This window comes from Pseudomonadota bacterium (assembly GCA_026388315.1).
Taxonomy (GTDB): Bacteria; Desulfobacterota; Syntrophorhabdia; order Syntrophorhabdales; family Syntrophorhabdaceae; genus MWEV01.
Window position 1 is genome coordinate 1 of the sequence record JAPLKA010000053.1, and the last position, 57,671, is coordinate 57,671.

Here is a 57,671-nt window from a genome sequence, read left to right on the forward strand (position 1 = left end):
CATTTCTTCACGTTATCAACATATTGAAACCAATGAAGACTTCAACCGTCACAAATACAAATCTCTACATATCAGGTCCTTGCCTGGATTCGTTGATAACTGAATGAAATGATCAAAGTCTTGACAGCGTGTTTTCTGTTCCTTTAGATTCCGGGCTTCTTCCTGTAACAAAGCATGGGGCATTTTTGTCGAATGGGCTATATTTCATTTGGCAATCAATACTCACATCGAGAATATTTCAGCTTTGATCCGTCGTTCCTGTAAATAATAAGCTTTAATGTTATGCAGCAAGCAATATAACATAATGATTTTAGGATTTTAATACTTGCCAATCCCTGTTGTGGTGCCCATATCCTACAGATATCATTCGTTTTATTTTCATAAGTTTTTATATAAGAACGTCATTGCCCTTGACAATACCGTCTGATAATCATAATAATTTAGAAATTATTGGTAGCAGCATATTAATTGTTATGACCAGACAAGGGAACGAATATGAAAGCTCAATATGATCAGCTCATGAAGTCACTTGAAGACCTTCCCTTGAGCAAGGCTCTGCAAAAGACTCTTCGCGTCGGGCAAGAATTGAAAGACAATGAATTTGAAAAGTGGATTCGACTTGAACTCCATGGCTACTGGAATACCAATTCAGCGCTGAATGAAGATGTAGTGGTGCCTGAGTACCGAACTGTTGCTGGGTATTACACGGATGACTACGGAAGACAACATGTCTTTTCCGATTCCAATGCTGGTTTTATCAATGAAACACGCTTGAGATTCGGGGTGATTGAGATGGAGGGAATGATCGGAGCAAAAGGCCCTTTAGCTTTCCGCGCCCCACAATTTGCCGAGATCATTCGCAACGAACTTGGGGCAGAGGTAACCACTTTCAATTTTAGTCCAAAAACAGTTCCTGCTGTTTTGGAAGCCATTCGTACTGAACTCTCTGACCGTCTCATGTCAAGAAAAGACAAAATTCAGGAACAAGACCTTGAGACCCAAGGATCAAGAACGGAAGACGTGATTCAACTAAAACCCAATTTCTACGGCATAGGCGTCGATCTAAAAGCACTTTGGAGGAAGTTCAAGAAGTCATAAAAGGGAGTGAAGTCATAACATACGACTCAGCTAACTCGGCCATAAAGCGGCCTCGTAGCTGAGCCGTATGTTATGCTTTGAAATGAATATTGACTGACATATTTAAAGTACGTTATAATGTACGTTAATTATGTGAGGTGTCATATGAAAAGAGTTAGAGTCAACGAAGATATCAGACCAATGTCTGAGTTTCGCACCGGTATTGCTTCCTTCCTTAAACAAATACACGACACTAAACGTCCCATGATCATCACGCAACACGGCAAAGGAGTTGCCGTTCTGCTCGATGCGGGCGAGTATGAGGCAATGCAGGAGAGGATAGAGTTGCTGCAGGACATACAGACATCCATCGGTCAGATTGAAGCTGGTCAGGGAGTGGATCATGACCAGGCCAAAAGGACTGTATTAAACCGGATCAGGAAATGAAAATTATCTGGTCTCCTCTCGCAATAGACAGAGTATCAGAGATAGCCACATACATCGCCCAAGAGAATCCCGCTGCTGCAGAAAAGTGGGTGGACACGGTTTTTCGGAAGGTGGAAGACCTACAGAACTTCCCTGAAAGTGGCAGGGTCGTACCTGAAACCGAAATAAAAACCATAAGAGAGCTGATATACGGAAACTACCGACTGATTTACCGGCTTGAAGAGAAGAGGATTTCAGTGCTCACTGTTCGGCACGGAAAGCAGATCTTGCCGGTTGATGAAATTACGGCATAACCAGTCGTTGCACCAAATCCGCGCCATGCGCGTCTCGGTGAACTTTTCGTTATGGTGCCATATCTAGTAGACAACAAAATTGGGGGTGTTGATTGAAAATTGAATCAATGGGGTTGATTGACTTCAAGCCGATTAAAAATCTGAGCCTGCGGAATTTAGGCAGCGCAGTTGTAATTGCTGGTGCGAATGGTTCTGGGAAGACCAGATTGAAGATGGCAATTGTGCAGACCCTACAGGGTGTTCCAGTTATGGACATGACGATTCTTGCCACTCGTGATGAGGAGAGAGAAGAAAAATATTTCAACGCAAGCAAGATTGAAATTAAGAAGGGTGTTCAGAATCCGGTTCTTAATAATTATATAAACAGTAGAAAGTACGGATCGGGAAAATATGTTGGATCGCTTGTGCAGATTGATTCAGATAGAAGTGTGCAGACCCTTAAATATGGTCAAGTCAATTGGCTGGGTGGAGACCCTGATGATTTAGATTCGCCAAGTAATTTCTATTTCAATACTTTCACGAATAGATGGCAGGAGTTTGTTACCTACATCCACCAAAAGTCTGCGGCTAGAGATAAGAAACTCGCGGAAGCCATGAAGGAAACCCCCGACCTTCTTGGAAGCGAAATCTTAAAAAAGCACCCAGATCCGTTTTTGAAATACAAAGAGATATTCACGTCAATCCTACCCGATAAGACACTGCTGGACATTACCCCGGCTTCTCCTGGAGAGTTTAAATATTCAGACGAATCAGGGCAGCCGTTGCCATTTTCATCCCTTAGTTCTGGTGAGCAAGAAGTAATAAAAGTCCTCTTTGACGTTGCAAGAAAAGATATTCGACATTCAGTGATAATTGTAGATGAGCCAGAATTGCATCTACATCCCACGTTGACGTTCAAACTCATTGAAACATTGAAAACCATTGGGGATCATACAAATCAGTTTATATTTCTAACGCATTCTCCCGATCTCATTTCCACCTACTATTCAACTGGCGATGTCTACTTTATTGATCAGAAGGATAATGGCGGGAATCAGGCGCATAGGCTTAGTGATCTAGATCACGAGCACAAAGAAGTTGCTTTGCTTGTTGGTCAAAATCTAGGCATGTTCGCCGTAGGCAAAAAACTGGTGTTTGTAGAGGGGGAAAAATCTAGCATTGATCGTCTTTCCTATCAGAAGATTGCGCTGACAATTGATCCGGAAATTAGAGTTCTTCCAGCAGGTTCTGTACTCAACATTATGACGCTCAATAATATTGAAGAGCAGATTAGAAAGGCAATATTTGGAATTGATCTTTACATGATTAGAGATCGTGACGGCTTGAGTGATGAGCAAGTTTCAGTTCTGGAAAAGAACGGCAGGATCAAATGCCTTAAACGAAGGCACGTTGAAAACTACTTTTTAGATGATGAAGTCCTGTTCATGGTCGCCCAGCGACTGTATCTGATAGAGGGGAACCCCTCTCTAACCAGGGAATACATTGCCGAGTCAACGAAGAAGATCGCAGAAAACTCACTAGTGTAGTGTCTCAATAATGGCTTTACAATGATTCACTTTTTTAATAATCTCCTCCGCCTTTTTGGTCCAGACAAAAGGTTGGGGGTCCTCGTTATTGTAGCGTATGTATTCTTCTATGGCAATTACCAATTCCGGTACGCTTTTGAAGACTCCCCGGCGTATCCTTTTTCTCGTAATTTCCCCGAACCAGCGCTCTACCAGATTCAGCCATGATGAACTTGTAGGCGTGAAGTGGAGAACAAAACGGGGGTGTTTTTCGAGCCACACCTTTACATTCGGGTGATTATGTGTTCCGTAGTTGTCCAGAATCAGATGGATATCCAAACCTTTAGGCACTTCCCGGTTAATCCTACGCATGAATTTCAAAAATTCAGTGTTCCTGTGCCGGGGATAACAGGAGCCGATGACCTTTCCCTCCAGAACATTCAGAGCGGCAAAAAGACAGGTGGTACCGTTCCGCTTGTAATCATGTGTCATCGTTCCACAGCGTCCTTTCTTCATTGGTAACCCCGGCTGTGTTCTGTCTAAGGCCTGAACCTGAGACTTTTCATCTACACAGAGCACTACTGCTTTATCCGGTGGATTTAAGTAGACACCCACCACATCGGTCAGTTTTTCCACGAACCGCTTGTCTTTGGACAACTTGAAGGTTTCCACGCGATGCGGTTGCAATCCGTGGGCATCCCAGATACGCTGTACAGTCGTATGACTAACACCTTGTACTTTCGCCATCGTTCTCGTTGACCAGTGAGTCGAGTCTTTCGGGGTGGTATGCAGGGTGGCTTCCACAATGACATGAACTTTCTCTGGATCGAGCCGTCTTGAACTTATACCGTGGGGCGCATCTTCTGACAACCCTGAGGCGCCCTGTTCACGGAAACGGTTTGTCCACAAAATAACCGTTGGTCGAGAGGTCTCCAGTCTTTTGGCAATAGCGTTATGCGATATGCCTTCTGCCGCAAGCAAGCAGATACGGGAACGCAGGACCACTCTTTGAGGCGTCTTCTTCGCCCGAATCCAGGCTTCCAATACTTTTCGCTGTTCTTCCGTCATGATCAGTTTATCGGCTGGTTTCCACATGAAGAATTATAGCACAGCCAATGGTTATTGTAAACATAATACTGTTACACTACACTAGGATTTAACGTCTATAAGAATGTTAAGGATTATTTGAGCTTTAATCATTTTTTGCGATCTCCAACGGTTAAGTGCCTTGAAGCAAAGACGATAGATACGATTAAGGAGGAGATAGTAGCTTCGATCACGTTAAACAGAAACGCCCTCGATAATGACATCAGCGATGAAGCCATCCGAGCTTGGGTAAGTGCAGAAGAATATAGGCTGAAAGAAAAACTGCTCAACGGGGGATGGCTCAATGACTTTCAAGGTAAATACATTTTTAGCCGGATATGCGGTGAAATCTTGAAGGCCGATCAGATCAGAGTACGTCATGCATACGTTGATATTGCGCTGGCCGAAAAATCCAGTGTGCTTGCAGAGATAACGGAAATGTTTAAGGGGATGTGATGTTGCATAACGAATCGTTTCAGCGGACGCGCAAAAAGCCACGCGCCGCTGAACTCAAAGTTATGCATAAAGAACTCGGAGATTAATGAATGAACATTATGGAAAACTTCTACCAAATAGCCTTCATTTTACTTACTTCAGTGGGCGGCGCAGTGATAATAATAGCAGCTTTATCAACTTGGCTGGGGAAAGTATGGGCCAATAGAATTCTGGAATCAGACAAGGCTAAGTACACTCAAGAATTAGACAAAATTCGTCATCAGTTTCAAATCGAGTTTGATCAGCTATCTATTATCCACGAAAATCAAAAGTCTAGTTTTCAGCGCATGATCAAAGAATTGCACAAATCAATTAAATCTCTGGAACAAGCATATGATGAAGCTTGGCAACCCATAAGTGATAAACATTATGATGCATTAAAAGAAGTAATTATCGAAGAGTCTCTTTTTTTAGGTGCGGAAGGCGAAAAGGCCTTAAACATCTATCTAGATTTTTTGGGGAAAGCTGTATATTTCCCCGAAGATGAATCACAAGATGATAAAACACTTAGAAACATATATGAATTTCTAAATTTTATGTCAGAAAGAATACGCGAATATTTCAGGAAAAGGATTGGTCTTTCCTCAGAAGCTAACCCACTTCTAGACATAAACTTAATTGCAGCTTGCATCTTAGTTAATGGTGTTCATTTCACAGGTACTAATTTCCCGACCAATCAAATCCTCCTATTCCAATACGACATTTCTCCTTCATCGTTCGTCGAAAAGCTAAAGGAGAACATGAGTGCATTAAAGTCAGAACTGAACACACTCATCTCATGCATTGAGTCAGATCGTGACGAAGGTAAATACTCTTTTAGAGTTTTATCTGAAGCTCGTTACTATCTGAATTTATTTAACGAAGCATAACAAAAGCAATACAGCCGATCGCTAACACTCCGGCTGATTTTTTCGTTATGCTTCGTTTCAATCGGTAATCCTTAGCATTTTATTTAACTGAATCTATTTAGTTGTAGGTGCACAAAATAATTGGTAATATTAACTTTCTCACTGGTCATTTCTGCGCATTACCAAGTAAAAGATGCTACAAAAACACACCAGTCGCAAATCTCTACTTCAATAAATATAGCGCCCACGTTTAATGGAAAGGCCTAATGTAACAGAGGGTTACCGCAGAATTCTGATTATAAAGCACATTAGACAAAATATATACTTTTGTATAATTTTAATGAGATTACCGAATCACAGCGATAGCACTTGGCGCAGACCCTCTTCTATTTTTTCGAGATCGCCCGGTTTTAAGCTTCCCGCCTTTTGATGGAGTCTGCTTTTGTCTATCGCGCGAAGTTGATCACATACCGCCACAACGTTCCGCCTGAGACATTCTACTTCAATGACCAGTGGGGGCCTTGGTGTGCCAGACGAAGAGAGGGGAAGTACGAGAACAGTTCTCCTGGCATCGTTAATGGGGGTAGCACCGATGAGAACACAGGGCCTTTGTTTTTTGATCTCTGAGCCTACCGCAGGGTCGAGATTCACCCAGTAGATGTCACCACGCTTCAGGCTCAATGCCGTCTCCTGCAGTAACATCCCACGCCACCATGTCATTGTTTAATGCTTCATCCTTTTCAACTGCCAGGGCGCATTGAAAGAGCGCTTCTTCCCTGCGGCCGACCTCCTGTTCCAGGAGATCCATGACAACCTGACTCCGTTTTCTCGCCGGTATAACTGTTCTCATACGTTTAATAAGGTCATTCGGCAGGGATACGAGTATTTTTTCCATAACAACTCCTTTGTATATCTTATATAGTATATCTAATTTGCGCGCCCGGTGCAACTACTATTTTGAACCAGTGGGTGCGAGCATACAGAAAAAAGCGTTTTTGCCCCAGCCCCAACATTTGTGCCACCAAGTGCGAATGAGTCCTTTTTTACCACACCTCTCCGTTGAGCGCTCCTTCCTGAAATCCACACACACGGCCTTTTCAGTGTCATAGCGGCTTTCATGCGGTAATTAATGATCTGAAATGAACATTTCTTTAATTCACAAGGATATTATGCGATAATGATAATGAAGCACAACATGTGGTGCAAGATATGATCATGCTGGATTACAACAGAGGTGAGGTTTTTGTGTGGAGCAGGCGGAACATAAACCCAATCACAAACGAAAAGAAGGGTAGATGGAGAAGAAGTGTAAATAATGCGCTATGATGATGCCGAAAGAAAGAAAAGGAATAAAACAAACGAATATAGTAAGAATTAACCGCTATTTTAATGTGAAAAATCTGAGCTACGTCTTTTCCGGGAGACCATCATGAGCACCTCACCATCTGCCAACGCCGCCGGAACCAGCATTACATCCACTTTATTGCATACCATGCAATCCTCTCGATCGAACAGACGCATTGCTTGGATCGTGCTGCTGGTTGGTCTGATGATTACCGCCATTGCAGCCTTGTACATGAAATCGAGCGTGGAAAGGATTGCGGAGCGTGATTTCACCTTTCAGTGCAACGAGATTCAAAATAAAATTACAGAAAGACTTGATGACCATGCTCGTATCCTGCAGAGCGGTGCGGCGTTATTTAAGGTATCAGAAATGGTCACGCGCGAAAAATGGCATATTTTTACCCAACACCAGAAGTTTGAGAAACAACTTCCCGGTATTCAGGGCATTGGTTTCTCGCTTCTGGTTCCGCGTGAAGATCTCACCCGACACGTTCAGGAAATACGCCGTGAAGGTTTCCCGGAGTACAAGCTGAAGCCGGATGGTAATCGTGAAGTTTATTCCTCCATCATCTATCTGGAGCCATTTTCCGGTCGCAACCTGCGGGCCTTTGGCTATGACATGTTCTCGGAACCGGTGCGCCGGTCAGCAATGGAACGGGCGCGGGATACGGATATGGCTGCGCTCTCCGGCAAAGTTACTTTGGTTCAGGAAGCCGGCGCCGAAGTTCAGGCAGGCACCCTGATGTATTTTCCGGTCTACCGCAAAGGCATGCCCATCGAAACGGTAGAACAGCGGCGTGCGGCAATCTATGGATGGATCTACAGTCCCTACCGGATGAATGACCTGATGCAGGGAATACTTGGTGCCCGCAATCCGGAGAAAGAAAAACAGCTTTATCTTCAGGTCTTCGATGGTGCGCAGCCTTCTCCTCAAAGTCTGCTCTATGAAAGTCATCCTGCGGGGGCCAAGAAGCTCCGGCCCGAAGAGCGCTTTACCCGACAGATTCCAGTTGATTTCAATGGTCAACACTGGACACTGCGCTTTACACAAACCGGCGGCGGACTCTTCGCGGCAGCTTACATAAGCGTATGGCTCACCATTCTCGGCGGTATGCTCATCACGTTGCTGCTGTCCGCCCTGATCCGTACTCTGCTGAACACCCGTGCCGAAGCGCAGCGTATAGCGGAGAACTTGACTGAGGAGTTGAGGGAGAGTGAGGAAAAATACCGCGTCATTTTCAACAACGAGATATACGCAATCTGTATCTTTGATCTTGAAACGCTCGCACTGCTCGACGTAAATGATGCCTTCTCTCGTTTATACGGTTATGGCCGGGAAGAACTCATTTCCGGGATGACAATCCACGATATTACGGCGGAGCATAAAGTATCCGATGCAGCGACCAGACAGGCCGTCCGTGAGGGTACAATCTTTATTCCTCTGAGGTATCATCGGAAGAAAGATGGCACAGTATTCCCGGTCGAAATTGTTGGCGGCCCTTATTCGTGGATGGGGCGCAAGGTAATGTTTGCCCTTGCACATGATATTACCGAGCGCAAACGAATGGAAGATGCGCTGCTGAATAGCAAACAGCAATACGACAACTTGGTCTCCAACGTCCCTGTGGGTGTTTACATTATGCGCAGTACACCGATTGGGGCCTTCGCATTCGAATACGTTAGCCCTCGGGTGGCGGAAATATTTAATGTGAGCGCTGAAAACTTTCTGGCAGACCCACAAGCCGGATTCCAACCGATACATCCGGATGATCTGGACGCTCTTGTGAAATTAAATCAGGAGCGATTTCGACAACCGCAGCCATTCAATTGGGAAGGACGGGCTATAGTCAATGGAGCGGTTAAGTGGCTCAGCATCGCATCTTCTCCCGAACTGCTGGAAAATGGAGACGTATTGTGGCATGGGGTCATCGCTGACATCACCGAGGACAAGCGGACGGAAGAGGCTTTGCGGGAGAACGAAGCCCGGGCTAAGGCGATGTTTCAGGCCATTCCCGATTTGATGTTCCGTATGGATAGTCAGGGCGTTTTTCTGGACTACAAGGCAGACATCAGCGATCTTTATGCCCAATCCGAGCCAACCCTTGTCGGCAAACGCAACCGAGATATTACCCCGCCCGAATTTGCCGATTTAATTGACCGGAAAATCCGCGCTACATTAGAGACCGGTAGACTGCAAAGCTTTGAATATCAGCTGCCCATTCTGGACCGGGGCATGCGGTACTATGAGGCACGCATGGTTGCCAGTGGTGCAGCCGAAGTGACTGCAATCGTGCGCGACATTACTGAGCACAAACGGACCGAAGAAGAGCTGCTCCGTACTCAAAAGCTGGAATCACTCGGCATCCTCGCTGGCGGCATTGCCCATGACTTCAACAATCTTATGACGGTTGTCCTGGGGAATGTTCAACTGGCGATGATGGGACTACCGTCGAATCATACATCATACCCTCTCCTTCAGGCTGTTTTGCAATCTGCCGAACAGACCAGGGATCTTACCAGCCGTCTCATCACCTTCTCAAAAGGAGGCTTTCCCATTAAGCAGATAAGTGATGTTTCGGGAGTCCTTCAGGAAGTAGTACGGAAGATGGTCAGAAAAACTGGTGTCCGAGCCGCCTTCGACATTGAAAAAGACCTCTGGTCTGCTAAAGTGGATGAAAACCAGATAAGGCAGGTCTTTTATAACCTTACCATGAATGCCGTTGAAGCCATGCCCGAAGGAGGAACCCTCACGATACAGGCACAAAATACAAAAGTACACTCTTCAGACGGTCTCCCGTTAAAGGAAGGATCCCACCTCAGAATAACCTTTGCCGATAACGGTACGGGGATTGCCGAAGAAAACCTTGTCCTTATCTTTGATCCCTATTTTACAACAAAAGGTATGGGTAATCAGAAGGGGATGGGATTGGGCCTGTCAGTCTGTTATTCAGTGCTCAAGAAACACGATGGTCATATTGCTGTCACGTCTCGGCCGGGGGAAGGAACCGCGTTCACCCTCTACCTCCCTGCACTGGCTGAAAAGGCTCATGCGGCGAAGATAGAACGAGTGGCACCACCTTCTTCTTCCCCGAACCGGGTGCTTCTCATGGAAGATGAGATACATGTCCGTGCATTGGAACGGGCCTTCCTGGAACGGCTGGGATATGAGGTGACGGAAACCGGAGATGGCCGGGAAGCCATTGACTGTTACAAAGAGGCCCTTCTCTTGAACAATCCTTTTGACCTGGTGATTCTGGACCTTACGGTTCGTCAGGGTCTGGGCGGGCAGCTGACCATGGAGAGGCTGCTTAAGGAAGATCCATCCGTCAAGGCCATCATTGCCTCGGGCTACGTGGATGAACCGGTGATAGAACACTACAAAGACTACGGCTTCCGGGGGGCTCTGAAGAAACCTTTTAGTTTTGAAGAATTTGGTGAAATGGTAAAGAAGGTTATAGGTACAGAGCCATAGAATATTCCCATTACAGGGGAGACTATTTCAAGTGGTAATGGTTGTTCTCCAACATTTATGAAACTATATTAGTTGTAGGTGTTCTAAATAACAGGTAAATTCCATTTTACCGTTCATAAATACTGCACATTGCGGGTAGAAGTATAGCACTTGTTGCCAGCCAATTTTCAGTGCACGTGGACTCCGGCTGTCTTCCCGAAAGCAGTAAAACGTCAACCTTGAAGAAATTGCTTGATTGCAAACCGTAATAAGCATGATTTACATATAACAAACATTGACGCCACGCCTCATCTTCTGCGGTCTTTATTAACTTGACATATAAACCGACGTTTCCTATAGTTTGCATATGCAGAAACAATGAATATTTCAAATAAAATTGTGGACTAAATTGATGAGAGAATAATTGATGACAAAAAAGGAACTTGAAACCTACCTGTGGGATGCAGCCAATATTCTTCGTGGAATGATTGATGCTGCTGACTTTAAACAATATATTTTCCCTCTGCTGTTTTTTAAGCGTATTAGCGATGTATGGGATGAGGAATATCAAATAGCTCTGAAAGAAAGCGAAAATGACCTCGACTATGCCGAGTTCCGTGAAAACCACCGGTTTCAGATACCAAAGGGTTGCCGTTGGGAAGATGTACGCAAGAAAACCGTTGATGTTGGCGCTGCTTTACAAAACGCATTGAACGGAATTGAAAAAGCCAATTTTGAAATGCTCCATGATGTTTTCGGTGATGCACAGTGGACGAATAAGCGCCGGATGAGCGATGAAAAGATGCTCGACCTTATTGAACATTTCAGCCGGATGGATTTAACTGTCAGCAATGTCCCTCACGACATCATGGGCGAAGGCTACGAATATCTTATAAAGAAATTTGCAGATGACAGCGGCCACACCGCAGCCGAGTTTTACACGAATCGTACCGTTGTAAAACTCATGACAGAGATTACCGACCCACAGCCTGGTGAGAGCATTGATGACCCTACGTGCGGAAGCGGGGGTATTTTGCTCTCAAGTGTTCTGCATGTAAAAGAACAGGGAAAAGAATACCGGACATTAAAACTGTACGGACAGGAACTGAACCTGATGACCTCTGCAATTGCTCGTATCAATATGTTTATGCACAATGTTGATGAATTTTTAATTGTGCAGGGTGATACCCTTGATAACCCGCAGATACTTGAAAATGATGAGCTGAAGCAGTTTGACGTAATCATGGCAAATCCGCCATACAGTGTTAAACGCTGGAATCAGCAAAAGTGGATGAACGACCCTTTTGGCCGCAATATCTGGGGAACACCACCGCAAGGCTGTGCTGATTATGCTTTTCAGCAGCATATAATGAAAAGCCTTAATCCCGTTACCGGCAGAAGCGTGGTTCTCTGGCCGCATGGCGTTTTGTTTAGAGATGCCGAAAGTGGTATACGCAAGAAAATGATTGAGGAAGATTATGTTGATGCGGTGATTGGCTTGGGGAAAAACCTGTTTTACAACAGCAGTATGGAAAGTTGCTTGCTGGTATGCAGAATGAAAAAGCCTCCCGAGAGAAGAGGTAAAATAATTTTCATTGATGCCAAAGAGGAATTGCGGATTGAAAGAACCAATGCCTGGCTGGAACCTCAACACATTAAAAAGATTGCCGGTGCCTACTGGAAATTTGAAGATGCCGAAGGCTTTGCAAAAGTGGTGAGCAATAAGGACGTGCTGGAAAACAACGGCAATTTAAGCGTTCAATTGTATGTGAAGAAGGCGGAAATTGCGAACGAGCACGATACCAAAGATTTGATTGCGAAAGTCAAGAAAGGGCAAATGCAAATCAATGCTTCACTGGATGAGCTTTTCCTGAAACTGAAAGATATCGGGATAGAAGTATGAATGAAAAGTTGACGACCAACAACCTCTATTCAAAAATTGCCGAACTCTTAAAGGCTGCAAAGCAGACGGTTGCGCGTGCTGTAAATCAAACCATGGTCTACACTTATTTTGAAATTGGCAGGATGATTGTTGAAGACGAACAACAAGGAAAACAACGGGCTGCATATGGCAAGCAGGTATTGAAAGAGCTTTCAATGCGGCTTACAATAGATTTTGGCAAGGGATTTTCAGTTGAAAACCTTGATAGGATGCGTTTTTTCTATCAAGTATACTCTAAATCAATTTCGTCAACAGCGTTGACGAAATTTGGTGAAGGCGATATGCCCTCAGCATCTTTGCAGAAATCAGAGGGGTCAGCCGAACCGCAAACACCCCATTTTCGATTATCATGGTCGCACTACCTCAAACTTATGCGGATTGAGAACCCTGATGAACGTAACTTCTACGAAATAGAATGTACTGCTAATAACTGGAGCTTGAAAGAACTGCAACGGCAATTTGACAGCGCATTGTATGAACGCCTGGCCTTGAGCAGGGACAAAGAAGGCATTAAGCAATTGGCGCAAAAGGGACATCTTATTGAAAACCCTTCTGATGCAATAAAAGATCCTTATATTTTAGAATTTCTTGGATTGCCCGAACATCACCATTATTCCGAAACTGTTTTAGAACAGGAAATATTCAATAAGTTAGAGCATTTTCTGCTTGAACTCGGTAAGGGCTTTACTTTTGTCGGCAGGCAGGTTCGTTTTACTTTTGATGAAAAACATTTTCGTGTTGATCTTGTGTTTTATAACAGACTTTTAAAATGCTTTGTTCTGATTGATTTGAAAATCGGCGAGATTACTCATCAGGACCTTGGGCAAATGCAGATGTATGTTAATTATTATGACCGTTTTGTAAGGCTGCCCGATGAAAACAAAACCATCGGCATTATCCTGTGCAAAGACAAAAGCCAGACATTAGTAGAAATAACCCTTCCGGAAGATAATGACCAGATATTCGCCAGCCGCTACCAAACCATATTGCCGGATAAGCAAGCATTTATTGAGCTTTTGAATGAAGGTGAAGCATGAAGTTGAGGAAAGAGGAATGGAAAGAAGTTAAGATTGAACAAATTTGTGAGTTTGTAAGAGGACCATTTGGCGGCTCCTTAAAAAAAGAAATATTTGTAAAAGAAGGTTATGCTATTTACGAACAACAGCATGCGATTAATAATCAGTTTAATACTTTTCGATATTTCATTGATGAAAATAAATTCAATGAAATGAAAAGATTCCAAGTTTTAGAAGGCGATATTATCATGAGTTGTTCAGGGACTTTTGGTAAGATTGCTATTATTCCAAAAAATACAAGAAATGGAATTATTAATCAGGCGTTACTTAAACTCCGCTGTAAAAATGAACTTAATAATTCCTTTTTCCAAATTTGGCTTAATAGCCAAAGCTTTCAAAAAGAGGTTAATTCAAGTGTTCAAGGAACTGCGATAAAAAACATTGCATCAATTGCATTTTATAAACAAATTCAAATCCAGCTCCCGCCTCTCGAAGAGCAAAAACAAATCGCCGCCCTTTTTCAATCCATAGAAACCGCTATTGAGCAGGTGGAGGGACAGGAGAAGAAGTTAAACACGTTGCAAAAAACATTAAGTAATGGCTTGGTAAGCAAATCACCTGTTTGGGGGAATTTACTTTCAGATAAAAACTGTAATCTCTGCACGTTTGAGGATATAACTGATTGTATAGAAGAGCACGATAAGAAGCCATTGAAAAGTGGAATTACCCGCTTTGTTGGCTTAGAATTTATTGAAGCAGAAAACTTCAATTTGCAAGGTTTTGGGGATATCGAAAAAGGCACAACCTTCACAAAGCGCTTCTCAAAAGGCGATGTATTATTTGGCAAACGCAGAGCCTATTTAAAGAAAGTTGCAGTTGCCGACTTTGATGGTATTTGTTCCAGTGACATTTTGGTTTTTAGAGCAAATAAAACAAAGATGTTGCCTGAATTATTGCCTTACTATGTTTCCTCGGAAACCTTCATAAATCATGCGGTCAGCACATCGGCAGGTTCTCTTTCACCAAGAACAAAATGGAACGATTTATCAGTCTTGGAAGTATCCATCCCCGACTTAAAAGCCCAAGAAAAGATTGTGGAAGTATTCCAGCAGTTACAACTAACACTGGATCAACTCAAACAGCAAAAAACAACTCTCAAAAACCTGAAACAAAAACTACTAAGCGAGATTTTAGGATGAGTACATTTAGCGAACTTAACAGCGTAGAATATTTCATTATCCGCCAGCTTACCGGCATTAACCTGAATCAGGTTCAGCATGGTATGGTAAAGGAAGACATTGTACCTTATAGCGAGAAGGCACAATGGAAATATGTCCAACCTGAATTGCTTTCAAGGGAAATTACCGATGTTTTTCTGGAAAAGGAATTAAAGGAATCCCTGATCCGCCTCAATCCCGCAATAAAATCAAACCCTGAACGGGCCGAGGAAGTAATTCACAAACTTCGGGCTATTCTCATTGCTGTTGGCAATGTTGGCCTTGTACGGGCTAATGAAGAATTTGCTAAATGGTTACGGGAAGAAATCTCCATGCCTTTTGGCAAAAATAATGCACATGTAAATATTCGGCTGATAGACTTTGAACAAATAGACAACAACTCTTTTTTGCTTACCAACCAATTTAAAATCAGAACCAGAGAAACAAAAATCCCCGACATTGTAATGTTTGTTAATGGTATTCCGCTTGTTGTCGGTGAAACCAAAACACCGGTTCGACCGGCAATTAGCTGGTTGGATGGCGCACATGATATCCATGTCATTTATGAAAATGCGGTGCCTCAGCTTTTTGTACCAAACGTGCTCTCTTTTGCGACAGAGGGTAAAGAACTTTTTATTGGCGGAGTAAGAACACCGTTAGAATTATGGTCTCCCTGGCGGCTTGAGGATGAAAAAGATGAGATACATCATTTTGCCGGATTGCAGGATGTAGCCAAACAGATAACTCATTTGCTAAAACCTTCTACCTTGCTGGATATATTACAATACTTCACCATTTACGCCACAAACAGCAAAAAGAAAAAAATAAAAGTCGTCTGTCGTTATCAGCACTACGAAGGCGCCAATACCATTGTTGAACGAGTTAAAGAAGGTAAAATAAAGAAAGGTTTAATCTGGCATTTTCAAGGTTCCGGCAAATCATTGTTGATGCTGTTTGCCGCTCAAAAAATGCGAAAACAACAGGAGCTTGGAAATCCCACTGTTATTATAGTGGTTGACAGAGTTGACCTCGACACGCAAATTACTGCAACTTTTAACACTGCCGAAGTTCCGAATATGGTAACAACCGACAATATTAAAGAACTGCATGACCTGTTGGAAAAAGATACCAGAAAAATCATCATCACCATGATTCATAAATTTAAAGATGCGTATCCTGATATGAACAAGCGGGAAAATCTCATAGTGATGGTCGATGAGGCTCACAGAACGCAAGAAGGGGACCTTGGCCGCAAAATGAGAAACGCATTACCCAACGCCTTTCTTTTTGGGTTAACCGGAACGCCAATCAATAGAGCCGACAAAAATACTTTCTGGGCATTTGGAGCGGAAGAGGATAAGAACGGCTACCTGAGCCGATATACTTTTCAAGATAGTATTCGTGACAACGCCACACTCCCTTTGCATTTTGAACCACGCTTGCCCGATTACCATATTGATAAAGAGAGCCTCGATATCGCTTTTAAAGAAATGGCAAACGACCTGAGCGAAGAAGACCAGAACAAACTCAGCCAAAAAGCCGCACAGATGGCTGTTTTTTTGAAGGCTCCGGAACGAGTGAAGACCATAGTTCAGGATATAGTGGAGCATTTTCAAAAGCATGTGGAGCCGGAAGGTTTTAAAGCAATGATTGTAACCCCTGACCGCTATGCCTGCGTCCAGTACAAAGAGGAACTGGACAAATTACTTTCCCCTGAATCCAGTATCGTTGTTATGAGCACTTCCGCCAATGATGATTTTGAGTTCAAGCAAAAGTTCGCAATGGACAGAAACCAGCAGGAAAAAGTAATTGAAAAATATAATAATTCAGATTCTCCGCTTAATTTCCTTATTGTCACTGCGAAACTACTAACAGGTTTTGATTCGCCCATTTTGCAAACGATATATCTGGATAAATCACTTAAAGACCATACGCTGCTGCAAGCAATTTGCCGAACAAACAGACTCTTTCCAAATAAAACATTTGGACGAATAGTTGATTATTTTGGTGTTTTTGATGATACTGCGAGCGCCCTGGCATTCGATGAAGAATCGTTAAAAAAGGTCATCAGTAATCTTCAGGAACTAAGAAACAAACTACCCGAACAAATGACGCTTTGCTTATCTCATTTTGCGGGTTTAGATAGAACCATTGAGGGTTTTGAAGGCTTGCAAGCTGCACAGGATTGTATTAGTTCAAACGAAAAAAAAGACGCTTTCGCAAAAGATTTTAGTTTATTATCAAGACTGTGGGAAGCACTTTCTCCAGATGACGTATTAAAAAATTATCAAAAGGATTACAAATGGCTTTCACAGGTTTACACCTCGGTTAAACCAGGTCCCGATGATAACGGAAGATTATTATGGCACGCTTTAGGCGCACAAACTACGGCACTTATCCATGAGCATATCCATGTTGACGGCATTACCCACGATATGGAAGAAATGGTTTTAGATGCCGATGTAATCGACAACTTAATGAATAATAAAGACCCGAAAGATGCAGATAGAATTATTAAAATATTATCAGGTAGGCTGGGTATAAATAAAGGCAACCCAATTTTCAAAAAGTTAAGTGAACGACTTGAAGCATTGAGAGACAAGGCCGAAAAAGGTTTAATCAACAGCATTGAATTTATTAAACAACTTTGCGAAATTGCAAAAGAAACTTTGCAGGCTGAAAAACAAAAAGATAGCGGCGAAAAGCAAAAATCAGCAAAAGCGGCATTAACGGAATTATTCCTTGAACTTAAAACAGATAAAACACCGGCCATAGTTGAAAGAATAGTAAACGACATTGATGAGATTGTTCGTTTAGTCCGCTTTGACGGTTGGCAAAATACTATACCCGGTGAAAGAGAAGTTCAAAGAGCATTACGCAAAACATTGTTGAAATATCAATTACACAAAGAAGAAGAACTGTTTAATAAATCGTACGAGTATATTAAGGAATATTACTGAGTCAAACTCAACATCCTTTCGAATGGTAATCCTCACCCCATAATGAGCTATGGAGGGAAAGCATACTTAACTAACTGATCTTACAGAACAAAACATACTTTGTTACGTATAGGGCGATCAAAGCTGCTACACATTAAACTTCTGCCGGATTGCAGAAACAATACTCATGAGATATGTTTATAAGATCAATGTTTGCTTTGGGGGCGATTATTGATTCGATTGCCCGGTTTTGCTGCCTCCGCCATGTTATTGTTCCTGCCCCCGCATAAATGTCAGCACGGTTTTAATATCATAGCGGTTCGTTTTTTCGCCACCATTTCTTGTTTTACGCATGGAATGTTTGTCGGTTGAGAGATTCTGTTTATGCCCCAGTGATTAAGGCAACTCATGTGCATGTTAACTTCATTCATCCCTGGCAACGAATGTCCACGGTGTTGCCGTTTCTCTCTCTCCTTTCACTGTGATTTTTCTCTCTCTATACTCTATAGAGTATATAAGGGGTATAGGGGGGTCTTAGAGTGTGGCATGGAATACATTGGAATCATTACATAAATGGCCATTTTCCGAACCCTTGAAATCCACATGCTGTGGAATAATCTTCCACATGCTGTGGAATATTGTTTTTACACTATATCATCAATGATTCCACCTTAGTACCCTCTAAAAAGTGATCATTAATAAATATTGTCCGGGGTTTTTACCGAGCGTGTCTCTGGATATGAATCAGCTTGTAGCTATCTTTCCTAATCTCATAACCTTGGACAACGTTAGCATTTTTAAGTTCATCAAGCGCCTTTATGAGGCTCCTTTTGGCAACATCTCTCCTGTGTGCCCTCAGGACGATGCGTTCCATAAGTATATCTTCTGAAAAAAGACTCCCGGAATTACATGATAGGAAGGAATAGAGGTTCTTTGCCGTCCGTGAGAGACTTACATAGAGCGACAAGTTGAGCCTCCATGAGTTCTTCAGACACGCCACGTAGAATTGGTAGTTCCAGGTAACGGATATCCACCCTGTACGCATATCGTACACAACCTCATGTATGAGTCCCGTGATCAGCACCGTCTGCGTGACACGGGATATGGAGGTAACAGTCAAACTCCTCATTCTTTTCAGCGAATTAAGGATAAACTGGTCGTTATGACACCTCGTCATCTTTCTGATCTCGTGGATGTGGACGGATGATATAATGAGGGAATCTGAGAGTTTTTTGACCTTTTGGTGCTGGGAGAGGTACAGCAGTACATAGAGTTTCTCAAGATCGTCCGGAGTTATGTATTCCACGCACTCGTAAATGATCGTTCCCCTCTTCGTATGGTGGGTGATCCGCATCGCCCCCCGGCCCCGCTTGGGACAGGCGGGAGGGTATTTCACAATCTTGGCGTAAAGGGAAACCAGCCGGTGTTTAGGCATGTTGCCGTGGTCTTCCTTTCCGTCTTTTCTCTGCCGTCTGATCGGCCCCGAATCGCTGATCGAGCACCCTCATGATATCAAGGATAATATATTGAACAATCTTATTTTCCACGTTCATGTCGTACACCTTCACACCGTCTTCATAGATGATTATTGACATATGTTTTTCCATTTCCGCGGCCTCCCCTGTTTCTTCATGCTGACCGGTGCAATATCCTCGCAGACGGTGAAGAACCCGTTGCGGAATGCAAGTGTCGTTTGCATTTTATCGGGAGAGTAATTGTTCTTCACAGTTATGAGCGTTTTATCTGCAAGCATGAGATGGACCCGGGAATTCTCTACCCATGCAGAACTCCCCCTTGCCCATGAGCGGTGGTCACCCTCGCCATTGACACCGTTCTTGGTGTGGTGGTGTACGATCAGTAAGGATGGAGCGAGCATCTTCGTAAAACGGTAAAACTGGGCGGCATACTCGCTTCTGTTCTCCTCGGCAATGAAAGAAACGAGGGGATCGATAATGACAAGATCGGGCCTCCAGTCTTTACAGTGGCTGCGAATCTCACCAAAGACACTTGTTGTCTTGAAGGATTGGGCATCAAGGAGGACTGAGGGACAGTCCGTAAGATGAATGCATTTAAAATAAGCAAAGCGGGAGGACGGATCTTCGGTAATTCCGTGCATAGTCATCAGTGAGGTCATGGTGTCTCTTGCCCTTTTTCGAAATACCTGAACCGGGTCTTCTCCATTCAGGTAGAGCACTCGTGAATGGACCATCTTCCTTTCGAGGAACGGGACATTCATAGACAGGGACAGACCGAGCTGGAGCGCGAAATAGCTCTTACCCGATCCCCCCGGTGCGGTAAGGAGGGTGACTCCCCCCTCGTGGATAATGCCCTCGATCAGCCACATCGCGTCTTCGATCCCGTTGGCCGCGAGGATATCTGCAATGGTATCAATTTTCACGGGAACGCCCCCTTTGTATTCTGTCGGTGCCTCTCCTGGACATAGCTAACCGCTTTTCCGACTGTCTTTTTTGCATATGACTCCACATTGTCTTTGTCTGTTTTTCTCTTCTCGATCAGGTAGTCGATGCACTGGCCCGGGGTTTTCTGTCTTTTGGCGAGACGGTAGATGATCTCTGCCATGTCCTCCTCTGACCTGCTTTTGTAAGAACCGGAATAAACATGGGATTCCGGCACCCCGTTTTGCACGTGGAAGCAAGAGGGGTTGTACCGCAGCGAAGGATTGAATTTTACGAGCCCGACAAAGGAATTCCTCTTATGATTCTTGAAATTAGCCACCCGCAGTATACGGGAGATATCGTGGACGTAATCGATCCGTCGGGCTGGGTATGCCATCTGGAACTTATTGCGTATAAGCCTGTTGAGAGCCTCTGTCTCTCTTATGCTCATGACCTCGGAGAGTAGCCAGTAGAAATGGTGTTTTCCCGGGCTGCTCCGGACGATTATCGATGGTTCGGGGAGGTTAACCGCATTTAGGTCGACAGGGAAGTCAAGCTCGCACCAGAGGGTGTCCTGTGTGTCCTCGTAGCCTTCTTTCCTTCTGTTTCTTGAACCGTGCTTCAGCCTGCCTGTCGTGGTATATACGTTATACCCTTTGGAGTTCATGAAACGAAAATACGGTCTGTACTTTTCGTATTCGCCGGCGGCAAATATCCGGGTAATACATTCCCCGGTAAGTTCATGGATAAGGACGCAGGCGATTCTGTCCTTACCTGAGAAGCGGGTCATAAAGATGCAATCATCATCCATATCCGTATATTACTTCTTTCCGGAAGGATGGTTGCTCAAATGTTTTTGGAAACTGCTGAATGTTGTCTGTGTATGTTTGGCTTATTTTGTTTTTTCAGTTCGACGATGGAATAATAACGGATGATTTTGAGGAGGTCATTTGAGTCTGGACGATAAGAAAATGGAGAAAGGCAATGATGGATGCCATCCTGGTCCTCACCGTCGAAATATTCATGCCCCGGTCCTGCTCATGCTCAATAAAGGCTTCGAGGTCAGAACGTTCGATCTCCTTAAGATCACTTTTACCCGACTTTCCATAAAAGTCGAGGAAGGACAATACTGAAGTGAAAGAACTGTTGATTGTCCGAGCCTTGTGGTTTATGCGCCACTTGTGGCGCATGTAGTTCTCAAAATGCTCTTTCCCGGGGACCTCCAGATGGGAGAGCTTCTCAAAGATCCTGTCGATATGGGTCTGTGGATTACATTGGTCGCGTACGCCTCGAAATTACCGCTTGGTCTACTGAAACTCTGTTTTGTCTGGGTCATTTCTCCTCCTTTTCTTTTGAGAAAAGCAGAATAAATAATGACCCTTAGACGTTCTATTGGTCAGTAAAGAAATTGTGTTACGTATAGGTAGGTGCAGTTGTTACGTATAGTTGTTGTAAATACACACAGAGGGCTTTACCCACGCAGGAATGTCGGTAAAAACAATAGCCCTATGTTGCTATTTGCCGTAGGCGGTTATGCGAGTTCTGAGAGAGAAAGCACCGCCTATTTCTAAGCAGGGGGGTGCTTGATGATGTTGCCGTTTATTTTCTAACAAATTTGTGCCTAAAATTGTGCCCACTGTGCCTCTGATACCTCAAATAATCCAACGCAATCCAAAGATGAAAATAGGCATATTCTCTTAATATCCTTGACAATAGCCGTTTTGCGTGCTTTAATGGTTTCGACTCAAAATCCGGTGAGGGCAACCTCATGCGGGTTCGATTCCCGCCTTCGGCACCATAAAATCAGCAGTCAGCAATCAGCTTTTTGGCATAATACCAACATCAATCCAAAGGGCTTTTTTTCATAATGCCTCACCATAACACTAATCCGTTGCCAATAGCAGAAAGACAGGGCAAGTATAAGGTCTATGTTCCCCGGGACGCCATATCGTTTTTCTCGGGGAACATAAATTAAAATAGGAGAGACAAAATATATAATTATGTTGTATAATATATCAGGCTGGTTCCGGCAATTCCCCCCCCTGTAAAGAAATGCCGCCCAGCTCGCCACGGTACGTTATACGTATCGTGGCTCCTTTTTTTCACAAAAATATTTTAAATTTTTACTAAATTGCTCTTGTATCCAGTATGCAAATAATATATTGTATAAAAAGGCTTTATAAACAATAACCTATATAGGGGGCGTACATGACAAAAGCAGAACTTATCGGGAAGGTTGCAGCAGATGCAAAAATTTCAAAAGCAGCAGCAGCAAAGGCTTTAGGCTCATTTATTGATGCTGTCAAATCATCGCTCAAGAAAGGTGAAAAGGTAACACTTATCGGTTTCGGTAGCTTCTCTGTATCTCAAAGAAAGGCAAGGAAAGGGAGAAATCCACAGACAGGAAAGGCTATCAAGATACCGGCAAAAAAGGTACCAAAATTTGCAGCAGGAAAGGCCTTTAAGGAAGCAGTAAAGAAATAGTTTATTTTTGAAGGGTCCGGTATCAGGCTGGGCCCTTTCATACCCCCTCCATAATAATAATTTTTTGAATTTACCTTTTTCGTCATTTGAAGTATGTTTGTAATCTGGAAATTGGTTATTATAGATATGGAGGCATAAAAAATGTGGAACTGGAAACACCTTTTTGAAGATAAGGAACTGGTCTGTTATTGTGATATTGATAATATAACCGACCCGAATGCCGATGAAGACAGCATCTATGTATCGGCAGACTGCTATTATGTGATACCGAAAAGGACTGCAGCGTGGATGATGTTTTTTATCAAAAACGAAGGCACTATTAACCGCTACAGAGAGCAAAGAAAGAGCATGGGTCTCTCCATAGAGGGCTACGAAAACTTCAATAATGTCATCTGTCTTGTGGAGCTGGATTCGGAAAATTATCTGTACAGGGTTATCCCTGCAGGAGATTACGATAGAGATGGAAATGAACTGTGTGCATCAACAATAATCGGAAAGAAATCCTTCCTAAAAGGGATGAAAGGGGAATGGGCACTTATACAGAAAGGAAAAACCCATAAATCTATCTTTGCCCTCTTCCGTTTTGTATACGGGCCGGGCAAAGAAGCAACCGGCATATAGTGTTTTGTGGAGCAGAAAACGCCGCATATCGATTGTCGTACATGTCAGCATTTCTATGTAACGTGGGATAAAAGGTTCCCGAAGGGCTGTAAGGCCATGGGATTCAAATGCCGTGAGATGCCTTCTCTTGCAGTCTTTAAATCTTCCGGTGTTCAATGTCTCTACTATGAAGTGAAAGAAACAAAAAGCAGCGACCTCGCTAATCATTCCTGATGAGGTCTTTGATAGCAATAAACAATGGGATGCAAAGGCCGAGAGCCCCCCCTCCGATAAAAAATAATTTCTGATAAAAACGCACGTTAGAGATCGGCGATACATCGAGCCGTAAAAGCACAACATTAAGGTAATACGCAAAAAGGGGGAAAATAAAAAACCCTATAACGAGCACGATCGATAAGGATATTAGACTGCATTTGGCAAACCTGAAAAAACTCTGCATGCATTGTTTCAGATAATACAAATTTTCGAATTTTGACTCCACATGTTTTAATTCATCAGATAGTTCGTCACACACCGATTCGTACTCATCGAACCTTTCGTGTGAGATTGACTTCATGGCCTCCAACACTCTATCAAACTTTTCTGAAATAATCTGCAATTGATTCCGGTAAGACCCTGCCAGCCTCTGATATGTATATGTATCAACGAATTCAAGGTCTTTTTTGACGCGAATATCAAGGAGATGGACCGATGCAGTAAGCGCCTTTTTCCTTTCTTTAAAAAGATCTCTGCACTTTGAGGTAATGAGACTGCAATAATCTGCGGCATCTAAATAGCCAAAATAACTGTTCAGGGCAAGCGTATTTTTAACTTTTAGAAATAGTGACTGAATTTCTGCAACTGACTGTTTATCGTGCATTTCCTTCGACCCTGCATATTCATTTTCAGCTACCGGTAAAAGAGATGTGGCATCTTCCTTCGCCCTCCTGAACAAGATGATCATTTGGGGTATGATAAAGTCGCTGTAGGGTATAAGCTCCGGGTCCATATAGGCATACATAAAATATTCCCTGTTATTTTGGATGAGTTTTATGAGCCGTTGAATTGCCAGAGTTTCTTCCCGTTGCTGAAACTTAATGATAATATCCATGTATACAGCATCAATACAATGCGGATTTTTTAAAAGTATATCGCCTATCATTTTTGATGCATCACGGGGTTTGTTATTCAGAACATAAAGACGGGCAATAAGAAGCTGTATAAAGGTTTTGTGTACACCCATTTTTACATGGGAGAGGGCTGTATCAAAATAGCTCTCTGCACGAACAAAATCGCTCTTTTCGATACAGAAATACCCCAGAATACAATATACCCTGAAATCATCCGGCTTGTTTTCAAGTACCTTCCTGAGGGTGGATTCTGCCTTATCGAGATCGGATATGCGCAAAGAGTCCTGTGCAAGCCATACCAACCCTCCTTGCGTCTCGCTTTTATCCTCCCGGACAACAAGCCAGTCTTCGCCGGTGGCATTCCATATGGCCCTGAAAAAACGGAGTTGATACACCCTCGTTAGCTCATAAAAACTATAATACGGGAGTTTTATCGATGTATCCGGATTCTTCTCTTCGTCCTCTTTCACTGCATCGGGGTTGGCCTCTTCTGAGAGAAACAGTTTTAAAAAGAGTTCATTTATAACTTTCAAAGAGAGATACCCCAATCTGTTAAGAGCATGGGTAATATCGGGCAAGTTTTTCGAGGGGCAATCCGTGCACATGTGCTTTCTGCTCCCGCAGTAATAACAAGGGTCATAAGGACCCCGCACAAGTGCATTCCCGTAAGGGAACATTTCTATTTCAGCCTTTTTCTCTTCCCCTGGAGAGACCACCCTATAGAATATCCTCCCGCCGATCCCTTCAGAGACCTGAACAATAGGAACATTTTCAAAGTTTTTTATTATGTGATAAGCATCTTCTGAAAAGTTGATGTCTCCGGGTATTATCTCTTCCTGGTTAGCGTGGTAGCCATTCGATATAAGGTCATCTTCTGAAAAGTCGTAACTCACATCAATAACGATTTGAACGGGGAAAGGGGTCTGCTGTCCAGCTTCTTCCAGTTTGTCTGATATGAAATCCCTGATACCTGCCGCCACGCCATTGGCTGATCCAGCTTCTGTGAAAAACATCATGATAGATTTATCCGGAAATACCTTTTTTTTTTTTTTTTTCCCTTCCCACAATGCATTCTCTGCCATGGTAAAATCTTCCCAGATTGTATTAAATTTACTATCACCCAATACCGTTACAGGACGGGCATAGAGCATAATACTGGTTGCAGGATTCAATTCAACCGCTTCGTCCCAGAAAACCCTGTAGACAATAAGACCGTCCGGGATATTTTTTCTGTCCCAGTTGGGTAATAAATCGAAATGGACAAGAGGCACATCTTTAACAAGATCGTAGACCTCGTGGGATATATAAACTTGATCGCCACGGGCAAGGCTTGTTAGTTTTGATGCCACGTTGACCACGTCCCCATATATATCTTCTTTCTCAACAATAACACTCCCATAATGAATACCGACCCTCACATGCATCTGACCGGCAGTGTCACCCTTTCCGTTCTCCATCTGATATCTTTGCTGCATTTTAATGGCTGCCTTAAACGCCTCTGCGGGATAGAGGAAATAGGCCATGATAGAATCGCCAATGAGTTTTATGACCTTCCCGCCATGCCCGGCAATGACTGATGAGGCGATATCGTGATGGCTGCGAAGCATATCTCTCCCGAGCTTATCCCCATGGGCCTTGAAATAGTCTGTGGAACCGACAATATCCGTAAAGAGAACGGCAATTTTTACCATCGGGTCCTCAGGGCAGTGCTGTACGAGGGACTGGAGATCTGTTTTGAAGTGTTTTTCCGGTGGGTATGCGTAAGTATTCATGGATGCATACATCTGTTATCGCATAATTCTACTTTTTCTTTAATGCAAGGAAGGGTGAGCGTTCAGGCCCACCCCTTGCGGATTTAGTCTTGATAGCTTAATCGGCTAAGCGAGACAAATATCTATCGCTTCATCCATCTTTTCGATGAATGTAAACTGCATATTTTCCTTGATACTTTCCGGCACCTCTTCAAGGTCTTTTTCGTTCAGTTTAGGCAGGACAACATTCCTTATACCTGCCCTCCTTGCTGCCAGCACCTTCTGCTTTATTCCTCCTACAGGCAATACAAGCCCTCTGAGGGTTATCTCTCCTGTCATTGCAACGTCATTCCTCACAAGCTTGTCCGTAAGTAAGGAAACAAGCGATACAAGCATCGTTACACCTGCAGATGGCCCATCCTTTGGTATTCCGCCCTGCGGGACATGGATATGGATATCATTTTTCTCAAAGAAATCTTCAGCAATCTCATAATCTGCCGCCTTGCTCCGTATATAGCTCAGGGCAGCCTGGGCCGACTCCTTCATCACATCTCCGAGCTGACCGGTAAGGGACAGAGCGCCCTTACCCCTCATCTTTGTGGACTCGATAAAGAGAATATCGCCACCCGTCGGTGTCCATGCAAGCCCGGTAGCAACTCCGGAATATTTTGTCCTCTCGGCAACTTCTGAGAAAACTTTTATAGGTCCGAGGTATCCGTGGATGCTGCCTGCTGTAACTACCTTCTTTTCAGTATCCCCTTCTGCCACATTTTTTGCAACAGCCCGGCATATTGCGGCAATCTCCCTTTCCAGGTTTCTTACCCCTGATTCTCTTGTGTATGAACGGATAATGATCTTAATGGCTTCATCCGCAAACTCGATCCAATCTTCGTTCAAACCATGTTCTTTTATCTCCTTCGGGATCAGGAACTGCCTTGATATCATAAGCTTTTCCTCTTCGGTATAGCCAGGCAGCTCAAGGACCTCCATCCTGTCCTTCAGGGCAGGGGGTATCGGGTCAAGCTGGTTCGCCGTTGCGATAAACATCACCTTGGACAGGTCAAAAGGCACTTCAAGGTAATGGTCGCTGAAAGAAAAGTTCTGTTCCGGGTCTAATACCTCAAGTAAGGCGCTCGAAGGATCACCTCTGAAATCCATTCCAATCTTATCTACCTCGTCAAGCATGAACACCGGGTTATTTGAGCCTGTCTTTTTAATACCCTGTATAATCCTCCCAGGCAATGCCCCGACATAGGTTCTTCTGTGTCCCCTGATCTCCGCCTCATCCCTTATGCCGCCCAGGGATATCCTCATGAACTTCCTGCCAAGAGCCCGGGCGATGGACTTGCCAAGGGATGTTTTACCAACCCCCGGCGGCCCGACAAAACAGAGGATGGGGCCCTTCATGTCCGATTTCAATTTTCTCACAGCAAGGTATTCAAGGATCCTTTTTTTTACCTTTTCGAGGTCATAATGGTCTTCATTAAGGATGATATTAGCGGCTTCAATGTCGAGATTGTCTTCAGTATTTATTGACCATGGCACTTCCGTGAGCCAATCAAGGTATGTCCGTGAAACAGTATATTCTGCTGACATGGTACTCATTTTGGAGAGCCTGTCGAGCTCTTTTTCTGCAACCTTCCTGGCTTCGGGCGGCATGTTTGCTTCTGTGATCTTCTTCCTCAACTCATCTATCTCTGTAAATTTGTCGTCTGTTTCGCCAAGTTCCTTCTGGATAGCCTTCAGCTGCTCTCTCAGATAGTACTCCCTCTGGGTCTTGTCGATACCTTCTTTCACATTGGTCTGTATCCTGCTGCTTAATTCAAGGGTTTCTACTTCCCTGTTCAGAAAAATAGTGATCTTCTTAAGTCTCTCTTTCAAATCAATCTTTTCAAGTATCTCTTGTTTCTCCACTACACTGATGTTGATGGTCGATGCAATGAGGTCTGCCAGATTTCCGGGGTGCTCCACTTTTGTTGCAATATGAGATAGCTCAGATGAGAGATATGGCGCCATTTCTACAGCCTTTTTATAGAGGTTTTTCAGATTGAGATACATGGCATCCACCTCTATATCCTTCTGATAATCTTCAAAAATAGGAAGGATTTTCGCCCTCAGATGGGGTTCTCTCTGGCTGAACTCGATAAGTTTAAACCTGGACAGGCCCTGTACCACGATCCGTTGGCTCCCGTCAACCATTTTTACCATCTTCATAATGGTTGCAATAGTGCCAACGGTGTGAAGGTCTTCAATGCCCGGTTCCTCTATATCGGGATTTTTCTGGGTTATGATCCCGATCATTTTATCCCCGTTCATAACATCATCAATAAGCCTTATTGAGCGCTCTCTGCCAACGATGAGTGGCATAACAAGGTCGGGGAATGCAACGGTCCCGCGGAGCGACAGAATGGGCAGCTCCGCAGGATAAAATATTCTGTCTTTAATACTTTTGTCGTTTCTAAAACCAATTACCATTAAGCGCCCCCTATTTCTTCACATCCTCAAATTCAGCATCTACAACGTCATCATCACCTTTACGGCCTCCCTGTTGTGCCCCCTGCTCTCCGGCACCCTGTCCGTCAGGCCCTCTTGGACCCGTTTCGGCAGTCTTCTTATACAAGGTCTCCGCAAGCTTGTGTGAAGCCTTCGTGAGGTCATCAATTGCCCGCTTCATCCTATCCGGATCACCGCTCTTTAATGCATCCCTACCGGAGGACAACGCATCTTCCAGGGTTTTAGCGTCATCGCCCGGCAGTTTATCCCTGTTTTCATTTAATGTCTTTTCTGTCGAGTAAATAAGGTTATCGAGCTGGTTTTTCGTCTCAATTTCCTGCTTTCTCTTTCTATCCTCTTCGGCATGCAATTCAGCATCCTTCACCAAATTTTTTATTTCTTCCTCATTGAGGCCTGTTGATGCGGTAATCCTGATATTCTGTTCCTTTCCGGTAGCCATATCTTTTGCCATGACATGGAGTATGCCGTTGGCGTCTATATCAAATGTCACCTCTATCTGTGGAATTCCCCTCGGCGCCGCCGGAAGACCAACGAGCTGGAATCTTCCCAGTGTCCTGTTGTCTCTGGCTAATTCCCTCTCGCCCTGCAAAATATGGATTTCAACGGTTGTCTGACTGTCTTCAGCGGTGGTGAATATCTGGCTCTTCTTTGTGGGTATTGTGGTATTCCTCTCAATAACCTTTGTCATTACACCACCTAAAGTCTCGATACCAAGCGAGAGAGGGGTCACATCGAGAAGCAGCACATCTTTCACCTCACCAGCTAAAACACCGGCCTGTACCGCTGCACCGAGCGCCACAACCTCGTCGGGGTTTACGCCCCTGTGGGGTTCTCTTCCAAAGAAGCTTTTCACAATTTCCTGAACCTTCGGTATCCTCGTAGAACCACCCACAAGAACAACTTCATCTATCTTGTCCTTGCTCAGTTTTGCATCCTCAAGTGCCCTTTTGCATGGTCCGATGGTTTTCTGGATAATATCATCAGCAAGCTGCTCAAGCTCTGCCCTTCTCAGCTTCATGTTGAGGTGCTTCGGACCCGCACTGTCGGCAGTGATAAAGGGAAGATTTATCTCTGTTTCAATTGCCGTGGAAAGCTCAATCTTTGCCCTTTCCCCTGCTTCCCTAAGTCTCTGCAACGCCATCCGGTCTTTTGAGAGGTCTATGCCCTGATCTTTCTTAAACTCAGAGACAATCCATTCAATAACCTTCTGGTCAATATCGTCACCACCAAGGTGGGTATCGCCATTTGTTGATTTTACTTCAACAACATTATCACCCACTTCGAGGATTGAAACATCGAAAGTGCCGCCACCAAAGTCATAAACCGCTATGGTCTCATCCTTCTTCTTGTCAAGTCCGTAAGCAAGGGCAGATGCCGTGGGCTCATTGATAATACGGAGAACATTGAGACCCGCTATCCTTCCGGCATCTTTTGTAGCCTGCCTCTGAGAGTCGTTGAAATATGCAGGAACCGTAATAACCGCATCTTCTATTGTCTGGCCGAGATAAGCCTCTGCGGATTTTCTGAGCTTTTGAAGCACGAAGGCGGAAATTTCCTGCGGTGTATACTGTTTGCCTCTTACTTCAACCCTCACATTCCCTTCCTGGTCTGCCACAACCTTATACGGGACAGTCTTGATCTCTCCCTGTACCTCACTGAATCTTCTTCCCACAAATCTCTTGATAGAAAAAACCGTGTTTTCCGGGTTTGTGATGGCCTGCCTTTTTGCAGTCTGGCCGACCAGTATCTCGCCATCTTTGGTGAAAGCAACAACACTTGGCGTTAATCTGCTTCCTTCCTCATTTATGATAATTTTCGGCTCTCCGCCCTCCATAATTGCTACAACAGAGTTGGTGGTACCGAGGTCAATCCCTATCACTTTTTTAGCCATGTTTGTATCCTCCCCGAATATAATAAGATTAATTTTACTTAAATATAATGTCCCTGTGGGGGGTTGTCAATGTCACGAGGGTAATAAAAAGAGTTCGGGGTTATGAGCTCGGAGCAAACAACCTGATGCCGGTCAACGGATACCCGTCTTTACATTTTTATACACAAGCGTTGAGATGAAGAAGAGGAAGTTAAGTATGACAATGGTTGCCCCTGCGGGAAGGTCCATGACAAAGGAGATGAATATCCCCAAAACAACAGAGAGGACGCCCGCCACAACAGACAGGACAATCGTTAATTTAAAACCCTTCGCCATCTGTAGTGCTGTAACGGGCGGAAGCACAAGGAGCGCCGATATGAGCATAACCCCCACCATTTTCATGGCAAGAACGACTGTGACAGCAGTGAGCAGGACAAGCATCATATTTATTCTCTCTGTTTTTATCCCGGACACACTGGCCGATTCCTCATCAAAGGTTACCGAGAGGAGCTCATGATAGAAGCAGAGGATTACAATGAGAAGTGCTAAGGAAAGTACAATAGAAATGAACACTTCCGCTGTACTGATGGAAAGGATATTTCCAAAGAGATAACTGAAGAGGTCCACATTAAATCCCCCGGCAGCGCTTGCAATAATGACCCCGATGGCAATACCGAGAGAAGATACGATACCGATGGCAGAATCCCCGTAAAGGCGAGCCTTTGCTATCAGTTTAAGTATCCCTATGGAACTCGCCATTACAATGGGTATCGCTATGTAAACGGGATAAAACCTCAAAAGCAGACCTATGGCAACACCCCCGAATGTGACATGGGCAAGACCGTCCCCGATTAACGAAAGACGTCTCAGGACAAGAAATACCCCCAGCGTTGAGCACAGAATTGCAATGAAAGAACCGGCGATCAACGCCCTCTGGATAAAACCGTGGCTTAGGAGATCAAGTATGTCCATATATCGATTGCGGATTGCGGATTCTATTCAATTTCTTGCCTTTTAACTTTTCGACATCACGCAGGCTGAAGCCTGCGGCTACCAGTCTCCCGCCTTTTAACTCATAACTCATAACTCAACACTCATCACGGGTTTACCGTATCGTGTCTGTGGCATATCAGGTGCTGTGAATATTCACCAAAATAGCCGGACATTTCATTGGAAGAGCAGAATGCATCAAAGCTCCCGTAAAAAATTGCCTTCTTATCGAGATAGAGAAGTTTTGAAGCATATTTCCCAATGGTTCCAATATCATGTGTAATAATAACAATGGTAATCTTTTTCTGCTCATTGAGGGTTGTGAGAATACTGAAAAATTTCTCTCTTGTTTCAGGGTCAAGCGCTGTTGTCGGTTCATCGAGTATAAGCAGTTCCGGCTCACAGGCCATAGCCTTGGCGATAAGAACCCTCTGCTGCTGCCCTCCGGAAAGTTCCCCGATAAGCTCATCCCTGATATCTGATACATCCATTAACGACAGGGCGCTATTGATAGCCGGCTCATCGGATTTATTAATGTTTTTCGGGTATTTCTTCCTTGAAAGTAATCCCAGCGATACAATTTCCTTTACCGTTGCAGGGAAATGAGGGTTAAAAGAATTGATCTTCTGGGGCAAGTAGCCCACCTTATACCAGTCCCCGAAACTGAGCGGATTCGACCCGAAAAGGGATATCGTACCCTTGCTTGGTTTGAAAAAGCCGAGGATCAGCTTTATCAATGTTGTCTTGCCGGAGCCGTTGGGGCCCACAATCCCGAGATAATCCCCGGCCTCGAGATGAAATGAAATATCAGACAACACCTCAATGGAATTATACTGGAAACAGAGGTTTTCGGCGGAAACGATGTTTAAGGACATCCAAGTCCCTTTTGCAAACTTTTAAGGTTATCTTCCATTATACTCAGAAACGTGATCCTTCTGTCCATTTCCTCTTTACTCACATTGTGGGCGCCGTGGATCTTGAGTAAAACTGCGCCCGTCTCCTTTGATACAACTTCTGCAACCCTGGGGGTAATAAGTTCTTCGTAATATATATACTTTATGTCATAGGTCTTCAACATTTTCTTGAGTTCAGTAATACGTCTTGGTGTTGGTTCTGCGTCCGGCGATCCTTTATAGGCCGCCATATAATGCAGGTCATATCTCTTTGCGAGATAACCGAAGGCAAAATGGCCGCCATGGATAAAGACCTTCTGTTTGCATGATGAAAGAGTATCCCTGTATTTCTTATCAATTTCGCCCAACTTTGCCTTGTATGCCTCTGCATTTTTCGTGTAGTAATCCCTGTTTGCCGGATCCTTCCGGGATAACCCTTCAAGGATATTATCCACCATTTTCTGTGCGTGTGCGATATCGAGCCATATATGAGGATCGAGTTTTCCGTGCCCATGTTTCTCTTTATGCCCGTGGTCATCAGTATCATCGCCGCTTTCGCGGAGGGTAATCCCCCTGCTTGCATCCACAACAAGGAGATTCTTGTTGTCAATACCTTTCAAGACATTCTCAATCCAGGGTTCCATATACCTTCCCGTATAAATCAACAGGCCGGCTGAATTTATTCTGAGGATATCACCCGGTTTAGGCTCAAAGCTATGGGCTTCCACGCCTGGAGGGAGAAGAAGGGTAATATTCGCTTTATCGCCTGCCACATTTCTCGTAAAATCATAAACAGGAAACAGGGTCGTAATGACCTGAAGCCTTTGCTGTTCCGCTGGTGTCTGTTCCTTTTTCTGGCATCCCGTTACGACAAAAAACATCGTTACCGCAACGCATATAACGCACAAAAGAACCCCGGCTTTAAAAGGTAAGCAGTTTGTTTCTCTTAACTTCTCACCTTCCCAACTTCTTATCTTCCGCCCTTCCATATCTCCCTTACCTTCGCCTTAGCTTCTTCAATCTGACCATTACTCAGTTGCAACCCCTGCGATGTATATTCCGGATTGGCCTCAATACAGCAAACCCTTTCCTCCAGGGTCGTCTGTCTTTTCATGCCGGGAGGCAGTTCCGGGATAATACCGATTGCCTTTTCAACGTCTTCCGGGAACTTGCCCGGGTCAGCAGTCTCGTAAATCACCGCAGTCTGGTCATGACGCCCGTTTAAAAATATCTCTAATGATTTCCAGCCCACAGCGCCGTGGGGATCGAGGATTACCCCATATTTTTCGTAGACAAATTTCATCGTTTCGTAGTGAAGGGGATTATTAACCCCTATTGAAAAGATATCCCTTCTCATGTTCTCCATATCAGGCATTCTATCGATGATACCGGGCCTGACAACCTGTCCGGTTGAAGGGTCTCTCTCGTCATAGAGGTGCCCACCATAGAAATCAATCAGCCGTGCCAGGTTGCTGGGATGAGAGACAATCATGGCTGAGGAGGGCGATTTAATTGAAGGTCTTACCACATATTCACCGCTTGAAAGAAAATCGGGGAATTCCGTATTCTCGTTCACACCACAAATTATTTTTTTGACAGGAAGCCCCATCTGCCTTGCGATAATCGTTCCCATCATGTCGCCGAAATTCCCCGAAGGCACACTGGTAATAAATTCTCCAGCCTTTTCATCGGTAAGCCTTGAATAGGCATAAAAAGGGTATACAGCCTGCGGCAATAACCTTCCAAGGCTGATAGAGTTGGCAGAGGTAAATCTCTCTCTGTCACCAAATATTTCTCCGGCAAGCGGTTGGTCAGCGAGAACATTTTTAGCCAGGGACTGGCAGACATCAAAATCACCATTTACCTCAAAGGCATAAATGTTACCGCCAAGGGTCGTCATCTGCCTTCTCTGACCTTCGCTTATGGATCCTTTAGGGAAAAATACAATATTATCAATGCTATCAAGGCCATAGAGGGCATCGGCTACAGCGCCGCCGGTATCCCCGCTCGTTGCCACAACAACGACCCTCCGCAGGCCCCTCTTGCCGAGAAAATAATTGAGCGCCCTTCCGAAAAATCGGGCGGCATAGTCTTTAAAGGAGTATGTCGGCCCCTGTGTGAGCCACATGATGTGAGTGCCGCCGATAACATGCTGCACTAAAGTCGGTATTTTATCTTCCCGGTATGCATCGTCGAGAAGCAGCCTTAACTGCTCCGCCGGTATCTCAGACCAGAGATAAGGGTACAATATCTCAAAGGCTATCTCAGCATAAGACATGGTGCGCATGCCTTTTATTGTCTCTGAATCCAATACCGGTACTTCATTTCGTGCAATCATGTATAAGCCATAATCCGAGGCCATACCCTTCAAAAGGGCTGTTTCAAAATTAACCCTTTCACCGGGATTGTTCGTGCTATAGTAAGTAACTTTTTTCATAATTTCCTCATGTGCAACGACTTAACCCCGATAAACGGGATAAGTAAGTTTACAAAACTGTTTTCTGCCAAAAAAATGCAGAAAACAGTTTTTAGCTTACTAAGATACACGATATGAATGATTTTTTCAACCGGAGGTTCAAAGCTTAAAGAACCAATATATAAATTGGGGGTCACCCATTTTTTCAGAGTAATTCCGGCAGAAGCACCCCTATTTTCTTTTATTTTGCCGCCCGCTTCGCTCGACAAATACGGACAAGAGCAGACGAATACCGATGAACAGTCTTTTTGATAGCCGGCGACACTGCCGCCTATAATATATTCAGCCCTAACGGGCGAATATATTATATTTTCACTCTGCCCGGAGGGCATGGAGCATATCGGGTGCCAGGTCGGCAGCCGATATAATAAAACCGTCCAGCTTTTGTCTGCGTCCGTCTGCGGCTAAATAAAAAAAGTTTTTCATGTCTTCCGATTATGCTATTCCAGAGGCCTTCTTTACAGCAAAAGCGGCAGAAATCCACCCGAATCCGGCAAACAATGTATCAATGCCCAAAAAGAATCCAATCACCCAAAGTCCCGAAACAGGCCACTGGCCATAAATCATAAAGCCTAATATTATCGAGATGATGCCATTCGCTAATATGATCCCCCAACCGCTATGCGGCTTCAACTGGAATGAAAGGACTACTTTTGAGATTCCGTTTGCAATGAGCAATACCGCAATCAGGAATGTCAGGCCAAGCACCCCGGCAACAGGGTCTGTAACAAGAAAGATACCGGCAATCACAGAAATGATGCCGAGAAAAAGCGACCACACCCATCCCTTGTCACGGGAAAAAAGGGCATGAACGATATGGATAATCCCCTGGATAAGTAACATAACTCCGAAAAAGGTAGCGGCCAGAATTGTTGCCACTGCCGGCGCTCCGAGCAGGATAAACCCTGCGATGACCAGAATCACACCGTATACGAGGTACCACGCCCAGTTTTTCTTCAAATTTGTTATTGAGCTGTTCTGTAAATCCATCATTCCTCCTCATTCATTTATTTTTGATCCCCATGCTCCTTTTCTTAATTCTCCTGCAATTTTAATTAATTTGCAAGTTAAAAACCTTGCCCGGATTGCTGCCTGAATCTTATCGGAAAGTTTTAAAAGTGAAATCACTCTATGCAAGGTCTGTATTGACTTTCCGGAGATTATAATAATTGCTCTCACTGTGAGAGCAATTTCCTCCGATACGTCTTCGAACTTCAGGTTGTAGTTTCTGTCTGTATTGTGCCCGGGCAGTTTCAGGGAAAAATACCTTTTTGCCGCCCGCTTGCGCTCGACAAAGACGGACAACAGCGGACAAGAGATTGTGTTTTTTGCCCCGCCGACAATGGCGGGCCAAAACTCTCAGCCCTTACGGGCGAATACATCTTATCATTTCACAGGTAAAAACAGCACTTTAAGCTAATTTTATTGGTTTTTTGGCTTAATGCATTTTTTCAACTCAATGCTCAAAACAGCCTTTACGGTTTGGTCCGACCCCAATCGGATCCATTGGCACGTACCGTAATGATGGTAGTAAGCACTTTGGAAACGGGACTTCAAAGCAACCTTTCCTTGACTGTCGTCTGATTATCCGGTAAATTCTTCTTATGCTTACAATAGGGTGCAACCTTGATCGAAAAGTCATTTGACGTTCCCTTTATCGCCGATCTGGCTCTGCGCGAGAAGCAGATACAGCAGAACTACCGCCCCATCATAGCTGTCCATAAATGGTTCGCACGGCGGCCCGGTACACTGTTTCGGGGTCTCCTTCTGTCAGAGTTTGTTCCTGAAAATCTTGCAGAATCTTTTTTTGAGAGTAACAGCCTGAAGGGGTTACGAGTGTTTGATCCCTTCATGGGTGGAGGAACCCCTCTCATAGAGGCCAACCGCATGGGTTGCGACATTATCGGCTGCGACATCAACCCCATGGCGTACTGGATTGTACGGCAGGAGATAGGCTATCTGGATATTCATGCTTACTCACAAGCAGCCGTTAACCTCCGTGTCAAGTTGGAAGACAAAGTGGGCGGGTTTTATAGGACTCGATGCCTCATTTGTGGATCGCAGGAAGCTCATGTGAAGTACTTCATATGGGTCAAAACTCTTCGCTGTATCGACTGCAACAATGTATTCGACCTTTTCCCTGGATATGTCCTGGCGGAGAATCGTCGCCATCCCGCACATGTCTTTATCTGTCCCAAGTGTGGTGAACTAAACGAGATTCAGGAGCCAAAGCACCCTGGGACTTGCCACGCCTGCAACACCCGCTTGCAGTCATCCGGTCCTGCGAGCCGGAATCGTTGTAAGTGTCCTCACTGTGGGGTCACCAATACTTATCCTCTCTCCTCAGCAGGGCCACCAGTGCACCGGATGGTAGCGATTGAGTACACCTGCCCCTCCTGTAAACCCGAGCACAAGGGGAGATTTTTCAAAAAACCGGATGCCGAGGACCTTGAGAAATATCATGCAGCGTCTACGCAAATAGCCCCAGCGGAGATGACCTATGTCCCCGATGATGATATACCCCACGGAGATGAAACCGATCGTCTTCTTCGGTGGGGCTATCGCAGGTACCGGGAGATGTTTAACGGTAGGCAGCTTTTGGGGCTTGAGTTGAGTTGCCGGGCAATTTCTGAGCAGCCTGACGAACATATTCGTAATGCCCTCGCAACCAATTTGTCGGACCTTCTCAGGTATCAGAACATGCTCTGCCGTTACGATGCCATGGCCTTGAAATCACTTGACATATTTTCGGTCCATGGTTTTCCCGTCGGGCTCTTAGCTTGTGAATCTAACCTTCTCGGCATTGTTAGCGATACCAATATAAACATAGGAAGCGGCGGATGGTCCAACATTGTCGACAAGTATCACCGGGCAAAAGCCTACTGTCAGAACATATTTGAAATAAGGCATCGGGACGGCAGGAAGGTCTTCGTGCCGCTGAAGCACGAGTGGATCGGCGAAACACGACACCCTTGGAATGGTGCCGACAAAAGGCAGGTAAACCTTCATTGTGGAAGTTCTACCTCCTTCGAACTGCCAGCGGGATCCGTAGACGCAGTTCTCACTGATCCGCCATATTTTACCAATGTCCAGTACGCTGAATTGATGGATTTCTGCTATGTGTGGTTAAGACGCTTAGCCGTAAATGCCGGCAATAATTTCGACAAGTTTACCACAAGGGATAAAAACGAACTCACCGGCAATACCACAATGCAAAAGGGTCTTACGCATTTCACTGAGGGGCTCTCCGCTGCCTTCGTCAAGGCAGCGGGAGCCTTGAAACCTGGCGGACCCTTTGCCTTTACGTACCACCACAACACCATCGACGCCTATTTACCCGTCGCTGTGGCAATCCTTGATGCCGGCCTGAAATGTTCCGCTTCAATTCCTTGTCCGGCGGAAATGGGCGCATCAATTCACATAAATGGCACTGGATCTTCTATTGTGGACACTATTTTTGTGTGCAGGTCAAAAGGGATGATCTCCCGCCGGAGCCTGGCGTTCACGCCTTCTGAAATTGCCCGTCTAGTGGAGGCTGATCTGGCCAATCTTCGGATTGCCGGTCTTAAACCCACACGGGGCGACATAAGATGTTTGACTTACGGCCATTTGATCCGCATGGCAATCTGGACCCTTAAGGAGACATGGGATCATTCCTTGTCTATAGGAGAGAAGCTTGATACTGTGTCCGCGGCGACCGAGGCGCTGGGCAGTTGGCCCGAAGTGGAGGAATGCTTCTCGGATGATGTGGCTACGGCACCCAGGCAGCAAAAATGGGTTGTTGCAGAAACCCCAACAGCATATGAGGTGACCGCCGATGATCTATCCTTTTGAAGTTCCTTTTGAAGACCTTGAGACAGACTTGGATTCCTTCGCAATCACCATCTTTTCCCTCCTCCAATCTGAATTTCTCGTCCTGCCGAAGGGTGTTGGTTTTGTTGATTATACCTCTTTTGAAAAGGGGTATGAAGTGCTGAAAAGAGTGACTGCTGAATTTCAGAAAGTTACCCTGGAGTCCGTGGCGGAGGCTGTTTCTGAGAACCCTGTGGTGATGATTGTGATTAGGACCGTGCTGGGATTCACCCCGCCGGAATGGGCATACATCGCGACACAGCGAACAGACGTTGAAGTGAGTCAGGGATTTGCTCGGAGCTTAGATCGCAGCATTCGTATGCAGAGGTTTGATTTTTCGAGGTCCGGCATCACCGCCCGTAATCGTATTCTGGCGCTCATCGAAACGGCCTGTGCCTTACTTAATACTTCTGTTCCGTACGTGGAGCCCGACAAGTTGCATCGGCTCGAAAAGGCTGACACCCGTGAGGGCTTGGTTTCGATCAAGTCTCTTGCCCGCATGGGAGCGCCATATGCGATGCTTCTTTATGAGCGTTTCCTCGGGCGGCCCTTCGCAGGACACAGAGATTCTGTTTCCGAACTGGTCGGCGACAGCCTCGAATCGGCCATAGAAGATGTACTGGCAAAGGCTGGAGTAAGCTACAGGAAGACAAAGCGGGCAGAACACATTCCGGGATTCGATCAGGCCCCGGACTTCATAATTCCGAGCGAGTTCAATCCACAAGTGGTGATAGAGGCCAAACTGACCGAAGATGATGGCACGGCCCGGGATAAAGTGACGCGCATTCAGCATCTGTCGGAATTGAGCCAGCCCGGTGGGAAGGGGACTCCTAAATTCGAAGTCATAGCCTGTATCGGCGGACGTGGGTTTGGCGTACGTCGTGAGGACATGAGAAAGCTGCTCATCGCCACACGAGGCAAAGTATTTACTCTTCGGACCCTACAGAACCTTGTTGAAAACACCCGTATAAAGGAATTCAAATCTATTTGAGAGGCAAGCGGGGGCGTAAGCGCGCTGTTTGAGGTGCCATCAAGACCCCAAGTTACAAGCTACTTCCATCACAAGGGTTAGCATAACAGTAAGAGTAAGGGGTGTGGAGAGGAAAATGTATGGTTGCAAGACCTGGCCCCAAGTGTTTTTTCCGGCTACTATTCACAGTAACTCGTAATTGGTAATTGGTTTGACGAATCACAGCCTTTTCACTTTTCACACCATTGGCTTCTTAACTGGCTTTTTCTTTTCCGGCGGAGGTTCCGGGGCAATCGGTATCCGCAGTTCCACTAAAGCACAGAAGACTCGCAGCTCATCAAGAAGCGCCTGAAGGTCAGTTTTTGTGTATTTTTTGGCGCCCATCTCAATGTGTGACTCTACGGATCGTAAGACGGCAACCTGCTTCGTTATGGATGGGAGCTTTATGACGCCTGGGTTTGGTTTGAGTTTCTTCCATGCCGTAAGCATCTTCTCCAGTGTGATGTAGGTTACCGGCGTCTTCATGACGGCCTCAAAAATCTTATCACGATCCGGACAATCGAGGTTAGCTGCGAAGAGATAACCCTGAGAGACAGGCAGGTTTCCTGCCCGGATTTTGGCTTGAATTTCAGTAGAAAGTTTTAAAAGTGATAGCCCGTTAAACAGCGTATTTATTGACTTTCCGGTGATTTCGACAATTGCCCCAAATGTTGGGGCAATTTTATCAGACAGATCCTCGGACCTCCGCTTGTAGCTTACCAGGTCACTCATAAGGCTGTCCACATCGTACCCCTTATCCGGGTGTCTTGCCTGAATAAAAGAGAGTATCCCTTTGGCTTGATCCATGGGATTCAGGTCCTCCCGCTGAAGGTTCTCTGTCAGTTGAAGTGCTATAGTTTCACCTGATTCCTTACCTGCTTCCATGATCCGTACCGGTACTAATTCAAGTTCGAGTTGCCGGGCTGCTTCCAGACGTCTCTCTCCACAGATGAGGGTATATGAGTCACCGTCTCCTTTTGTTACAAGGAGAGGCTCTAAGATGCCTTTGTCTTTGATTGATTGCATGAGTGACTTGAACGAGTCGGCTTCGATATTAATATTCGATCGTACCTGTTCCAGCACCACGATATTCCCGATGGGAATGTACAAAAACTCAGGATTTGCACTCGTTTTCTTCGTCGCCATATTATTTCCTCCCCTTTTTAAATTCCGGTTTTATCAAAACCTTTATTTTGCCGCCCGCTTACGCTCGACAAATGCGAAAAAGAGCGGACGAATACCGATGAACAGTCCTTTTGATAGCCGGCGACATTGCCGCCTATCAAATATTCAGCCCTCACGGGCGAATATTACATTTTCACTCTGCCCGAAGGGCATGGAGTATATCGGGTGCCAAGTCGGCAGCCGATATAAAATACTGTCCAGCTTTTGTCTGCGTCCGTCTGTGGCTAAATAAAAAAGGTTTTTCAAAGGAGGCCTGCCACGGCTTCGCCTAGCAGTGACATCGGGAAGAAAGTTCCTCACATTGCGAACCCTTGAATCCTCGACCCTTCGAACCCTTTTTCTACGTTCCCAATCCCAGCTTCTTCAAAGCCACGTTAGCAGCCACAAGAATGGGGTCCCATACCGTTGCAAAAGGCGGGGCATAACCAAGGTCAAGCCGTGACACATCCTCGATGGTCATCTTCCCGTACAAACAGGCAGCGAGGGTATCAATCCTGTGAGCAACCCCCTCTTCACCGGCCATCTGCGCCCCCAACAGTTTCCCCGTCCCCTTTTCCACCACATAGGTAACGGTGATGGGTTTGCCTGACGGGTAAGCGCTGCTTCTCGACCTTCCTTTCACTGTAGAAACCAGGAAATTATATCCCTCGCGCTCCGCTTCCACGGACGTAAGGCCTGTGCGGGCTACTTCGAGGTCAAAAATCTTTGTTACTGCTGTCCCCACTACTCCTTCAAAGGCATGGTTCGCGCCTGCTGCATTCTCTCCGGCGATCCTTCCCTGCTTATTCGCTGTAGTGCCAAGGGGGATGTACACCTTTTTCCCTGTCACGTTATGTAAGGCCTCGGCACAATCGCCGGCTGCATAAACATCCGGTATGTTCGTGCGGAGGTATTCGTCAACCTTTATGGCCCCGTTCGCTCCGAGTTCAACCCCCGCTTCTTTTGCAAGTTTGGTGTTCGGGCGTGCCCCGATGGACAGCAACACAAAATCTGCTTCAAATTCGCCTTTATCGGTAATGACCTTTGTCACTTGTCCGCTTTGTCCTTTAAAACCTTCAACGGATGTTTCTCTGTAAAGCTTCACCCCCTCAGCATTTATCTTTTCTTCCACAATTGCGGTAATGCTCGTATCCATTGTACCCAGGACACGGTCCATCTTCTCGATAACAGTGACTTCAACGCCCCTTTTTCTCAATGACTCACACATCTCCATCCCTATGTATCCACCACCCACAATAACTGCCTTCATGGCGCGCCTTTCAGCCCCGAAACGGTTGATATAAAGGCATTCCGGCGAACCCACGCAGACCTGGAAGGAACCCCAGTCATCGATAAACTTCTTGATCTCTATGCCATCAACAAGCGTCCTGATCGTAAAGACATGCTGTAAATCAATGCCGGGAAGGGGCGGCACAACAGGCAGGCCGCCTGTTGCAATGACCAGTTTGTCGTAGGAGATAGACGTTTCAATACCCTTTTCAAGATCCTTTACGCGGACATCTTTTTTATTGAAATCGACCGCAACTGCTTCATGGCGAAGCATAACCCGTATATCACGCTCTTCTTCTGCAACCTTCGGTGTGAGTGAAATAAGCTGATTAAAATCTTTCACATCGTCAGATATGTAATAAGGAAGGCTGCAGGCGCCGTACGATATAAAGTAGTCCTTCTCCAGCACAAGGGCCTCGGCATCCGGCTTCATCCGTTTGTAACTGCTCGCCGCGCTCATCCCAGCCGCAACCCCGCCTATCACCACCAGTTTTTCTCTGTTATTCATAAATACCTCTCAGCCTATATTGGCGTTTTGTCAAAATCTATATTTTGCCGCCCGCTTCGCTCGACAAAGACGAACAGGAGCGGACAAGAGATTCTGTTTTTTTGCCCCGCCGACAATGGCGGGCCAAAACTTTCAGCCCTCACGGGCGAATATTACATTTTCACTCTGCCCGAAGGGCATGGGGTATATCGGGTGCCAAGTCGGCAGCCGATATAAAATACTGTCCGGCTTTTGTCCGATCTTGTCTGCGGCTGAATAAAAAAGGTTTTTCATGTGTTTCCTGCCAATATCTCCAGTGTTTAACTTCTCATCTGCCGGTTTTTTCAAACCACCTGAACATGAAAACACCGCCGACAACAAAGATGACAATAACAATCCAGTGATTTATTCCTAATATCTGAGGGATGGTGATCTTTCCGAAATCTCCCCATTTCAATACAGTATTCTTAAACGCCGGATACATTTCGGCAAATATGGCAGCGCCGGCAAGCATACCGATGATACCCCATACGGCATCCCATCTCCCTTCACCAAGGGCGCCCATTTGGGTTCCAGGGCAGTAACCGAGCAATCCCCAGCCGATACCGAATATAAGCCCGCCGAGAATGTTCCCGCCGAGAACTGTTGGTTTTATGGAGAGTTTTGCTACGCCAAGGTCTTTTAAAAGGTAGACCCCCACCATTGCCACAAGTATCGTTGTAAACATGAATTTCACGATGGTCATATCAATGAGGCGAAGGGCTCCGATCTGTTTGTCATAGCGGATAACACGCCCTTTCTGCATAAGAAACCCGAAGACCATGCCTGTTATCAATCCATAGATAAGCTCACTCATGCTTTGTCACCTCCTCTGTAAAGGATGCTGGCAACAATAACACCACCGATAAAGAAACATATTAATGAAATATACCCGCTTACCGCTAACTGGAGCGAACCGCTCAGTCCATGACCGCTCGGTCACCCGTCTGCAAGGCGCGCACCGAACATGGCAATGGCGCCGCCTGCAAATGCCACAATAGCCCTTTTTCCTTTATCAGGTCCGAAACGGCTCTCCCACATCGTCGGTACAGCCTGCCACCGGAAGCTTTTGGAAGTGGTCGATGCAATGGCGGAACCGATAAAAATGCCTATGACAAAGAGAAACTGCCAGTCGATTTTTGGAAGCTCCTTCTTGAAATACTCCATCCCGGCAACCCGTTCCGCATTGAACACCTTTTCAATATATCCCGCAGAACGGACAAAGGTAGTTGATGTCCCCACATACTTGCCGGTAAACCATACAGAGAACACGAGGAGCAGTCCTGTCAAAGCACCGGCCAGATAGGGGTTCCAGCCTCCCGGTTCCTGTTTATCTTCCATAGAGCACCTCCTTTTATGGATTCGTTATAATTATAACTATTCTATAGCAATCAGTAAAAAAAGTGTCAAGAAAAGTTGACATAGGGAGGGGCTTTTCATATACTCCCTTAAAGATTGCAACAACAGAACACAGAGGCTGTTATCATTTACAGGAGATATACATGGCCTTCAAAATACATTATCCTTTCATCTATGGAATTTTATTGTCTCTTGTGCTTTTCTTCGGAGGCGCCCGGGCAATGAGCGCCCCTCTTCATTCCGCATCATATGCAGATCCCGGGAATCAGGAGTCCCTGCTCAAATGGAAACCGAAAATAGATGAGATTGTCCGTCCTGCCTTTGAATCGGAACGTACCGCAGGTATCGTAGTGGGTGTAGCTGAGGGAAACAGCACATTCTTCATTGGATATGGCAGCACAAACCTCAGGGGCGGTAAGATGCCTGACGAAAATACTATTTTTGAGATCGGCTCTGTCACCAAAGTATTCACCGGCATCATGCTTGCGAAAAAGGTTCTGGAACATAAGGTGGCCCTCGATGATCCTGTCCGGAAATTATTACCGGCTTACTTCCGTATACCGAGATTCGGCGACAGAGAAATAACGTTACTCGATCTTTCCACCCATTATTCCGGACTTCCCAGGCTACCGGCAAACATGAACCTTGAATACATTGCCAATCCTTACAAGAACTACACAGGGTATAAAATGCGCGAATTTTTAGCCGGTTGCAAACTTCCACGGGAACCTGGAACAGTATGGGAATACAGCAACCTTGGCGTAGGGCTTCTCGGCTATGCGCTCGGGGTCAAATCGAACACCACATATAAACGGATGGTCCTGTCGGAGATTTGCGGCCCCTTGAAGCTCAAAGATACCCGTTTCCGTCTCAACGAAGAGCAATTATCGCGCTTTGCCCAAGGCTACAATGCGGACCTTGAGAAGACAGCTCACTGGGATTTCGACGTTATAGCGCCTGCCGGCGGACTCCGCTCAACGGCAGCAGATATGCTGAAATTCGCCTCCGCCCATCTCAAAGACAACGGAATCCTCTCCCAGTCAATGGCAATGGCTGCCAGACCATATCGTAAATCTGGTTTACCTGACAACGATATGGGGCTCGGCTGGATCATCATGCATAAAGGAGAATTTGATATTCTCTGGCATAATGGCGGCACAGGCGGTTTTTCGAGTTTCATTGCCATCAATAAGGCAAAGAACGTCTCCCTCGTTGTCCTTTCCAACACGTCGGCAGCAACCAGCAGTGTTGTTGATGATATAGCCGGCTCCATCATGAAATGTCTCCTGGGACTACCATATGAAATACCGAAGTGGCCAAAGGAGATTAAGATTGACCAGAAACTGCTCGACACCTATACAGGCAATTATGAACTTACATCAAAAAGCGACCAGACGGCATCAGGCGCAACAGAGAAGGTCCGTCTTACCCTTACGCGCGAAGCAAACAGGATCGTTTTTACTCAGGACCGGAAAGTAATCTACAAGGTTTACCCTGAATCAGAGACACGGTTTTTTGCCAAACTTATCCCGCTGACAGTCACATTTTTAAAAGGTAAAACAGACCATGCAGCACAGATGACCATCAGGGTTCACAAGGAAGAGTCGGAGTGGAGGCAAATCCCTGCCCCGCAGGAGAAACGATGAAATCTAATGTAACCTCGTCGCTTTTTGACCGATTGAGCAGCTACTGGAAAGCGCTCAAAGAGGTCTTTTACGGTATGACTGTCCACGAGATGCATATGGGGTTCAAGAAAGAGAAAAATGATTTAAATAATCTTTTTATGCTCGTGGTCTTTGGAGACCTGGCAGGCCTCCCGCTCCTCCCGCCTTATTACTCGATGAGACTTTTGCCTTATATCGTTCCCCACATCGCACAATGGAAAAGAAGTGTCCTGCGGGAAAAAGATATCACTGACATCATAACAGCGGATATTTAAGCAGATTTAAAAAATCTATATAAATACATCCTAAAGTATAATCTAAAATTTCTTGACAAAGCCTTTGTTTAGTATAATAATGAAAATGGTAATCATTATCAATATAGTGTTTGATATGTTGCATAGTGCTTTACACTCAGGTGGTCACGATAGTAGTGAACAATAAATTAAAAGATAGCGGTTACAGAACAACAACAGGACGTAAGACTATCCTGGATGTGCTGACAAACACAGAAGGGCATCTTAGCGCTGAAGACATTTACCTGAAAGCGCACCCAATTTACCCTTCTATAGGACTGGCATCGGTATACAGGACGTTAGAAATTCTGGTTAATGTGGGTCTGGTTCACAAATTCGATTTTAAGGATCGGAAAGCGCGTTATGAGTTAGCAGAAGGACCGGGAGGCAAAAGGCATCATCATCACCTTATATGTACAGGGTGCAGCCAAGTCATCGACTATAAAGATTTTAGTCCTGAAGAACTGGAGCTCCTAAAAAGAGTAGAAGAAGGGCTATACAAAAGATACGATTTCAAAATCACAAACCACGTTATTCAGTTTTATGGGACTTGCGCTGAGTGTAGAAATAGGGAGAAGGGTGTACGATAGGATCGATGGGCGGGAAAGTCGAATGGCGGTGGATAAGTGACGGGCTTTTGTAACTACTACATCATTGAAAGGAGGATTTATGAAACGATCAAAGAGATTTTTGGTTCTTGCATTTTGTGTGCTCACATTGTTCATGTTGGAAGGTGTGGCAGCCGGTTATTCGGAGAATGAAATCACGGTCAAAGGGTCTGTCTATGGATCGGCGTGGGATGACAAAGGAGCTGCCACCGCTGTTTCAATTTTGACTATCGAAGGTGACGAATTATTTGTGGTTCATACTCCTGTTGGCGATGAATTGTTGAAGCTGGTGGAGCAGAATGTAAAAGTGACAGGAGCAGTCTTGCTTGACAAGGCAGGAAAGAAGAACTTCACTGTTTACAAATACGAAGTTTTGTTCAACTAAAAACAAATGAACGGGAACGGTCTCATAAATGGCCAAACAACTTATGATCTCTGAAGCAAGGAACCTTAGAACAGGTAAGTAATGAAAAACGCACATATTGAATGAAAAAAGGAGGAAGAAGTCATGAATAGAAGAGATTTTTTGAAAGACATGGTGGCTGCTGGAGCAGCCATCACTGTTGCCAGCACAAGCATAGGACCGCTTATCAAAAAAGGGTATGCTGCACAAAAAAAAGAAGACATCGGTCAATGCAAATCCGTCAAGGTAACCTGCGTTTCTGAAACAGCCTGGTTTGATTCCGCCCGTATGTTGCAGGACATCAAGGACACCGGAGGTGCTATGGTATCGAGCTACGCCCATCCCTGGACCCAGGATAACCTGGGTGGCTATTCTGCCCTATTAGAGGTAGAGCAGCTCGACGGCTCAAAACACACGATCCTCATGGATACAAACTGGAGACAGGACTGGTGTGATTACGTATTCCAAAAATCGGGTGTTGATAAACTGCTTGAAAACAAAAAAATTGATATCATGGTTATCACGCACGAACATCACGACCACTACTGGGGGATTAAATCAACGCTGAAAAGGTGGCAGAAGGTTCCTCTCGTGATCCCCAGCACATTCTATCCGGAAGGGAAAGCGCTTCTGGCAGGAAAGTACAAGAATGATATTGCGAAGGTGGATAATGACATTCCCCACACAGGTCCTCTTGAAGTGCTCGGTCCTGACAGGCTGTTGAAACTCTATCCCGGTGTAGCAGTGAAGATGTTTGACCTGCCTATCATGAATAGGGTACGGGGTGAGCAGAACTTCTACTTCAATATAAAGGACAAGGGAATTGTGACGGTAACGGGTTGCTGCCATGCAGGTGTTATCAACCTTATGACATGGGCTCAACGAAATATCGAAGGCGCAAAACCATATGGTTGTTACGGCGGTCTCCATATCGCTGCCTTTGAGAACTGGGATCCGAAATTTGATGATATCATCAAAGGCGTGAAGAAGCTGAACCTGGCGAAATTAGGGTGCAACCACTGCACAGGCTGGGTGTGGGCTCAGAAAGCGCGGACTGAAGGCCTTCCAATTGTTCTCGGGACTCAGAAATACAAAGAGTATAAAAGAACGCCAACAACAGGACCAGGTGCGAAAGAAAACGTTTATCTAAGGAACGGTGATGTGATCGTATTCTCATAATAAAAATATGTGGGTAGCAAACGGATACAGCACATCCACAGGAAAGGAGATATTATATGTCATCTGAACCGGAAACAAGTATGCTCAGTAACCGACAGAACAAAAGTGTTATACCGCAACCGTGGGCAGGGATCATAAACCTTGCGCTCATCCTTGTAATATCAGAGATCGTCTGGTATTTCCTCTTTTCTCCCGGGGGACCCGTCAGTCTCTATACCCCAAATGTAGGGCTTTCTCTTGTCATCACGATCCTCATGGTAATACATTGGGGCCTGGATGCCTTTGACTTCTGGCCCTTCAGCCGTAGCTTCATTGAGAAGGGGAATGTGATTGCCAAGGGTTTTTCGCTCTTCGTCTTCTACGTCGCCATCGGCATAATCGTAATGTTTGGCATATACTACAATGTAATCGGCCGTTTTGGGGCAATCTTTTTCAGCGGCCCCCAGCTTGTTGCAAGCGGGGGTTTAGGTCAGTACTCTCAGACGGCCTTCGAGACCGGATGCTACGCACAGATTATGATGAATACGTGTATCATTTTTTTCACCATCCTCTGGCTGACCGGTTTCGGCTATGCCCCCTGGAACAGTTGTGGAAAGCTAACACAAGCCTTTTCTGTCTGGGTGATTTGTCTCCTGTTGGCAGTGATTGCCTTTGTGTTTCTCTTTTTCCCCCATATCGCCTACATGTTTTATCCTGCCCAGACCTTCATGGCCGCCCCTCCGTGGTGGACAAACTGGTCAATGACGCAGAGCAGCCTTTTTCACTTCGGCTGGATAGTACCCTCTCTCGTTCTTCTGTACTGGACGAGAATGCTGTGGGAGGGCAGACCATTTTCCCTTATAAAAACAACCTGGGTGCGTGGCATAGTAACGACAATCTCCGTTACGGTAACTGGCATTATACTCATGCTGGTGGCAAACTCCATTATGAGCTGGTATTTTGGAACTGAAGCCATCGAGGGCGGCATGACTACAGAGCAGCCGGCATGGCGCTGGAACCATGTGGCAGAAATGGCCATGTTTATGCAGACGGCGGCGGCGATCCTCTACTACTACTTTGATAACTGGCCGACAAAGTTAACCCTGCCCGTGAGGGCTGCCGTAAGAACTCTCATAGCCGTAATAGGTGGTCTTGTGATAGCCAAGCTGTATTGTGTCATCGGACCTTCGCTTCTCAACATCGTACCCGGTCTTGGACAGGAGGGTGACACATCCCTTGCCTGGACAGTAATGTTCTTGATACTGGTGATTTCACATGCCGTATTTTTCGATGGATTTCCAGTCAAAAAGAGGGCTGGGTAAAGTTACATCAAGAGAGGCCGTGGATGGATAAGCAGGGAGTCGTCTCGCGCAGAGATTTTTTTAGCACATTACTGAAAGATGCAATGAAGACCGTGGCAGGGTTTAAAAAAGAATGCGGTGAGAAGGATGGGATTACATTAGCCATGGAGGGATTCGAAAACCTTCCCATTGCATCGACCTATCCATGGGAGCTCTTTGAGGATGAAGCAAAGCGGTTAGGTATCGACTACCAGAAACTGGGCAAGGTAGAGGCCATCAAACGTATTATTGCCCACCAATTAAGACAAAACCCCCCGGACTGTAAGTCTGATGCAACAGACAAAACACCAGAAGTGCTTCTTCGCATCGATCCTGTCACCGAAATCCATGCTATATTCGATAGCATCTTCAGAATTATTATCCCCAGCGATTCGGCAAGAAGCTTCTTCAAGATTAAAGGGATAAGCGAAAAATTGGCAGGAGACCCCGGTTGGTACCTCTGGTTTGAGGACAGGCCGGGGGCGTACCTGCTCGAATTAGTTGAAGCAGGAAGTCCACAAAGATTTACAGCAGAAGAGAACGGCTACACTTTGAAGAACTGTTTTTCAGGTCATTTTCAAATAAAGTATTTTCCTGACGTTTGTGACACCGGACTGCTTGAAAAATTCTCTTTCTCCGAACAGATTGTCAGGGATAGTGATTTCTTCAATGATACTGGTACGCCTACTTTTGAGGCAAGCCTTACAATCAACGACACACTCTTTCTTGTAGGGAATCTTGATGTATTGCAGAGTCCCGATAAAGAATTTACTGAATTCTTTCTTAGTGCACCTGATCACTGGGTTACGCGCCATCTCGAAGGATTTGAAATGATCGACAAGAGCGGGAGCAACGCTGTGATCATGGCACCGGGGGAAACCGACAGGGACACACCCGCATGGGAATTATCATGGTATTTGCTGGACAAGCTGATAACGATTTTTTGCAATGTGAATAAAACCGTACCAGTCTGCACTGCAATATTTGAGAAGGAAGGCAAGTCCTTTGAGATAGACGGGAATAAAATCGTATCAGAAAAACCGGAACCAACTATCAAGGAGTTCGGCCTTATTGCGGCTCTTACGGCTGCAGACAAAGCATGTGAAGCGGTGTTTGACACTGATGAATGCGCAACTCAACTCAAGGGCCATGATTTCCCCACGGAAGTTTTGTTAGCTGGCATGCAGAAGGGTATGCCTACAACGGATAGGGATTGGATAAATTCTCACTGGTGGCATGCCCACCACATAGATGTGTCCCTTGAAGACGCGGTACCCTGCTGACTATCCGGGGATCACCTGTAAGGCTTACAGGTGCAAAGAAGGTTCTCTGTCTTTCAGAATTTTACGTGATTTTGCCTTAGACTACCTAAAAGAATTTATGAAATACTTTAAGAGGGGGTGTTTTTTTGTTAAAAGAGATGAATAGAAGAGAGTTTTTGAAATCATCTGCTATCGCGGGTACTGTATTGATTTCAGGGGACCTTTTGAAAGGGCAAAGCACAGCAGCCCATGGGTCTATAAAAATTCCAGAAGCTGAAAAGATCACGGTCACGATTATAACCGATAATTATTACGACGCACTCAGGCCAGATTATAAAATCGCCAAAAGATATAACATAAAACCTGGCGCTCCGATTGAAAACATAAATCTTCACGCTGAACATGGCCTGGCTTATCACGTCGAAACGGAAATGAATGGCCGTACCCACTCGTTCCTGTTCGATTATGGGATAGATTCCCAGAGTATCAGTAGAAACATGGAGCTTTTGAATATTGATTTCAAGACATTGGAAGCCCTCGGGCTAAGCCATGGCCATTTTGACCATTGGGGGGCTCTGGTTGCACTCCTCATATCCCAAAGAGAAAATATCCGTAAGGGGATCCCTCTGCATGTCGGAGAGGAAACCTTTGTCGAACGATTTATAAAAACACCTGCCGGCCTTGTCAGTCTTGGGCAACTAAAAAAAGAGAACATAGAGGGCTTGGGCATTAAGGTCATTGAGAACAAAAATCCCGCTCAGATTGTCCCCGGAGCCTATTTGACAGGGAAAATTGAAAGGACCACAGATTATGAAAAAGGCTCCCCGTTCCTGTTGATAAAAAGAGGGGATAAAGCAGAGCAGGACAACTTTATGGGAGAACAGGCTGTGGTATTAAATGCAAAAGGGAAGGGATTGGTTGTGCTTTCCGGCTGCGCTCATACAGGGATTGTCAATGCAGTGAAACACGCCCAAAAGATTACCGGAATTGATAAGGTATATGCCGTAATGGGAGGGTTCCATCTGACCGGGGCCAAGCCCGAGATAATTCAGAAGACTGTTGCAGATATCAAGACTGCCGCTCCAGAGTATATCGTCCCCACGCATTGTACAGGATTCGAAGCTATTGCATTGTTTGCTAAGGAAATGCCAAAGCAGTTTATATTGAATACTGCGGGGACAAAGTATGTTATAGCAGCATGAACATTAAAGTAAGGACGGTTTTTTCGTCCTTTGATGTACCCCTCACAATACCGTTATGTATAAGGAGCATACCTCTAATACCAATTTGGATTCAAAGATAGCACCCGGAGGGTACCCGGGCGACAAGGAGGAGGCGACGGAGGCGTACATTTTAGTAAGTCGAGGAGATGACGACGAAGGCAACAAAGTTATATGAATGAAGGTGAATTGGTATAACGATTCGGGGTGGGCATTTTCTTTAATTTCTCTCACCCACTCATCCATAATAACAATTCTCTTTTGTTCACAAGCTGCAATTTTTATTATATAAAAGCCTCAGGGAGTCCAGAAATTAGTAAGGAACACTTGACATTTTATGAGCATATGCTTATAATATACCCATCTCGAGACCAAAGAAGTGCAGATGTATTAACTGTTCGCCCAATAGTTCTTATTTTAAACCAAAGGGCATCCCACTTGTTCAGCTTGAAGAGGTCTTCTTAAGCCTGGATGAATTAGAGACAATACGTCTTGCCGATTACGAAGGATTCTATCACGAGAAGGCAGCGGAACAGATGAATATCTCCAGGGCGACATTCGGGCGCATTTTAGATGGTGCAAGACGTAAAGTTGCCGACGCCATCATGAATGGAAAGGCGCTCCAAATAGGAGCAGTGAAATAGCTTGCACGGCAAGCGAGAGGGGAAGTTTCTTCGAGCTTTGCTCGAAGAGGGGGCGACGCAAGCCCCGGTAATAGAAACAACCAATAAAAACAGCGGAGGTTAATCAATGAAAGTATGTTTTGCAGTACAAAATGACGAAGGTATCGACAGCACCGTATTCAACCATTTCGGTTCTGCGCCATCATTTATTGTTGTCGATACGGAGTTTCAAAAGGCAGTAAGCATAAACAACAGCGATATGGGTCATGCCCATGGTGCATGCAGCCCGCTTAAGGCGATCGGAGGACAGGCTGTAGACGCAGTCGTTGTCGGCGGTATAGGGGCAGGGGCTTTAATGAAACTCAATGCAGACGGGATAAAGGTCTTCAGGTCTGTTGCCAGCACAGTAAAAGGCAATCTCGACTTGTTAACAGAGAATAAGCTCCCCGAACTCACTATGCACCAAACATGCAAAGGGCATCAGGGCGGATGCGGGCACTAAGAATTGAGAATTGAGAATGAAGAGTAAAAAGACATAAACGGCTTGAATAAGCAGGAGGACAACATGCCAATATATGAATATAAATGTAAAGATTGCGGCGGGGTAAGCGAATTCATAGTGTTCGGAAAGGATGATGAATTGCACTGTAAATCGTGCAATAGTGAAAATCTTGAAAAACTGTTATCAGCCCACAATACGACAAGCTCGGGCAGCAGCTTTATGTCAGGCGGTCCGGCGGGAGGCTGCTGTGGTGCGCCTAATTCCTGCGGGAGTCCGGGTAGTTGCTGCGGAGGGTAACATCAAATAAGGGGTTTAGGGTCATACAAAATGGACGATTTTAATACATCAGAGGTGTGACAATGAACGGTGAACCCGTAGAGCCTGACGAATATCTAAGGCCTACCGCGGCAATCGATTCAGGCCACGGGATGATCAGTCATATTGCCGGTGAGCTGACATCTACACTGGCAAGTGATCCGGAAAAAGCTCGCGCACTCTTCTATTTTGTGAGGGACCGGCTCCATTACAGTGTCTATATGATTTCAACCAGGTTCGAGGATTTTGTGGCCAGCACGGTCCTGGCGCGGGGAAGGGGTTACTGTGTCCAGAAGACCGTCCTCCTTGCCGCCCTCGCACGGGCAGCCGGCATCCCTTCAAGACTTGTCTTCGCCAGGATAAAAAACCACAAGGCGCCACGGGAATTGATTGCCCAGACAGGTCTCGATGTGTTTCCAAGTCACGGGTATACCCAACTCCTCCTTGAAGGAAGATGGGTAAGCGTAACACCTGCATTTGACAGGGATCTGTGTGTGAAAAGCGGTGTCCCTGTCGTCGAATTCGATGGCATTCATGACGCGCCCCTTGCCCCACAAGACCTTGCAGGCAATCCCTATATCGAGTACATTGAAAAATACGAACCCCAGGCCGATCTTCCCTTTGAATGGCTTCGAGGAAAGCTTGTACCCATCTGGGGTGAAAAACTCGCCTGGCTTACCCTTGAAGACGCAAAAGGCCACAAGATGCCGTCGGGGTATGTATTTGAAGGTTGAGCAGTTCATTTTACATCCCGGTTCGTTTTTTTATTTCTTTTAATAAACAGTGAAATATTCCTCAGGAACATAATACAGCTTTGCTATTATAGACTGTACGTGGGGGATTGTATTATTCCATCATGGAAAAGTTTCCAATCGTGTGTTATATTTAATTTATGAAAAGAATATACTTTGACCATTCAGCAACAACACCGGTTGACAACAGGGTGCTCGATGCCATGCTCCCTTATTTTGCCGAGCAATTCGGGAATCCCTCGTCAGTCCTCATCGAAGAAGGCGGAATACCCCATAAAGCAGTTGGTGAAGCCCGTGAAAAGATAGCGCGTCTTGTGGGAGCCGAACAGGACGAGATTATCTTTACTGCATCCGCTACAGAAGCGAATAATCTGGCCATAAAGGGGTTGGCACTGGCAAACAGAGACAAGGGAAAGAGAATCCTCTTTTCAGATATTGAGCATTTTTCGATTATGAACCAGGCAGATTTCATGAGAAATCTCGGATTTGAGATCGATTTTATAAGGGTTGACAATTACGGTGTCATCGACATGGAGGACCTGAAGAAAAAGGTTACCGATGGGACGGTCCTTGTTTCGGTGATGCATGCGAACCTTGAGATAGGAACTATTGAACCTGTCAGAGAGATCGCTTCATTTTTGAAAGAGCGCGGCGTCATTTTTCATTCCGATGGCGCTGGAACATCCGGGAGGATTCCGGTCAGCGTAAATGACCTTGGCATTGACACAATGACCATATCCCCCCATCAATTTTATGGACCCAAGGGGATTGCAGCCCTTTATCTGAGGAAGGGTGTGGGACTTGCCTCAATTATTCAGGGCGGTTTTCAGGAAATGGGTTACCGTGCAGGTACTGAAAATATTCCCGGCATTGTGGGATTTGGCGAAGCTGCCCGTCTTGCAATGGAAGAGATGGACGAGAGGGTACAGAAATTGACGATGCTCGGGAGAAGGTTATGGGACGGGCTTGCATCCTCAATAGATTATCTCCATTTTACCGGACACCCCACACAGAGATTGCCGGGACATGTAAGCTTCTGGATTGAGTTTGTAGAGGGAGAATCTTTGCTGTTATGGCTTAACTTAAACAGTATTGCTTCGGCGAGCGGGAGCGCATGTGCATCAAACATGATGGCGGTTGACGAAACAGGGCTGAAGGCATCGCATGTACTCACGGCAGTGGGGGTTCCACCGGAAATCTGTCATGGTTCCATCACGTTCAGCCTGGGGAAAGACAATACCATGGATGAAGTAGAGCACCTGCTTTCTGTAATTCCAGGGATTGTGAAGAGGCTGAGAGACATGTCACCCTTGTACGCCTCGTTTAAACAGCAGCAAAAAGAACATGATAAATAAAGCAGGACCCTAAAGACAAAGGAGGTAATATAATGCCAGGACCTTACAGTGATAAAGTAATGGACCATTTTATGAACCCGAGAAATATGGGAGAGATAGAAGACGCCGACGGTGTTGGTGAAGTTGGCAATCCGGCCTGTGGTGATGTAATGAAATTGTTCCTGAAAATTGAAAACGATAGGATAGTGGATGTGAAGTTTAAAACCTTTGGGTGCGGAGCAGCCATCGCCTCGAGCAGTATGACAACAGAGCTTATAAAAGGCAAAACCATTGACGAGGCCCTGAAGTTGTCCAACCAGGCTGTTGCCGAGGCACTGGGTGGCCTGCCCCCGGCAAAAGAGCATTGCTCGGTCCTGGCAGAAGATGCCCTGAAGGCAGCGTTAGAGGATTATAAGAAGAAAAAGGGGTAGAAAATAAGATAGGGCAAGCCTTAGTCCTGCCGAAGGCGGGACATTGCGAATCGCAAAAAAGTTAAAAGGGTGAAGCAGTTATATAGGAGAAAGATGAAAACAAAAACGAAAAAGGGAACCATCCTGATATTTATTTTATTAATAGCATTGTTCAGCATGCCCCTCTATGCAAAAGACGATAAAGTCCAGCCAAAGGAATATGGCGTTTACATAAAGACGCAGAAATCATTGGTCAGGTTGATGCCCAACATGGTTTTTGATGAAAGGGGGGTATTTTATATTGAGAGTAACAACCCTGCGCGTTTTGTCTTGAAAGACATAGGATATTTTATCATTTATGGACAATATGAAACGAACGTCCTTACCTTTAACTCCCTTCTTTTTTTTCAGCCGTCCCCTCTTGGTAAACAGAGATATATTTTTGGAAAGGACATTGATATTACTGTAAAAAAACAGGGCACAGATTTATATTCTGTTAAGCAGAAAGGCTTGCTAAGCAGGGGTTATTATTGCCTCTGGATCAACGATACGGTCTGGGATTTTATAATCGAATGATATAGCGATCAGCCTGACCGTTCAAACAGATTGAACCGCTTAAACGGTTAAAACAGCCCGAACTAATTGAACGGCTTGAACGGTTTTATCGGCTTGAACGGTTCATTCGGAGCCTCCCCCTCATGCCCGCTTATGCTCGCAACAAAGATTCCATGCTCTTTTTAAAACATCTCCTCTTCCCTGACGATTTCTTTCTTGATTTTCGAAAGCAGTTCCTGGAGAACAGGTAACACATCCGTTCTGAACCTTCCCGCAACGAGGACATACATAATATCGTCTCCGATGCTCAGTGTGCCTTCATTAATCCACACCTTGACCGCTGTTATCCCATCCTTTTTTTTCATCTCATCGATACATACTGACAGCTCAGCCCTGTCAAAGGAAAGCTTCATACCCTTTACCGGTTTTCCCTCCTTTGAAGTTGCCCTTACAACGCCATTGTGTACAAGGATCATGCCTAATGATTCCGGGTCACACCGCCCTTTGATTTCCTTTATCCACTCATCTACCATGATGCCCTCCCCATTGAACAGATTTATTCCTTTTCTAAGGAAATATTATACCAATTTCTACCGGATATTTCCGTTTTCCAGATAATAAATAATTGTGAATCATTGAAAATATAAAACGTATATTATATTATTACACCCGGTGCTTCTTATTAAAAAGGTAATGTCAAAAAACACATGAAAAACTTTTTTTATTTAGTCGCAGACGGACGCAGACAAAGGCTGGACAGTATTTTATATCGGCTGCCGCCCTGGCATCCGATATACTCCATGCCCTTCGGGCAGAGTGGTAATGTAATATATTCCCCCGTTAGGGCTGAAAGTTTTGGCCCGCCATTGTCGGCGGGGCAAAAAAACAGAATCTCTTGTCCGCTCTTGTCCGTCTTTGTCGAGCGAAGCGGGCGGCAAAATTATTATAGAGGTTTTGACAAAACGATTAAAAAGTAGGGGAGGGATTATAATGAAAACGGTTATTCTTTTTGGAAGCCCAAGAAAGGATGGCAACACGGCTCAGCTTACCGGTGCATTCTCACGAGGTTTGAAGGAAAAAGGCTGCGATGTAAGAACGATCTATTTGAATGACATTAACATAAGGCCCTGCCAGGGTTGCCTTACCTGTCTGCCAAAGGGTATATGCAAGATCAACGATGACATGAAGGACATTCGTAAATACATTACAGAATCAGACCTTATCGTATACGCCACACCCGTCTACTGGTTTGCACCCTCCAGCCAGTT

The 57,671-nt window shown here is 45.2% G+C and carries 57 protein-coding genes (1 of these 57 running past the window's edge); 33 read left to right on the forward strand and 24 right to left on the reverse strand.

Annotated features, from left to right (window positions below):
- Positions 1 to 495: 495 nt before the first annotated feature.
- The 4 genes from NTX75_06900 (at position 496) to NTX75_06915 (ending at position 3,343) form a co-directional block, all read left to right on the forward strand.
- On the forward strand, positions 496 to 1,098 hold the full coding sequence (locus NTX75_06900; GenBank protein ID MCX5815959.1) for a hypothetical protein: 603 nt from the start codon (positions 496 to 498) through the stop codon (positions 1,096 to 1,098).
- Positions 1,099 to 1,242: 144 nt separating this feature from the next.
- Positions 1,243 to 1,524, forward strand: a complete 282-nt coding sequence (locus NTX75_06905; GenBank protein MCX5815960.1) for a type II toxin-antitoxin system Phd/YefM family antitoxin — start codon at positions 1,243 to 1,245, stop codon at positions 1,522 to 1,524.
- Entirely contained in the window at positions 1,521 to 1,817 is a 297-nt protein-coding gene (locus tag NTX75_06910) for a type II toxin-antitoxin system RelE/ParE family toxin (protein MCX5815961.1), read from the forward strand. Before NTX75_06905 ends, NTX75_06910 begins: the two co-directional genes overlap by 4 nt.
- A 92-nt stretch (positions 1,818 to 1,909) precedes the next feature.
- Positions 1,910 to 3,343: an AAA family ATPase gene (locus NTX75_06915; GenBank protein MCX5815962.1), complete on the forward strand. Its 1,434-nt coding sequence runs from the start codon at positions 1,910 to 1,912 to the stop codon at positions 3,341 to 3,343.
- Here NTX75_06915 and NTX75_06920 read toward each other — a convergent pair.
- Positions 3,335 to 4,417, reverse strand: a complete 1,083-nt coding sequence (locus NTX75_06920; GenBank protein ID MCX5815963.1) for an IS630 family transposase — start codon at positions 4,415 to 4,417, stop codon at positions 3,335 to 3,337. The genes NTX75_06915 and NTX75_06920 overlap by 9 nt on opposite strands.
- Before the next feature lie 90 nt (positions 4,418 to 4,507).
- On the opposite strand from NTX75_06920, the gene NTX75_06925 reads away from it, so the two are divergent.
- Positions 4,508 to 4,864: a hypothetical protein gene (locus tag NTX75_06925; protein MCX5815964.1), complete on the forward strand. Its 357-nt coding sequence runs from the start codon at positions 4,508 to 4,510 to the stop codon at positions 4,862 to 4,864.
- An 89-nt stretch (positions 4,865 to 4,953) separates the two neighbouring features.
- Positions 4,954 to 5,772 (forward strand): hypothetical protein, encoded by an 819-nt coding sequence (locus tag NTX75_06930; GenBank protein MCX5815965.1) that lies wholly within the window; start codon positions 4,954 to 4,956, stop codon positions 5,770 to 5,772.
- A 333-nt stretch (positions 5,773 to 6,105) separates the two neighbouring features.
- Here the strand turns inward: NTX75_06930 and NTX75_06935 are convergent, their stop codons facing one another.
- Both NTX75_06935 and NTX75_06940 read right to left on the reverse strand, forming a co-directional pair.
- Positions 6,106 to 6,426 (reverse strand): type II toxin-antitoxin system PemK/MazF family toxin, encoded by a 321-nt coding sequence (locus NTX75_06935; GenBank protein MCX5815966.1) that lies wholly within the window; start codon positions 6,424 to 6,426, stop codon positions 6,106 to 6,108.
- Positions 6,413 to 6,646, reverse strand: coding sequence for a hypothetical protein (locus tag NTX75_06940; GenBank protein MCX5815967.1), 234 nt, complete (start codon positions 6,644 to 6,646; stop codon positions 6,413 to 6,415). The genes NTX75_06935 and NTX75_06940 overlap by 14 nt, the downstream gene beginning before the upstream one ends.
- Before the next feature lie 654 nt (positions 6,647 to 7,300).
- Here NTX75_06940 and NTX75_06945 point away from each other — a divergent pair.
- The 5 genes from NTX75_06945 to NTX75_06965 all read left to right on the forward strand — a co-directional run bounded on the left by NTX75_06945 (position 7,301) and on the right by NTX75_06965 (position 17,681).
- Positions 7,301 to 10,567: a CHASE domain-containing protein gene (locus NTX75_06945; GenBank protein MCX5815968.1), complete on the forward strand. Its 3,267-nt coding sequence runs from the start codon at positions 7,301 to 7,303 to the stop codon at positions 10,565 to 10,567.
- Between the two features lie 406 nt (positions 10,568 to 10,973).
- Positions 10,974 to 12,449, forward strand: a complete 1,476-nt coding sequence (locus tag NTX75_06950) for a class I SAM-dependent DNA methyltransferase (GenBank protein ID MCX5815969.1) — start codon at positions 10,974 to 10,976, stop codon at positions 12,447 to 12,449.
- The gene (locus NTX75_06955) at positions 12,446 to 13,525 is read left to right on the forward strand and encodes a PDDEXK nuclease domain-containing protein (GenBank protein MCX5815970.1); all 1,080 of its coding nucleotides are present in this window, start codon (positions 12,446 to 12,448) and stop codon (positions 13,523 to 13,525) included. Before NTX75_06950 ends, NTX75_06955 begins: the two co-directional genes overlap by 4 nt.
- Positions 13,522 to 14,703: a restriction endonuclease subunit S gene (locus NTX75_06960; protein MCX5815971.1), complete on the forward strand. Its 1,182-nt coding sequence runs from the start codon at positions 13,522 to 13,524 to the stop codon at positions 14,701 to 14,703. The genes NTX75_06955 and NTX75_06960 overlap by 4 nt, the downstream gene beginning before the upstream one ends.
- The gene (locus tag NTX75_06965; protein MCX5815972.1) at positions 14,700 to 17,681 is read left to right on the forward strand and encodes an HsdR family type I site-specific deoxyribonuclease; all 2,982 of its coding nucleotides are present in this window, start codon (positions 14,700 to 14,702) and stop codon (positions 17,679 to 17,681) included. The genes NTX75_06960 and NTX75_06965 overlap by 4 nt, the downstream gene beginning before the upstream one ends.
- Before the next feature lie 697 nt (positions 17,682 to 18,378).
- Here the strand turns inward: NTX75_06965 and NTX75_06970 are convergent.
- From NTX75_06970 to NTX75_06990, 5 genes are all read right to left on the reverse strand, one after another.
- Positions 18,379 to 19,095, reverse strand: a complete 717-nt coding sequence (locus NTX75_06970; GenBank protein ID MCX5815973.1) for a hypothetical protein — start codon at positions 19,093 to 19,095, stop codon at positions 18,379 to 18,381.
- Positions 19,088 to 19,267 (reverse strand): hypothetical protein, encoded by a 180-nt coding sequence (locus NTX75_06975; protein MCX5815974.1) that lies wholly within the window; start codon positions 19,265 to 19,267, stop codon positions 19,088 to 19,090. Before NTX75_06975 ends, NTX75_06970 begins: the two co-directional genes overlap by 8 nt.
- The gene (locus NTX75_06980; protein ID MCX5815975.1) at positions 19,246 to 20,058 is read right to left on the reverse strand and encodes an AAA family ATPase; all 813 of its coding nucleotides are present in this window, start codon (positions 20,056 to 20,058) and stop codon (positions 19,246 to 19,248) included. Before NTX75_06980 ends, NTX75_06975 begins: the two co-directional genes overlap by 22 nt.
- On the reverse strand, positions 20,055 to 20,867 hold the full coding sequence (locus NTX75_06985; GenBank protein ID MCX5815976.1) for a DNA-primase RepB domain-containing protein: 813 nt from the start codon (positions 20,865 to 20,867) through the stop codon (positions 20,055 to 20,057). Before NTX75_06985 ends, NTX75_06980 begins: the two co-directional genes overlap by 4 nt.
- Positions 20,868 to 20,961: 94 nt before the next feature.
- Entirely contained in the window at positions 20,962 to 21,246 is a 285-nt protein-coding gene (locus NTX75_06990) for a site-specific integrase (protein ID MCX5815977.1), read from the reverse strand.
- Between the two features lie 36 nt (positions 21,247 to 21,282).
- On the opposite strand from NTX75_06990, the gene NTX75_06995 reads away from it, so the two are divergent.
- From NTX75_06995 to NTX75_07010, 4 genes are all read left to right on the forward strand, one after another.
- Positions 21,283 to 21,426: a hypothetical protein gene (locus NTX75_06995; GenBank protein MCX5815978.1), complete on the forward strand. Its 144-nt coding sequence runs from the start codon at positions 21,283 to 21,285 to the stop codon at positions 21,424 to 21,426.
- An 838-nt stretch (positions 21,427 to 22,264) separates the two neighbouring features.
- A complete protein-coding gene (locus NTX75_07000) occupies positions 22,265 to 22,540 on the forward strand; it encodes an HU family DNA-binding protein (GenBank protein ID MCX5815979.1) in 276 nt (91 codons plus the stop codon).
- Positions 22,541 to 22,681: 141 nt separating this feature from the next.
- The gene (locus NTX75_07005) at positions 22,682 to 23,161 is read left to right on the forward strand and encodes a hypothetical protein (protein MCX5815980.1); all 480 of its coding nucleotides are present in this window, start codon (positions 22,682 to 22,684) and stop codon (positions 23,159 to 23,161) included.
- A gap of 6 nt (positions 23,162 to 23,167) precedes the next feature.
- The gene (locus NTX75_07010; protein ID MCX5815981.1) at positions 23,168 to 23,374 is read left to right on the forward strand and encodes a uracil-DNA glycosylase; all 207 of its coding nucleotides are present in this window, start codon (positions 23,168 to 23,170) and stop codon (positions 23,372 to 23,374) included.
- Here NTX75_07010 and NTX75_07015 read toward each other — a convergent pair.
- The 10 genes from NTX75_07015 to NTX75_07060 form a co-directional block, all read right to left on the reverse strand.
- Positions 23,361 to 26,042 carry a hypothetical protein gene (locus NTX75_07015; protein ID MCX5815982.1) on the reverse strand — a complete coding sequence of 894 codons (2,682 nt, stop codon included), beginning with the start codon at positions 26,040 to 26,042 and terminating at the stop codon, positions 23,361 to 23,363. The genes NTX75_07010 and NTX75_07015 overlap by 14 nt on opposite strands.
- Positions 26,043 to 26,147: 105 nt before the next feature.
- A complete protein-coding gene (gene lon / locus NTX75_07020; GenBank protein MCX5815983.1) occupies positions 26,148 to 28,496 on the reverse strand; it encodes an endopeptidase La in 2,349 nt (782 codons plus the stop codon).
- Positions 28,497 to 28,506: 10 nt separating this feature from the next.
- A complete protein-coding gene (gene dnaK / locus NTX75_07025; GenBank protein ID MCX5815984.1) occupies positions 28,507 to 30,426 on the reverse strand; it encodes a molecular chaperone DnaK in 1,920 nt (639 codons plus the stop codon).
- Positions 30,427 to 30,558: 132 nt separating this feature from the next.
- Entirely contained in the window at positions 30,559 to 31,377 is an 819-nt protein-coding gene (locus NTX75_07030) for a metal ABC transporter permease (protein MCX5815985.1), read from the reverse strand.
- Positions 31,364 to 31,489, reverse strand: coding sequence for a hypothetical protein (locus NTX75_07035; protein MCX5815986.1), 126 nt, complete (start codon positions 31,487 to 31,489; stop codon positions 31,364 to 31,366). Before NTX75_07035 ends, NTX75_07030 begins: the two co-directional genes overlap by 14 nt.
- 13 nt (positions 31,490 to 31,502) lie before the next feature.
- Positions 31,503 to 32,270 carry a metal ABC transporter ATP-binding protein gene (locus tag NTX75_07040; protein MCX5815987.1) on the reverse strand — a complete coding sequence of 256 codons (768 nt, stop codon included), beginning with the start codon at positions 32,268 to 32,270 and terminating at the stop codon, positions 31,503 to 31,505.
- Positions 32,261 to 33,277, reverse strand: a complete 1,017-nt coding sequence (locus tag NTX75_07045; GenBank protein MCX5815988.1) for a metal ABC transporter substrate-binding protein — start codon at positions 33,275 to 33,277, stop codon at positions 32,261 to 32,263. Before NTX75_07045 ends, NTX75_07040 begins: the two co-directional genes overlap by 10 nt.
- Positions 33,259 to 34,725, reverse strand: coding sequence for a threonine synthase (gene thrC, locus NTX75_07050; GenBank protein ID MCX5815989.1), 1,467 nt, complete (start codon positions 34,723 to 34,725; stop codon positions 33,259 to 33,261). Before thrC ends, NTX75_07045 begins: the two co-directional genes overlap by 19 nt.
- A 474-nt stretch (positions 34,726 to 35,199) precedes the next feature.
- Complete coding sequence (locus NTX75_07055; GenBank protein ID MCX5815990.1) at positions 35,200 to 35,757, reverse strand: HdeD family acid-resistance protein; 558 nt, start codon at positions 35,755 to 35,757, stop codon at positions 35,200 to 35,202.
- 6 nt (positions 35,758 to 35,763) lie between these two features.
- Positions 35,764 to 35,943 (reverse strand): hypothetical protein, encoded by a 180-nt coding sequence (locus tag NTX75_07060; protein MCX5815991.1) that lies wholly within the window; start codon positions 35,941 to 35,943, stop codon positions 35,764 to 35,766.
- A gap of 447 nt (positions 35,944 to 36,390) precedes the next feature.
- Between NTX75_07060 and NTX75_07065 the strand changes: the two genes are divergently transcribed.
- Both NTX75_07065 and NTX75_07070 read left to right on the forward strand, forming a co-directional pair.
- The gene (locus tag NTX75_07065; protein MCX5815992.1) at positions 36,391 to 38,598 is read left to right on the forward strand and encodes a DNA methylase; all 2,208 of its coding nucleotides are present in this window, start codon (positions 36,391 to 36,393) and stop codon (positions 38,596 to 38,598) included.
- The gene (locus NTX75_07070; GenBank protein MCX5815993.1) at positions 38,582 to 39,607 is read left to right on the forward strand and encodes a hypothetical protein; all 1,026 of its coding nucleotides are present in this window, start codon (positions 38,582 to 38,584) and stop codon (positions 39,605 to 39,607) included. Before NTX75_07065 ends, NTX75_07070 begins: the two co-directional genes overlap by 17 nt.
- Positions 39,608 to 39,823: 216 nt before the next feature.
- Here the strand turns inward: NTX75_07070 and NTX75_07075 are convergent, their stop codons facing one another.
- From NTX75_07075 to NTX75_07095, 5 genes are all read right to left on the reverse strand, one after another.
- The gene (locus NTX75_07075; GenBank protein ID MCX5815994.1) at positions 39,824 to 40,771 is read right to left on the reverse strand and encodes a ParB/RepB/Spo0J family partition protein; all 948 of its coding nucleotides are present in this window, start codon (positions 40,769 to 40,771) and stop codon (positions 39,824 to 39,826) included.
- A 379-nt stretch (positions 40,772 to 41,150) separates the two neighbouring features.
- Positions 41,151 to 42,587, reverse strand: a complete 1,437-nt coding sequence (locus NTX75_07080; GenBank protein MCX5815995.1) for an FAD-dependent oxidoreductase — start codon at positions 42,585 to 42,587, stop codon at positions 41,151 to 41,153.
- Positions 42,588 to 42,719: 132 nt separating this feature from the next.
- A complete protein-coding gene (locus NTX75_07085; GenBank protein MCX5815996.1) occupies positions 42,720 to 42,914 on the reverse strand; it encodes a hypothetical protein in 195 nt (64 codons plus the stop codon).
- Positions 42,895 to 43,422 carry a YeeE/YedE thiosulfate transporter family protein gene (locus tag NTX75_07090; GenBank protein MCX5815997.1) on the reverse strand — a complete coding sequence of 176 codons (528 nt, stop codon included), beginning with the start codon at positions 43,420 to 43,422 and terminating at the stop codon, positions 42,895 to 42,897. The genes NTX75_07085 and NTX75_07090 overlap by 20 nt, the downstream gene beginning before the upstream one ends.
- Entirely contained in the window at positions 43,419 to 43,946 is a 528-nt protein-coding gene (locus tag NTX75_07095; GenBank protein MCX5815998.1) for a YeeE/YedE thiosulfate transporter family protein, read from the reverse strand. The genes NTX75_07090 and NTX75_07095 overlap by 4 nt, the downstream gene beginning before the upstream one ends.
- A gap of 161 nt (positions 43,947 to 44,107) precedes the next feature.
- On the opposite strand from NTX75_07095, the gene NTX75_07100 reads away from it, so the two are divergent.
- The 15 genes from NTX75_07100 (at position 44,108) to NTX75_07170 (ending at position 56,424) form a co-directional block, all read left to right on the forward strand.
- Positions 44,108 to 45,610: a serine hydrolase gene (locus NTX75_07100; protein MCX5815999.1), complete on the forward strand. Its 1,503-nt coding sequence runs from the start codon at positions 44,108 to 44,110 to the stop codon at positions 45,608 to 45,610.
- On the forward strand, positions 45,607 to 45,903 hold the full coding sequence (locus tag NTX75_07105; GenBank protein ID MCX5816000.1) for a hypothetical protein: 297 nt from the start codon (positions 45,607 to 45,609) through the stop codon (positions 45,901 to 45,903). Before NTX75_07100 ends, NTX75_07105 begins: the two co-directional genes overlap by 4 nt.
- Before the next feature lie 155 nt (positions 45,904 to 46,058).
- Positions 46,059 to 46,511, forward strand: coding sequence for a Fur family transcriptional regulator (locus NTX75_07110; protein ID MCX5816001.1), 453 nt, complete (start codon positions 46,059 to 46,061; stop codon positions 46,509 to 46,511).
- Positions 46,512 to 46,590: 79 nt separating this feature from the next.
- Positions 46,591 to 46,914: a hypothetical protein gene (locus tag NTX75_07115; protein MCX5816002.1), complete on the forward strand. Its 324-nt coding sequence runs from the start codon at positions 46,591 to 46,593 to the stop codon at positions 46,912 to 46,914.
- Positions 46,915 to 47,037: 123 nt separating this feature from the next.
- Positions 47,038 to 48,111, forward strand: a complete 1,074-nt coding sequence (locus NTX75_07120) for an MBL fold metallo-hydrolase (GenBank protein ID MCX5816003.1) — start codon at positions 47,038 to 47,040, stop codon at positions 48,109 to 48,111.
- 56 nt (positions 48,112 to 48,167) lie between these two features.
- Positions 48,168 to 49,412: a hypothetical protein gene (locus NTX75_07125; protein MCX5816004.1), complete on the forward strand. Its 1,245-nt coding sequence runs from the start codon at positions 48,168 to 48,170 to the stop codon at positions 49,410 to 49,412.
- A 23-nt stretch (positions 49,413 to 49,435) separates the two neighbouring features.
- A complete protein-coding gene (locus tag NTX75_07130; protein MCX5816005.1) occupies positions 49,436 to 50,713 on the forward strand; it encodes a hypothetical protein in 1,278 nt (425 codons plus the stop codon).
- Positions 50,714 to 50,838: 125 nt separating this feature from the next.
- Positions 50,839 to 51,894 carry an MBL fold metallo-hydrolase gene (locus tag NTX75_07135; protein ID MCX5816006.1) on the forward strand — a complete coding sequence of 352 codons (1,056 nt, stop codon included), beginning with the start codon at positions 50,839 to 50,841 and terminating at the stop codon, positions 51,892 to 51,894.
- Between the two features lie 380 nt (positions 51,895 to 52,274).
- Entirely contained in the window at positions 52,275 to 52,556 is a 282-nt protein-coding gene (locus tag NTX75_07140) for a DUF134 domain-containing protein (GenBank protein ID MCX5816007.1), read from the forward strand.
- Positions 52,557 to 52,662: 106 nt separating this feature from the next.
- Complete coding sequence (locus NTX75_07145; protein MCX5816008.1) at positions 52,663 to 53,037, forward strand: NifB/NifX family molybdenum-iron cluster-binding protein; 375 nt, start codon at positions 52,663 to 52,665, stop codon at positions 53,035 to 53,037.
- Between the two features lie 63 nt (positions 53,038 to 53,100).
- Positions 53,101 to 53,334: a zinc ribbon domain-containing protein gene (locus tag NTX75_07150; GenBank protein ID MCX5816009.1), complete on the forward strand. Its 234-nt coding sequence runs from the start codon at positions 53,101 to 53,103 to the stop codon at positions 53,332 to 53,334.
- A 62-nt stretch (positions 53,335 to 53,396) separates the two neighbouring features.
- Entirely contained in the window at positions 53,397 to 54,086 is a 690-nt protein-coding gene (locus NTX75_07155) for a transglutaminase-like domain-containing protein (GenBank protein MCX5816010.1), read from the forward strand.
- 158 nt (positions 54,087 to 54,244) lie between these two features.
- Entirely contained in the window at positions 54,245 to 55,459 is a 1,215-nt protein-coding gene (locus NTX75_07160) for a cysteine desulfurase family protein (GenBank protein MCX5816011.1), read from the forward strand.
- 32 nt (positions 55,460 to 55,491) lie between these two features.
- Positions 55,492 to 55,869, forward strand: a complete 378-nt coding sequence (gene nifU, locus NTX75_07165) for a Fe-S cluster assembly scaffold protein NifU (protein ID MCX5816012.1) — start codon at positions 55,492 to 55,494, stop codon at positions 55,867 to 55,869.
- A 93-nt stretch (positions 55,870 to 55,962) separates the two neighbouring features.
- Positions 55,963 to 56,424 (forward strand): hypothetical protein, encoded by a 462-nt coding sequence (locus NTX75_07170; protein ID MCX5816013.1) that lies wholly within the window; start codon positions 55,963 to 55,965, stop codon positions 56,422 to 56,424.
- Between the two features lie 161 nt (positions 56,425 to 56,585).
- Here NTX75_07170 and NTX75_07175 read toward each other — a convergent pair whose 3' ends face one another.
- Entirely contained in the window at positions 56,586 to 56,936 is a 351-nt protein-coding gene (locus tag NTX75_07175) for a molybdenum cofactor biosynthesis protein MoaE (GenBank protein ID MCX5816014.1), read from the reverse strand.
- A gap of 457 nt (positions 56,937 to 57,393) precedes the next feature.
- Between NTX75_07175 and NTX75_07180 the strand changes: the two genes are divergently transcribed.
- Positions 57,394 to 57,671, forward strand: partial view of a flavodoxin family protein gene (locus NTX75_07180; protein MCX5816015.1) — the 5' portion only. 265 nt of this gene lie beyond the right edge of the window; 278 of the gene's 543 nt are visible here — the first part of the coding sequence; it begins with the start codon at positions 57,394 to 57,396; its stop codon lies off the right edge, out of view.

Coding starts and splice junctions, on each gene's coding strand:
- NTX75_06900 (MCX5815959.1), top strand. CDS start 496: ATGAAAGCTCAATATGATCAGCTCATGAAGTCACTTGAAGACCTTCCC.
- NTX75_06905 (MCX5815960.1), top strand. CDS start 1,243: ATGAAAAGAGTTAGAGTCAACGAAGATATCAGACCAATGTCTGAGTTT.
- NTX75_06910 (MCX5815961.1), top strand. CDS start 1,521: ATGAAAATTATCTGGTCTCCTCTCGCAATAGACAGAGTATCAGAGATA.
- NTX75_06920 (MCX5815963.1), bottom strand. CDS start 4,417: ATGTGGAAACCAGCCGATAAACTGATCATGACGGAAGAACAGCGAAAA.
- NTX75_06930 (MCX5815965.1), top strand. CDS start 4,954: ATGAACATTATGGAAAACTTCTACCAAATAGCCTTCATTTTACTTACT.
- NTX75_06940 (MCX5815967.1), bottom strand. CDS start 6,646: ATGGAAAAAATACTCGTATCCCTGCCGAATGACCTTATTAAACGTATG.
- NTX75_06945 (MCX5815968.1), top strand. CDS start 7,301: ATGATTACCGCCATTGCAGCCTTGTACATGAAATCGAGCGTGGAAAGG.
- NTX75_06950 (MCX5815969.1), top strand. CDS start 10,974: ATGACAAAAAAGGAACTTGAAACCTACCTGTGGGATGCAGCCAATATT.
- NTX75_06955 (MCX5815970.1), top strand. CDS start 12,446: ATGAATGAAAAGTTGACGACCAACAACCTCTATTCAAAAATTGCCGAA.
- NTX75_06960 (MCX5815971.1), top strand. CDS start 13,522: ATGAAGTTGAGGAAAGAGGAATGGAAAGAAGTTAAGATTGAACAAATT.
- NTX75_06965 (MCX5815972.1), top strand. CDS start 14,700: ATGAGTACATTTAGCGAACTTAACAGCGTAGAATATTTCATTATCCGC.
- NTX75_06970 (MCX5815973.1), bottom strand. CDS start 19,095: ATGCCTAAACACCGGCTGGTTTCCCTTTACGCCAAGATTGTGAAATAC.
- NTX75_06975 (MCX5815974.1), bottom strand. CDS start 19,267: ATGGAAAAACATATGTCAATAATCATCTATGAAGACGGTGTGAAGGTG.
- NTX75_06985 (MCX5815976.1), bottom strand. CDS start 20,867: ATGGATGATGATTGCATCTTTATGACCCGCTTCTCAGGTAAGGACAGA.
- NTX75_06990 (MCX5815977.1), bottom strand. CDS start 21,246: ATGCGCCACAAGTGGCGCATAAACCACAAGGCTCGGACAATCAACAGT.
- NTX75_06995 (MCX5815978.1), top strand. CDS start 21,283: ATGGGAGAGCTTCTCAAAGATCCTGTCGATATGGGTCTGTGGATTACA.
- NTX75_07000 (MCX5815979.1), top strand. CDS start 22,265: ATGACAAAAGCAGAACTTATCGGGAAGGTTGCAGCAGATGCAAAAATT.
- NTX75_07005 (MCX5815980.1), top strand. CDS start 22,682: ATGTGGAACTGGAAACACCTTTTTGAAGATAAGGAACTGGTCTGTTAT.
- NTX75_07015 (MCX5815982.1), bottom strand. CDS start 26,042: ATGAATACTTACGCATACCCACCGGAAAAACACTTCAAAACAGATCTC.
- lon (MCX5815983.1), bottom strand. CDS start 28,496: ATGGTAATTGGTTTTAGAAACGACAAAAGTATTAAAGACAGAATATTT.
- dnaK (MCX5815984.1), bottom strand. CDS start 30,426: ATGGCTAAAAAAGTGATAGGGATTGACCTCGGTACCACCAACTCTGTT.
- NTX75_07030 (MCX5815985.1), bottom strand. CDS start 31,377: ATGGACATACTTGATCTCCTAAGCCACGGTTTTATCCAGAGGGCGTTG.
- NTX75_07035 (MCX5815986.1), bottom strand. CDS start 31,489: ATGAGTTATGAGTTAAAAGGCGGGAGACTGGTAGCCGCAGGCTTCAGC.
- NTX75_07040 (MCX5815987.1), bottom strand. CDS start 32,270: ATGTCCTTAAACATCGTTTCCGCCGAAAACCTCTGTTTCCAGTATAAT.
- NTX75_07045 (MCX5815988.1), bottom strand. CDS start 33,277: ATGGAAGGGCGGAAGATAAGAAGTTGGGAAGGTGAGAAGTTAAGAGAA.
- thrC (MCX5815989.1), bottom strand. CDS start 34,725: ATGAAAAAAGTTACTTACTATAGCACGAACAATCCCGGTGAAAGGGTT.
- NTX75_07055 (MCX5815990.1), bottom strand. CDS start 35,757: ATGATGGATTTACAGAACAGCTCAATAACAAATTTGAAGAAAAACTGG.
- NTX75_07070 (MCX5815993.1), top strand. CDS start 38,582: ATGATCTATCCTTTTGAAGTTCCTTTTGAAGACCTTGAGACAGACTTG.
- NTX75_07075 (MCX5815994.1), bottom strand. CDS start 40,771: ATGGCGACGAAGAAAACGAGTGCAAATCCTGAGTTTTTGTACATTCCC.
- NTX75_07080 (MCX5815995.1), bottom strand. CDS start 42,587: ATGAATAACAGAGAAAAACTGGTGGTGATAGGCGGGGTTGCGGCTGGG.
- NTX75_07090 (MCX5815997.1), bottom strand. CDS start 43,422: ATGAGTGAGCTTATCTATGGATTGATAACAGGCATGGTCTTCGGGTTT.
- NTX75_07100 (MCX5815999.1), top strand. CDS start 44,108: ATGGCCTTCAAAATACATTATCCTTTCATCTATGGAATTTTATTGTCT.
- NTX75_07105 (MCX5816000.1), top strand. CDS start 45,607: ATGAAATCTAATGTAACCTCGTCGCTTTTTGACCGATTGAGCAGCTAC.
- NTX75_07115 (MCX5816002.1), top strand. CDS start 46,591: ATGAAACGATCAAAGAGATTTTTGGTTCTTGCATTTTGTGTGCTCACA.
- NTX75_07120 (MCX5816003.1), top strand. CDS start 47,038: ATGAATAGAAGAGATTTTTTGAAAGACATGGTGGCTGCTGGAGCAGCC.
- NTX75_07125 (MCX5816004.1), top strand. CDS start 48,168: ATGTCATCTGAACCGGAAACAAGTATGCTCAGTAACCGACAGAACAAA.
- NTX75_07130 (MCX5816005.1), top strand. CDS start 49,436: ATGGATAAGCAGGGAGTCGTCTCGCGCAGAGATTTTTTTAGCACATTA.
- NTX75_07145 (MCX5816008.1), top strand. CDS start 52,663: ATGAAAGTATGTTTTGCAGTACAAAATGACGAAGGTATCGACAGCACC.
- NTX75_07150 (MCX5816009.1), top strand. CDS start 53,101: ATGCCAATATATGAATATAAATGTAAAGATTGCGGCGGGGTAAGCGAA.
- NTX75_07155 (MCX5816010.1), top strand. CDS start 53,397: ATGAACGGTGAACCCGTAGAGCCTGACGAATATCTAAGGCCTACCGCG.
- NTX75_07160 (MCX5816011.1), top strand. CDS start 54,245: ATGAAAAGAATATACTTTGACCATTCAGCAACAACACCGGTTGACAAC.
- nifU (MCX5816012.1), top strand. CDS start 55,492: ATGCCAGGACCTTACAGTGATAAAGTAATGGACCATTTTATGAACCCG.
- NTX75_07170 (MCX5816013.1), top strand. CDS start 55,963: ATGAAAACAAAAACGAAAAAGGGAACCATCCTGATATTTATTTTATTA.
- NTX75_07175 (MCX5816014.1), bottom strand. CDS start 56,936: ATGGTAGATGAGTGGATAAAGGAAATCAAAGGGCGGTGTGACCCGGAA.